We start from the raw sequence: 57,671 nt of genomic DNA, 5'->3' as shown, positions 1-57,671 counted from the left end.
CTCCCGCGACCATCTCGGCGAGGAGGGCGGCGGCACCGTCCCCGTCGACAAGGTGATCGGCCGGGCGGACTGGATCAGCTGGCCGGTGAGCCGCTGGACGGGGCTGGACCGGCCGCCGGCGTTCTCCCGGGTGCCCGCCCCGGCAGGCTCCCATGGGTAACCGGGGGCGCCCGCGGCACAGCAAGCCGCAGGACGGCGACGGGCCGAGCGGGGCGGACGAGCGCCCGCAGACCGGTGGCCGGGCCGAGCGGCGGCGTCAGGCCCGCCGTATCAAACGCCGCAGACGCCGCTCGTACCTCAAGGAGATACCCATCCTGATCGCGGTGGCGCTGGCCATCGCGCTGGTCCTGAAGACCTTCCTGGTCCAGGCGTTCGTGATTCCGTCCGGCTCCATGGAGCAGACGATCCGGATCGGGGACCGGGTGCTGGTCGACAAGCTCACCCCGTGGTTCGGCTGGCAGCCCGAGCGCGGTGACGTCGTCGTCTTCAAGGATCCCGGGGGCTGGCTCAAGGGCGAACAGGCGAAGAAGGCGCCGGATCCGGCGGGGGTGAAGCAGTTCAAGGAGGTCATGACCTTCATCGGGCTGCTGCCGTCCGCCGACGAACAGGACCTGATCAAGCGGGTCGTCGCGGTCGGCGGCGACACCGTCAAATGCTGTGACGCGCAGCACCGCGTCACCGTCAACGGCACCCCGCTGACCGAACCGTACGTCCATCCCGGCAACCCGCCGTCCGAGACGTCGTTCACGGTGAACGTGCCCACCGGCCGGGTCTTCGTCATGGGTGACCACCGCTCCAACTCGGCGGATTCGCGCTTCCATCTCGACGAGGCGTACCGTGGCACGGTTTCCGTGGACAACGTCGTCGGACGGGCCGTGGTCATCGCCTGGCCGTTCGCCCACTGGCGGCGGCTGGAGGAGCCCGACACCTTCGCGAACGTGCCCGACGCGCCGGGCGCGAAGGCGGCGGCCCGCGCGGGCCCGCATAGGGTGTTGCCCGAGTCTTTGACCCAGCTCCCGACCCCTGCGGAACTCCCGCTCGTTATGGGAGTGATGGGCCTGCCCCGGTTGACGGGCGGGCGAGAGCGTGGAGTGAGGAGTGGATGTGGGGGACTTGGCGGTCGGCGCGCGGTCCGGAACCGGAGAGCCCGAGGAACCGGCGGGGCGCGGTGAGGGCCCGCCGGCGGCGGGGTCCGTACATCTGGCGAAGCCGCAGGAACAGCCACCATACGAAGGTCAGGCACCACCGAAGGCACGGCGGGCCGCCGCGGACGAGGAGAAGGACGGCGTGACGAAGGCGAAGAAGCAGCGTGCCTTCTGGAAGGAACTGCCGATCCTCGTCGGTATCGCGTTGATCCTCGCCCTGCTGATCAAGACGTTCCTGGTGCAGGCGTTCTCCATCCCCTCCGACTCGATGCAGGACACCCTGCAGCGCGGTGACCGGGTGCTGGTGGACAAGCTCACCCCGTGGTTCGGCTCCAAGCCGGAGCGCGGCGAGGTCGTCGTCTTCCACGACCCGGGCGGCTGGCTCAACGAGACGCCCACCCCCGAGCCCAACCCCGTACAGAAGGTCCTCAGCTTCATCGGCCTGATGCCGTCCGCCGAGGAGAAGGACCTGATCAAGCGGGTCATCGCGGTCGGCGGCGACACCGTCGAGTGCCACGGCACCGGCCCGGTCAAGGTCAACGGCAAGGCGCTCGAGGAGGAGTCGTTCATCTTCCCCGGCAACACGCCGTGCGGTGACCGCGCCTTCGGCCCGATCCACGTCCCCAAGGACCGCATCTGGGTCATGGGCGACCACCGTGACGACTCCCTCGACTCCCGCTACCACCAGAACCTCAAGGGCGACGGCACGGTCTCGGTGGACGAGGTCGTCGGCCGCGCGTTCACCATCGCCTGGCCGATCAACCGCTGGTCGACGCTGCCGGTGCCGGACACCTTCAAGCAGCAGGGCACCGACAAGGCCATGGCCGCCGCGCCCGCAGCCCTCGGGCTGGCCGGCGCCGTCCCGCTCGTGCTCTGGCGCCGCAAGAGGCTGACCAGGGAACGTACTCCCAGGTAGGGTGCCGTCCCAGATCTTCTACGCGGGCCCGCGCCCGCGGGGTGGGAGCTGGGATGGTCCGCAGCACCGAACGCACCGACGGCCACGGCCGGACCACGGGCAGCACACTGTCCGGTCTGGCCGTGGCCGTCGGCTGTGTCCTCTTCCTCGGCGGTTTCGTCTGGGCGGCACTGCTGTACCGCCCCTACACGGTGCCGACCGACTCGATGGCCCCGACGATCACGCCCGGCGCCCGGGTGCTGGCCGAGAACGTCGACGGCTCCCAGGTGCGCCGCGGCGATGTCGTCGTCTTCCGGGACAACGTCTGGGGCGACCTGCCCATGGTCAAGCGGGTGGCCGGCGTCGGCGGCGACACCGTCGCCTGCTGCACCAAGGGGAAGCTGACGGTCAACGGCACCCCCGTCGATGAGCCGTACCTCCAGAACCCGCAGCTCGCCTCGCCCACCGGCTTCACCGCCAAGGTCCCCGACGGCCGCCTCTTCCTCCTGGGCGACCACCGCGGCGACTCCCTCGACTCCCGCTCCCACACCACCGACGGCGACGACGGCGCCGTGCCGCGCGGCGCCGTCCTGGGCCGCGTCGACGCCCTGGCCTGGCCGATGAGCGGCCTCGGCATGCTCGACCGCGCCGAGGGTTTCGCCGCGCTGCCCGGCGGCACCTCCGAGCCGGGCCCGCTGCGCCCGCTGACCGCCGCCGTCCTCGCCGGCGCCGTCCTCATCCTGGGCGGCGCCGCGTACGGACCCCTCGCCGTCCGCAGGAAACGCGCAGCTCAGACGCGGGCCGAGGCCGGGGCGGAGCAGGCCCGTGGCTGACGGGACGGCGGGCGGTGCGCCCGCGGAGGTGCGCCAGGTCTCCCGCGTCATCCTTCTCGACCCCGGCGACCGGATCCTCCTGCTGCACGGTTTCGAACCGGCGCGCCCGGAGGAGACCTGGTGGTTCACGCCCGGCGGCGGTCTGGAGGGCACCGAGACGCACGAGGAGGCGGCCCTGCGGGAGCTGGCCGAGGAGACCGGTATCACCGGTGCGGTCCTCGGCCCGGTGCTCTGGCAGCGCCGCTGCTCCTTCCCGTTCGACGGCCGCCACTGGGAGCAGGACGAGCGGTATTTCCTGGCCCGCACGGAGCGCACCGCGACCGATACCCGGGGCCAGACCGACCTGGAGCGGCGCAGCGTATCGGGGCTGAGGTGGTGGACCGTGGCGGAACTCTCGGCCACCCATGAGACGGTGTACCCGACCAGACTTGCCGGGCTGCTGCGCACGCTGCTCGACGAAGGGCCCCCGAGTGCGCCGCTGGCCCTGGAGACCGAACGGGCCTGACGCACAATGGGGGCACGCACGGCTGAAGGGGATCTGCCATGAGCGCCGAGGACCTCGAAAAGTACGAGACCGAGATGGAGCTGAAGCTCTACCGGGAGTACCGCGACGTCGTCGGGCTGTTCAAATACGTGATCGAGACCGAGCGGCGCTTCTACCTCACCAACGACTACGAGATGCAGGTGCACTCGGTCCAGGGCGAGGTCTTCTTCGAGGTCTCGATGGCCGACGCCTGGGTGTGGGACATGTACCGCCCGGCCCGCTTCGTCAAGCAGGTCCGCGTCCTGACCTTCAAGGACGTGAACATCGAAGAGCTGAACAAGAGCGATCTGGACCTGCCGGGGAGCTGAGGGGGGCGGTCCGGTCCGGACGGGCCGGTGCGCCGGGGAGTGTGGAGGACCGTGTGCGGCGGGAGCGGTGTGGCCGAGCCCGCCGCACTGACGTGACCTGCGGATACGTTGCCGGGGCCTGTGTGCGTGGTGGCTGAGCGGCCGGGGTGTGGGGTGTGCCGGTCGTGTGGTCGGCGGTGGTGCGGGGACGTGGCCGGGGCGTGGTGGCTTGCGCGGCCGGAGCTGGCGTACCGGTGACCTGCGGATACGAGTCCCGGAGCCCGGGTGAGGGGTGGCTGAGCGGCCAGGGTGGGCGGCGTGCCGGTCGTGTGGTCGGCGGTGGCAGTTCGGGGCGTGGCCGGGCCCGCGCGGGCCGGGTGGCGAGGGCGTGGCGTTCCCTCGTCCGGGCGGCTGAGTTATCCACAGCTGCAGGGTTATCCACCAAGATCCAATACTTCCGGCGCGAGCCCGCACAGTCGGTGCCGGAGGTGGTACCGCATGAACGTCATGCAGCACGACACGAAGAACACCCCGGGAACGGCGCCGAGGAGCGGCGGATGGCTCGGAAGGGCGGGGGACGGGGCGGCCGGGCCTGCGGAATCGGCGCAGGTCGGGTCTACGGAGCCCGTGCAGGGGCCTACGGGTTCCGAGTCGGCCGGGCCGATGCGTTCCTCGCCGGTGGGGCCGGTGCAGCCGGCTTCGGTGAGGCCGGTGCGTTCCGCGTCTTCCGGAGCGGTGAGGCGGGAGGAGGCGAGGCCACCGGGCTCCGCGGGGGAGGGGCCGACGGAAGCCGGGAGAGGTGAGGCGGAGGCCGGGGCCGGCACGGTGCCGCCTGGTGGATCGCCCGGCCCGGTGGATGCGGAGCGGTCAGAGGAGGGGGATGCCGCCGGGCCTGATCAGGAGCGTGACGTCGGTGCTGTCTTGGGCACACCTCCTGTGCCGGCGGCCCGCGCCACCCCGCACCACCCGGATGGGGGCAGCCCGATTCCCGCACCCGACGGCACACCGGAGCCGGCCCCGGCGTCCCGCTCCGGAGACGCTCCGGAGCCACCACGGGCCACAGCACGCTCCTCCGCCACCCGCCCGGGTGACGACGGCGCACGGACCGGGCGCGCCCGCCCCCGGAAACCGCGCGGTGACACCCGCGCACCGGGGCGCCGCGCCCCCGCCGCCCCGGACGGCCGGAGGGCGGCGCGCCGTACCCCTGCCAGGCCGGCCACCACACCGCGCGGCGCCATGGGCCGGTACGGCGAGGACCTGGCGGTCCGCCGCCTCACCGCGAGTGGTATGTGCGTCCTCGACCGCAACTGGCGCTGCCGCGACGGCGAGATCGACATCGTCGCCACCGACGCCGACGCCCTCGTCATCTGCGAGGTCAAGACCCGCCGCGCCACCGCCTACGAACACCCGATGGCCGCCGTACGCCCCGACAAGACCCGCCGGTTGCGGCTCCTGGCGGAACGCTGGATGGAACGCCACGGCGGGCCACCACCGGGAGGCGTCCGGATCGACGTCGTCGGCATCCTCCTCCCGGCCCGGGGCGCCCCGGTCGTCGAGCACGTCCGGGGGGTGGCGTGAGATGGGCTTCGCCCGCACCTGCTCCGTCGCCCTCGTCGGCGTCGAAGGTGTCGTCGTCGAGGTCCAGGCCGACCTCGAACCGGGCGTCGCCGCCTTCACCCTCGTCGGACTCCCGGACAAGAGCCTCGTCGAGGCCAAGGACCGGGTCCGCGCCGCCGTCGTGAACTCGGGAGCCGAGTGGCCGCAGAAGAAACTCACCGTCGGCCTCAGCCCCGCCTCCGTCCCCAAGAGCGGCAGCGGCTTCGACCTCGCCGTCGCCTGCGCCGTCCTGGGCGCCGCCGAACGCCTCGACCCCCGGGAGCTGACCGACCTGATGATGATCGGCGAACTCGGGCTCGACGGCCGGGTCCGCCCCGTCCGCGGCGTACTGCCCGCGGTCCTCGCCGCCGCCGAAGCCGGATACCGCACCGTCGTGGTCCCCGAGTCCACCGCGGCCGAAGCCTCTCTCGTCCCGGGCATCACCGTCCTCGGCATCCGCAGCCTGCGCCAGCTCATCGCCGTACTCGCCGACGAACCGGTCCCCGACGAGGAGGAGGTGCCACGGGAAGGACACCCCGACCCGCTGCTCGCCGGACTCGCCGTCCCCGGCACCGGCATCGCCGCCGGACTGCCCACCGGCGATCACACCCCCGACCTCGCCGACGTCGCAGGTCAGCACGGCGCCCGCCGGGCCCTGGAGGTCGCCGCGGCCGGACGCCACCACATCTTCCTCAAAGGCCCACCCGGGGCGGGCAAGACCATGCTCGCCGAACGCCTCCCGGGCCTGCTGCCGCCGCTGACGCCCAAGGAATCCCTCGAAGTCACCGCCGTCCACTCCATCGCCGGCACCCTCCCGCCCGGCCAGCCGCTCGTCGAACGGCCGCCGTACTGCGCGCCCCACCACTCCGCCACGATGGCGTCCCTCGTGGGCGGCGGCACCGGACTGCCCCGCCCCGGAGCCGTCTCGCTCGCCCACCGCGGAGTGCTCTTCCTCGATGAGGCCGCCGAGTGCAGTGCCCGGGTGCTGGACGCCCTGCGCCAACCCCTCGAAGCCGGTCACGTCGTGGTCGCCCGCGCCACCGCCATGCTGCGGATGCCCGCCCGCTTCCTCCTCGCCCTCGCCGCCAACCCCTGCCCCTGCGGCCGCCACGGCACCCCCCGAGGCGGCTGCGAATGCCGCCCCTCCTCCGTCCGCAGCTACCGCGCCCGCCTCTCCGGGCCCCTCATGGACCGCGTCGACCTGCGTGTCACCGTCGAACCGGTCGCCCGCTCCGCCCTCACCGCCCTCGGCGACGGCGCCGAATCCACCGCCACCGTCGCCGAACGGGTACGCGAGGCCCGCGCCCGCGCCGCCGCCCGCTACGCCGGAACCCCCTGGACGACCAACAGCGAAATTCCCGGCCATGAGCTCCGCACCCGTTGGCACGCCCGGCCCGGCGCGCTCGCCCGCGCCGAGAACGACCTGGAGTGCGGCCTGCTCACCGCCCGCGGCCTCGACCGCGTCCTCCGCGTCGCCTGGACCGTCGCCGACCTCGCCGGACGCGACCGCCCCACGGCCGAGGACGTCGACACGGCCCTCGAACTCCGCACCGGCGTCCAGCGCGGCGTACCCGCGGCCACCGCCCGCCGCTCCCGCCCGGACCGGAAACACCTCCGGCACCCCATCCCTGACCCTGCCCAGGTGACACCATGACCACCACACCCCACCCGCCGCACGAGCCCCGGCCCCCGGACTCCGGCGAAGCCCGGGCCCGCCACCCCGCCGGACCGCCCGCCCCCGACACCGCCCCGGAGCCCCCGGACCACCACGACCCGGAACGCACCGCCCGCGCCGCCCTCACCCGCGTCATCGAACCGGGCGATCCACGCGCCGGCCGCTGGCTGCGCGAACTGGGCCCCGTCGCCCTGTGGCACGCCCTCACCGGAGACGGACCACCACCCACGGGCGCGAACCGCACCACCTTCGACGGCCTGCGCCGACGCGCCGTCCACACCGACCCCGCGGCCGACCTCGCCACGGCCGCCGCCCTCGGGGCCCGGTTCCTCTGCCCCGGGGACGACGAATGGCCCGGCCAACTCGACGACCTCGGTGACACCCGGCCCCTCGGCCTCTGGGTACGCGGCAGCGCCAACCTCCGTCTGTGGGCCCTGCGCTCCCTCGCCCTCGTCGGCGCTCGCGCATGCACCGAATACGGCGCCCACTTCGCCGCCACCCTGGGCGCAGCGCTCGCCGACCGCGGCTGGACCGTCGTCTCCGGGGCCGCCTACGGCATCGACGGAGCGGCCCACCGGGGCACCCTCGCCGCCGGTGGCGCCACCGTCGCCGTCCTCGCCTGCGGCATCGACCGCGCCTACCCCTCGGGCCACACCGAACTGATCGACCGCATCGTCCAACAGGGCCTGACCGTCGCCGAGTTACCACCCGGAGCGCACCCGACCCGCAGCCGCTTCATCCAACGCAACCGCGTGATCGCCGCCCTCACCCGCGGCACCGTCGTCATCGAAGCCGCACTACGCAGCGGCTCCCTCGTCACCGCCCGCCGCGCACAGTCCCTGGGGCGACTCACCATGGGCGTACCGGGGCCCGTCACCAGCGCACTCTCCGCCGGTGTGCACCAACTCCTGCGTGGTGAGGCCACGGTGGTCACCTGCGCCGACGAAGTCATCGAGCACGCAGGCGTCATCGGGGAACTGGCGCCCGAACCGCGTGGCCCGGTCGTCGCCCGCGACCTCCTCGAACCGGCCGCGGCCCGCGTCCTGGAGGCCGTGCCCTCGCGCGGCACCGCCACCCTCGCCGACCTCGCCCGCGAATCCGGCCTCACCCAGGACCTCACCCACGGCAAACTCCACGAACTGTGCACGCTGGGATTCGTCCAGAGATCCGGTACGCGCTGGAGCCTCGCACAACGCGCCGACAGCCCCATCGGCCCCCGGCGAGGCGGTACTTGACCTGCCGCGAACGGGTGAAAAGGTGAGGACAAGCATGCCGAATCCAGATTTGGCATGCTTCAGCGGGCCAAATCGAGCGGCAAGGAGAGGCGGATGCGGCACACGGGACGCCCGAGAACCCGTAAGCCACGCCTTCCCGGCCCGCGGCCCACCTCCCCGACGCGCCGCGCGCAACGCCGGGCCCGCGCCACGGTGTGCCCCGTGCGGTAACCCTGGGGTGCGGGCAGCGGAACGTATCTGCGCACCCCCGAACCACACGCCCTCGCACACAGCGACGCTTCAGTCACGCTACGCTCACACCCGACCAGCCCGCCCACCCATCCACCCGTGTCCCGGCAGAACGGCTCAAGGCGACGAATGCCCCAGCACACCTCCGGTTCTGATCGCGCGGCAGTACCACCTGCCGCGCGCGCCGGCGTGCGCCCCGCCGCCCCCAGCGCGCTCGACGATCTCTGGCGCTCCTACAAGCGAACCGGCGACGAACGCCTGCGGGAACAGCTGATCCTGCACTACTCACCACTCGTCAAATACGTCGCCGGCCGCGTCAGCGTCGGCCTGCCCTCCAACGTCGAACAGGCCGACTTCGTCTCCTCCGGCGTCTTCGGACTCATCGACGCCATCGAGAAGTTCGAGCCCGAACGCGCCATCAAGTTCGAGACCTACGCCATCACCCGCATCCGCGGCGCGATGATCGACGAACTCCGCGCCCTCGACTGGATCCCCCGCTCCGTACGGCAGAAGGCCCGCGCCGTCGAACGCGCCTACGCGACCCTCGAAGCCCAACTGCGGCGCACCCCCTCGGAGCCCGAGGTCGCCCGTGAGATGGGCATCTCCCTGGAAGACCTCCACGGCGTCTTCAGCCAGCTCTCCCTGGCCAACGTCGTCGCCCTCGAAGAACTGCTGCACGCCGGGGGCGACGGCGGCGAACGCCTGAGCCTGATGGACACGCTCGAGGACACCGCCGCCGACAACCCCGTCGAGATCGCCGAGGACCGCGAACTGCGACGGCTGCTCGCCCGCGCCATCAACACCCTGCCCGACCGTGAGAAGACGGTCGTCACCCTCTACTACTACGAGGGCCTCACCCTCGCCGAGATCGGCAACGTCCTCGGCGTCACCGAAAGCCGGGTCAGCCAGATCCACACCAAGTCGGTCCTCCAGCTACGGGCCAAACTCGCCGACGCGGGACGGTGAGCCGGGCAGCCGCCCACCCGTAGGCGCGAGCGTGTTTCGGCGGTGCGGCTCGCGGCGTGAGCGACCTGCGGCTCGGAGGGAAAGCGCACCGTGGCTCGCTGCGGGTGGGCTGACGCGTCTCTCGTCAGACCCGGTGATCACATTGCCGCGTCGTCCATCGGGGCGGGACGGGTCCGCTGCCTGACCGCCGGGCCGCCCTCTGCGCGGCCCGGGGCATCCCGTCAGCCGGACCTCCCGGTCTGCGGGCCGGATCGTCGGTGGCGGATCGGTCGCCGGGGCACGGGCGAGCCTGTCGCCGCAGCGGTGCGCCCCGCCGTTGACCCGATGCGGAGTGCCGCTCGGCGCCGCCCATCCGTAGAGTGGTCGGGTGCCCAGGATTCGAGCGGCCTCAGTGGCCGAGCACCGAACGATGCAGCGCGGCGCCCTCTTGGACGCCGCCCGCACCCTGCTGTCCGAAGGCGGAACGGAAGCCCTGACCTTCCCCGCACTCGCCGAGCGCACCGGCCTCGCGCGGTCGTCCGTGTACGAATACTTCCGCTCCCGCGCCGCCGTCGTCGAAGAGCTGTGCGCCGTGGACTTCCCGGTATGGGCGGCGGAGGTCGAGGCGGCCATGGAGCACGCCGACACCGACGAAGCGAAGATCGAGGCCTACGTACGACGCCAGCTCGCCCTGGTCGGCGACCGACGCCACCGCGCGGTCGTCGCCATCTCGGCAGGAGAGCTGGACGCCGGGGCGCGGGAGAAGATCCGGGCCGCCCACGGCGGACTCATCGCCATGATCGTGGAAGCGCTCGCCGGCCTCGGCCACGCGCAGCCCCGCCTGGCCGCCATGCTCCTCCAAGGAGTCGTCGACGCCGCCGTCCGCCGCATCGAACTCGGCGCCGCGGAAAACCCCGAAGAAGTCACCGAAGCAGCCGTCTCCATGGCGCTGCGGGGGGTGCGGGGCTGAGGGGAGGAGCTGTGGGGGTTGGCAGCCTCGGTCCGGGGCTTCCCCCCTCCCCTCCCCTCGCCCACCCACCACCGCCACCACCGCGAGCTTCGGTCCAACGGCCTCAGCCCCCTCGCCGCCCCTCGCCTCACTCTCCGGCGCTCAGGGCGCGCCGCCCCGCCGGTCGGCGGGCTTCCGAGCGGCCGACCCTGCTGGCCCCGTCCACCCGTTGCCCCGGCCCACCTCGCCGCCCTGCCTCACACGGCCCGTCAGGCGGTATGAACTTCCACCGGGCGAAGTCTGCAGGTCGCCCGGCCTGCGAACCAGGCGGTCCACCAGCTCTCGCCCGCCCCGCCCGGACCGGCCGTCATCCGCCAAGGCCATGTCCGGCGGAATCGTTAACCCGGTCAGAGGGAGCAGCCGCGACGGCCCGCCCTGCCACATACGCGGGGGAAGCAGGGTGAGCGGGTCCAGGTAGGTCTTTCCGCGCAGAAGACCCCAGTGCAGGCACGGCTCATGGCAGTGGAACGGCCGCTGCTCGAGGACGCCTACGGGCTGACCCGCGATTACCCGGTCACCTTTACGCACCGAAGCGCGCACCGGCTCGTACGTGGTCCGCAGCGGCGGCTTTCCGCTCCCGGACAGCTGGATGGTCAGGACACCCCGCCCTGCGACGACTCCGGCGAACGTGACCTCGCCGGGTGCCGCGGCCCGGACGGTCGCGCCGGGGGCCGCCGCCAGATCGACACCGCGGTGGCCCGGTGCCCAGGGGGCGGGCGGCGGCTCCCAACCACGCAGCACCGTGGGCCGGCGCCCGGCCGCGTCACCCACCGGCCAGGCACGGTCACCGGAAGCAGCGGCCGAGGATTCCACAGCCTGCGGAACGGCTACGGACTCCTCCGACAATCCGCCCCCTCCCGCCCGAGCAACGGCCACACCGGTGAGCGCGGCGAGCCCCACGAAGACCGCGAACGCCACGAGAGTGGTCAGCGCCCCCTTGTCCGCAGCCCTCATGACCTGCCTAACCGCACCGCCGGTCGGTGAGTACGGCGAACCGCGCCGCCGCGCGGCCCCGGGCACCGACACCTGGGCGGAAAGATCGTGTGCCGACGCCGATCGGCGCTCCCGTCGTGCGGCGCGTACGGGCCCCGCGAAGCCGGGCCGGCCAGGCGCATGCAACCGGCCACCATGCGCCGCCACACCGAACGAGCCGCTCCTGTTCGCTGCCCGAGCAGTCACGCGGGCTCGGGTAGCCGCTGCCTCGCCAAGGATGTTCGGGGCCCGACCGCGTAGCAGGAACGCGCCCGACCGCGGTGACCGGGTGCGGCACCGCCGTACACCCCGCGGATCGGGACGGCGAACGCCCAGTGCGCCCGGCGGCCTATGAGTCCCTTGAGTTCCTGGCGAGGACGCAGAAAGCCCCGGCGCGCCGGACGCGGAAGAGGGCGAGAGACGGAGACGGCCCAGGAGAGAGCCGAGACAGGGGAGAGACGGGAGAAGTCGCATGGACCGACGGTGACGCAGTCCGCACGAGCGCGGGGATCTTGGACCAGAACTGTGGGTAACCCGGGGTCTGTGGACAACCTCCTCACCCGATCCGGTGAGGAGCCGTACCCTGCACGACACGCGTGTCCGAGCCGTCGGAACTTCTCAGCATCCTCACCCTCGGCGACGGCGCTCCAGCTCCGCAGCCGACGACGCACACCTTCGTACGTGCCCCGCGCTCGTACACCTGGATGCGTGGGCGCAAATGGACGCGTAGCCACACGAGGCCCCGATCAACGGCGTGGTGCAGCGCGCCCCACGCCACACCACCTCGCGGGCTCTTCCCCCTGGCGATGGTCGCCGCAGTGACAACACGCGCCCCCTACGCGATGCCGTCAAGACTCGGCTCCGCGATGACGGCCAAGGCCCGCCGGGGAAGAGCCGCCCTGGCCGCGGTCCCTCGTCGGGTGCCCCATGCCGCCCCACGGCGCGGCCTGGCATGGGGCGGCAACGGGGCCGGTTGGGTCGGCCGGGGGAGCCGGTGCAGGTGGGGCGGCACGGGGCGGCACCGCGCGGAAGGCGCGTGTCGCTGAGCGCGTCGGCCGTCCCGTACACTTCTGGTGGCGATCCGGGTCACCGGGTCGACTTCGCACGCCCCGCCGCCAGTGCTTCAGTCCCCATCGGGCCGCACGGTGGCCGCGCCCCTCGGTCCTCGGACGGTTCCGCAAGGTTCCCTCCCCGGCAGGCGCGTCGGGGCGTCAGGCACCGCGGCCGACCGGCCGCAGTGGAACCGAGAAACACAAGGAGTACGGCCATGGCCGTCGTCACGATGCGGGAGCTGCTGGAGAGCGGCGTCCACTTCGGGCACCAGACCCGCCGCTGGAACCCGAAGATGAAGCGTTTCATCTTCACGGAGCGCAACGGCATCTACATCATTGACCTGCTCCAGTCGCTGTCGTACATCGACCGCGCCTACGAGTTCGTCAAGGAGACCGTCGCCCACGGCGGCTCGGTCATGTTCGTCGGCACCAAGAAGCAGGCCCAGGAGGCCATTGCCGAGCAGGCGACCCGCGTGGGCATGCCCTACGTGAACCAGCGCTGGCTCGGCGGCATGCTGACCAACTTCTCGACCGTCTACAAGCGCCTGCAGCGCCTGAAGGAGCTCGAGCAGATCGACTTCGAGGATGTGGCCGCGTCCGGCCTCACCAAGAAGGAGCTGCTCGTCCTCTCCCGCGAGAAGGCCAAGCTGGAGAAGACCCTCGGCGGTATCCGCGAGATGCAGAAGGTGCCCAGCGCCGTCTGGATCGTGGACACCAAGAAGGAGCACATCGCCGTTGGTGAGGCCCGGAAGCTCAACATTCCGGTCGTCGCGATCCTCGACACCAACTGCGACCCCGACGAGGTCGACTACAAGATCCCGGGCAACGACGACGCGATCCGCTCCGTCACCCTGCTCACCCGCGTGATCGCCGACGCCGTCGCCGAGGGCCTCATCGCCCGCTCCGGTGGCGCCGAGGCCAAGGGCGAGAAGGCGGCCGGCGAGCCGCTCGCCGAGTGGGAGCGCGACCTGCTCGAGGGCGACAAGAAGGCCGACGAGGCCCCCAAGGCCGAGGAGAAGCCCGCCGAGGCCGCGGCCGAGGAGAAGCCGGCGGCCGACGCCGAGCAGGCCTGACCTCAGACCGGTTGACGACGGCGGGGGACGGTGCCACAAGCGCCGCCCCCGCCGTCCACCCGTAGATCTTTCGACTTTCGAGAAGAGATTCACAGATCATGGCGAACTACACCGCCGCTGACGTCAAGAAGCTCCGCGAGCTCACCGGCGCCGGCATGATGGACTGCAAGAAGGCCCTGGACGAGGCCGACGGCAACGTCGACAAGGCCGTCGAGGCCCTGCGGATCAAGGGCCAGAAGGGCGTCGCCAAGCGCGAGGGCCGCTCCGCCGAGAACGGCGCCGTGGTCTCCCTGATCGCCGACGACAAGACCTCCGGCGTCCTCGTCGAGCTGAAGTGCGAGACGGACTTCGTCGCCAAGGGCGAGAAGTTCCAGGCCGTCGCCAACGCGATCGCCGTGCACGTCGCCAAGACCTCCCCGGCCGACATCGAGGCGCTGCTCGCCTCCGAGATCGAGGCCGGCAAGACCGTCCAGGCGTTCGTCGACGAGGCCAACGCCAACCTCGGCGAGAAGATCGTCCTGGACCGCTTCGCGCAGTTCTCCGGCGGCTACGTCGCGGCCTACATGCACCGCACCATGCCCGACCTGCCCCCGCAGATCGGTGTCCTCGTCGAGCTCGACAAGGAGAACGCCGAGGTCGCCAAGGGCGTCGCCCAGCACATCGCCGCCTTCGCGCCGAAGTACCTCTCCCGCGAGGACGTCCCGGCCGAGGTCGTCGAGGCCGAGCGCCGCGTCGCCGAGGAGACCACCCGCGCCGAGGGCAAGCCCGAGGCCGCCCTCCCGAAGATCGTCGAGGGTCGCCTCAACGGCTTCTTCAAGGACGCGACGCTGCTCGGCCAGCCGTACGCGCTCGACAACAAGAAGTCGGTCGAGAAGGTCCTCCAGGAGGCCGGTGTCACCCTGAAGCGCTTCTCGCGCATCAAGGTCGGCATCTGAGCGAGCCGGAACGCCCCGCGCCATCGAGGCCGGCCGCCACGGCCGCCCGCCCGGCGCAGGGCAGCGAATGACCCGCGGCCCGTTAGGGTCGTACGCAGTCGGCCGCACCCCGGCCGGCCGCAGATGTGACGAGGAGGCCATTGCCGCACAGGGATCTGGACCAGACCCACGGCAATGGCCTCCTTCGTATGTGTACGAGGAGAGCTTCACATGAACCACGGTGCCGACGGCTCGGATAAAACCGGCAATCCCGACAGTGGCGGGAAGGGACGCTTCCTGCTGAAGCTGTCCGGCGAGGCGTTCGCCGGCGGTGGCGGCCTGGGCGTCGACCCCGACGTCGTCCACGCCATCGCACGCGAGATCGCCGCCGTGGTCCGCGACGGCTACGAGATCGCCATCGTGATCGGCGGCGGCAACTTCTTCCGTGGCGCCGAACTCCAGCAGCGCGGCATGGACCGGGCCCGCTCCGACTACATGGGCATGCTCGGCACGGTCATGAACTGCCTCGCCCTCCAGGACTTCCTGGAGAAGGAAGGCATCGACTCCCGCGTCCAGACCGCCATCACCATGGGGCAGGTCGCGGAGCCGTACATCCCGCTGCGCGCGGTGCGGCACCTGGAGAAGGGCCGGGTCGTCATCTTCGGCGCCGGCATGGGCATGCCGTACTTCTCCACGGACACCACGGCCGCCCAGCGCGCCCTGGAGATCGACGCCCAGGCCATGCTGATGGGCAAGAACGGCGTGGACGGCGTGTACGACGCCGACCCGAAGAAGAACCCCGACGCGGTCAAGTTCGACGCTCTCGAATACGGCGAGGTCATCACCCGCGACCTGAAGGTCGCCGATGCCACCGCCATCACGCTGTGCCGCGACAACAAGCTTCCGATCCTCGTCTTCGAACTGCTCGCCGAGGGCAACATCGCGCGTGCGGTGAAGGGTGAGAAGATCGGCACGCTCGTCAGCGATCAGGACACCCGGGCCTGACGGCCCCAACTGCCGTGCGGGCACGGGGCGTCGCCCCGCGCCCCACGGCGCCCGTGCACGGGGACGAGACCGGCACGGGGATGGACAACCGCCTGCCGGTCGGACACCGTGCAGGAGTGGACGCGCGGCAGGGGCGAGGCTCTGCTTCTTACGAATAAGACCAGGAGCAAGTGGTGATCGAAGAGATCCTCCTCGAAGCCGAGGAGAAGATGGAGAAGGCCGTTGTGGTCGCCAAGGAGGACTTCGCCGCGATCCGCACGGGGCGTGCGCACCCGGCGATGTTCAACAAGATCGTGGCCGACTACTACGGTGCGATGACGCCGATCAACCAGCTGGCGTCGTTCTCGGTCCCGGAACCGCGGATGGCCGTCGTGACGCCGTTCGACAAGAGCGCCCTGCGCAACATCGAGCAGGCGATCCGTGACTCGGACCTCGGGGTCAACCCGAGCAACGACGGCAACATCATCCGCGTGACGTTCCCGGAGCTGACCGAGGAGCGCCGCAAGGACTACATCAAGGTCGCCAAGACCAAGGGCGAGGACGCGAAGATCTCGATCCGCAGCGTCCGCCGCAAGGCCAAGGAGAACCTGGACAAGCTGGTCAAGGACAAGGAGACCGGCGAGGACGAGGTCCGCCGCGCGGAGAAGGAGCTCGACGACACCACCGCGAAGTACGTCGCGCAGGTGGACGAGCTGCTCAAGCACAAGGAATCCGAGCTCCTCGAGGTCTGATGAACGAGTCATCCTGGGGGGCCTCGCCCGGCGCCGGTCCATGGGGGCCGGCGCCGGACCACGGGGCGGCCCCCGCGCCGCACGGGGCGGCGTCCCCCGCCGCGGCGGGACACCCACCTGACGGGGCAGCGGCCGCCCGGACCCGCCCGCTGCCTGTGGCGCCCGGCACCGGCCGATACCAGGACGACGACCGGGACCACCGGGGCCCCCGGGATGACCCGAACCACCGGGACGACCAGGGGGCCACTCGCCTGAGCGGCCCCCTGTTCCGCGACGAAAAGCCGCAGGAGCCCATGGCCACGCCTTTCCCCGGTTCCCCCGGGCCCGACGGCTCGACGGAGCCGCAGAAGCCTCATCCGACGGAGCCGCAGAAGCCTCATCCGACGGAGCCGGAGAAGCCCAGGAAGAAGAGCGCGGGGCGCAACCTGCGCGCCGCGATAGGGGTGGGCGTCGGCCTCGGCGCGGTCATCCTCGCCTCGCTCTTCGTCTACAAGCCCGTCTTCATCGGCGTGATAGCGGTCGCCGTCGTCGTGGGCCTGTGGGAGCTCACCACGCGCCTCGCGGAACGCAAGGACATCCAGGTACCGCTGATCCCCCTCGCCGTCGGCGGCGTCGCCATGGTGGTCGCCGGTTACGTCCGCGGGGCCGGCGGCGCGTGGACGGCGATGGCGCTCACCGCCCTCGCCGTCCTGGTGTGGCGGATGACGGGCAAACCCGAGAACTACCTCCGGGACGTCACCGCGGGCGTGTTCACCGCGTTCTACGTCCCTTTCCTCGCCACCTTCGTCGCCCTGATGCTCGCCGCCGACGCGGACGGCCCGCAGCGGGTGCTGACGTTCCTGCTGCTCACCGTCGTCAGCGACACCGGGGCGTACGCCGTGGGATGGCGGTTCGGCAAGCACAAGCTGGCGCCCCGGATCAGTCCCGGCAAGACGCGGGAGGGCCTGGTCGGCGCCGTGCTGTTCGCGATGGCCGCCGGCGCGCTGTGCATGGAGTTCCTGATCGAGGGCGGTGCGTGGTGGCAGGGCCTGCTGCTGGGCCTCGCCGTCGCCGCCAGCGCCACCCTCGGCGACCTCGGCGAATCCATGATCAAACGGGACCTCGGCATCAAGGACATGGGCACCCTGCTCCCCGGTCACGGCGGCATCATGGACCGGCTCGACTCCCTGCTGCCCACCGCGCCGGTCGTCTGGCTGCTCTTCGTGATCTTCGTGGGAACGGGTACGGGATGACACCCGCGCCCCATGCCTGACACCACCGTGTCCTCGGCATGACGCAGGCCCCTCATCGGCGGGAAGCTGCTGATGAGGGGCCTGCGCATTGCATACGAACCGGGGCGGGTGGGCGGGGCCGTGGCATGGGGCGGGGCACCGGTGCTGGACTGTGTGCGCGGGGCGGCGGCATAGGGCCGATGCCCCCTGTGGCGGCGCCCCGTGCCGCAGCGCATGTTCGGCGGGGACCTCGTTGCGGCGCGCCCCATGCGGCGCCGCGACGCAGAGGCAAGGGGCGGGCTCGCGGGAACCGCTACGAGGCCCCCTCGCCCCATGCGCCGTACCTCTCCGTGGGACCCGGTGCCCCGGCTCAGGGCCCGCCCGCGCCCCGGGCGTGCCGGGGGGACCGCCCCCAGCCCCGGGGTGACCGCCCCCACCTTCGGGGCGGCCCGGCCCACCCCGGGGGTCTGCGACACTGGATGCACCATGCCGAAGCCCGGAGAACTCACCTTTGTCGCGCCGCGTGGGGCCAAGAAGCCCCCGCGGCACCTCGCCGATCTCAGCCCTGCGGAGCGCCGCGAAGCGGTGGCCGCGATCGGGGAGAAGCCGTTTCGTGCCAAGCAGCTGTCGCAGCACTACTTCGCGCGGTACGCGCACGACCCGGAGCAGTGGACGGACATCCCGGCCGCCGCGCGGGAGAAGCTGGCGACGGAGCTGCTGCCCGAGCTGATGAGCGTGGTGCGGCACATCTCCTGCGATGACGACACCACCCGCAAGACCCTCTGGAAGCTGCACGACGGCACCCTCGTCGAGTCGGTGCTGATGCGGTACCCCGACCGCGTCACCATGTGCATCTCCTCGCAGGCCGGGTGCGGTATGAACTGCCCGTTCTGTGCCACGGGGCAGGCCGGCCTGGACCGTAACCTCTCGACGGCGGAGATCGTCCACCAGATCGTCGACGGCATGCGGGCGCTCCGCGACGGAGAGGTGCCCGGCGGCCCCGCGCGGCTGTCCAACATCGTGTTCATGGGCATGGGGGAGCCGCTCGCCAACTACAAGCGGGTCGTCGGCGCCATCCGGCGGCTCACCGATCCCGAGCCGGACGGACTGGGGCTGTCGCAGCGCGGTATCACCGTGTCGACGGTCGGACTGGTCCCGGCGATGCTGCGCTTCGCCGACGAGGGCTTCAAATGCCGCCTCGCGGTCTCGCTCCACGCCCCCGACGACGAGCTGCGCGACACGCTGGTGCCGGTCAACACCCGCTGGAAGGTCCGCGAGGTGCTCGACGCGGCCTGGGAGTACGCCGAGAAGTCCGGCCGCCGCATCTCCATCGAGTACGCCCTCATCCGTGACATCAACGACCAGGCATGGCGCGGTGACCTCCTCGGGCGATTGCTCAAGGGGCGGCGCGTCCATGTGAACCTCATCCCGCTGAACCCGACGCCCGGGTCGAAGTGGACGGCCTCGCGGCCCGAGGACGAGCGGGCGTTCGTCCGGGCCATCGAGGCGCACGGTGTGCCGGTGACGGTGCGCGACACCCGTGGTCAGGAGATCGACGGGGCCTGCGGGCAGCTCGCCGCCTCGGAGCGCTGACCCGCGCGCTGGTACCGTGTGATCGAACAAATGCACATTCCGACAGGGGAGCGCCACAGCGCTGAGAGTGCGGAGAGACCGTAGCGATACGGGGCCCGCAGACCCTTGAACCTCGCCCGGGTCATTCCGGGTAGGAAGTTCGGTCATCACTCATGCTGTTGCGCCCCGTGCGGTGCCGCATGGCACGCGTCCCGACGCGCCCCGTGCGGCACCGCACGGGGCCGCGTCTCTTCCTGGCCAGCCAGGAGGACACCAGTGGGTCACACCAGCCTCACCACCCGCCGCAGAGCCACCGCGGCCGTCGTGGTCACCGCCGTCGCCATGGGCGGGCTCGCCGCCTGCGGCAGCTCCGGCGATGACGCGGCGGACGCCAAGACCGTCACGCTCGTCAGCCACGACTCGTTCAACGCCTCGAAATCGGTGCTCGCCGACTTCGAGAAGCAGAGCGGCTACAAGGTCCGCATCCTCAAGGGCGGCGACGCCGGCAAGGCCGTCAACCAGGCGATCCTGTCCAAGGACAATCCGCAGGGCGACGTCTTCTTCGGCATCGACAACACCCTGCTCTCCCGTGGACTCAAGGCGGGCGTCTTCGCCCCGTACCGGGCGAAGGACCTCGGCACGGTGCCGGACGCGCTCCAGCTCGACAAGGCCGGGCACCGCGTCACACCGCTCGACTACGGCGACACCTGCGTCAACTACGACCGCGCCTACTTCACCGCGCACCACCTCACACCGCCGAAGACCTTCGCCGACCTGATCAAGCCGGAGTACAAGAACCTGCTGGTCACCGAGAACTCCGCGACGTCCTCACCGGGGCTCGCCTTCCAGCTCGGCACCGTCGCCGCGTACGGCCAGGACGGCTGGCAGAGCTACTGGAAGAAGCTCAAGGCGAACGGCGTGGAGGTCGTCGACGGCTGGGAGCAGGCGTACAACGAACGGTTCTCCGGCTCCGCCGCGGGCAAGGGCAAGGGCGACAAGCCGCTGGTCGTCTCGTACGCCTCCAGTCCGCCCGTCGAGGTGCTCGGCAAGAAGCCGGAACCGAAGCAGGCGCCGACCGGCGTGGCCACCGGTACCTGCTTCCGCCAGATCGAGTTCGGCGGTCTGCTCCAGGGCGCCAAGAACGAGAAGGGCGGCAAGGCGCTGCTGGACTTCCTGCTGAGCCGGAAGTTCCAGGAGGACATGCCGCTCCAGATGTTCGTCAACCCGGTACGCAAGGACGCCGCCGTACCCGCGCTGTTCACCAAGTACGGCGCGACGATCGACAAGCCGGCGACCATCGCACCGGAGACGATCACCGCACACCGCGAGCAGTGGATCAAGCAGTGGTCCTCGCTCGTTCTGAAGTAACCGCACGGGGCCGCCGCCCCATGCGCGCCACGGCGGTGCGCATGGGGCTGCTGGCCCTGCCCCTCGTCTTCTTCGCGCTGTTCTTCGCCTACCCCGTAGCGGCGATCGTCGGCCGCGGACTCACCGACGGCGGCCGGTGGCAGTCCGGCCGGCTCACCGCCGTCCTCGGCGACCCGGACATCCTGCACGTCCTGTGGTTCACGCTCTGGCAGGCGGCCGCCTCCACCGGCCTGACGCTGCTCGTCGCCCTCCCCGGGGCGTACGTCTTCGCCCGCTTCGACTTCCCCGGCAAGCAGCTGCTGCGCGCCGTCGTCACCGTCCCGTTCGTCCTGCCCACCGTCGTCGTGGGCTCCGCCTTCCTCGCGCTGGTCGGCCGTGGCGGGCTCCTCGACGACCTGTGGGGGGTGCGGTTGGACACCACGGTGTGGGCGATTCTGCTGGCGCACGTCTTCTTCAACTACGCGGTGGTCGTCCGCACCGTGGGCGGCCTGTGGGGCCAGCTCGACCCGCGGCAGGAGGAGGCCGCTCGGGTGCTCGGCGCGGGGCGGTTCGCCGCATGGCGCCGGGTGACGCTGCCCGCGCTCGGCCCCGCCGTCGCCGCGGCCGCGTTGATGGTCTTCCTGTTCACTTTCACGTCGTTCGGCGTGGTGCAGATCCTCGGCGGCCCCACCTTCTCCACCCTGGAGGTGGAGATCTACCGGCAGACCGCCGACTTTCTCGACCTGCCCACCGCCGCCGTGCTGACCATGATCCAGTTCGTCGCGGTGCTCGGCCTGCTGGCTCTGCACGCCTGGACGGTGCGCCGCCGCGAGACGACCCTCCGCCTCGTCGACGCCGCCCGCACCACGCACCGCCCACGGGGCGGCGGGCAGTGGGCTTTGCTGTGGGGCACCGTCGCCGTCATCGTGGTGCTCCTCGTGGCCCCGCTCGTCATCCTCGTCGTACGCTCCTTCGCCGGACCCGACGGCTACGGGACGGTCTTCTACACCACGCTGGGCTCCGCCGCGTCCGCCGACAGCACCTTCGCGGTCGCCCCGCTCGACGCGCTGTGGAACTCCCTGGCCTACGGCGCCGCTGCCACCGCCATCGCGCTGGTGATCGGTGGGCTCGCCGCCGCCGCGCTCACCCGACGGGGCGGCCGCCTCACCCGCGGTCTCGACGCGCTGCTGATGCTGCCGCTCGGGGTGTCCGCGGTGACCGTCGGCTTCGGCTTCCTGATCACCCTCGACAAGCCGCCGCTGGACCTGCGCTCCTCCTGGTGGCTGGTGCCGCTCGCGCAGGCCCTCGTCGGTGTGCCGTTCGTCGTCCGCACCATGCTGCCGGTTCTGCGCGCCGTCGACGGCCGGCTCCGGGAGGCCGCCGCTGTCCTGGGCGCCTCCCCGTGGCGCGTGTGGCGGGAGGTCGACCTGCCCATGGTGCGCCGCGCCCTGCTGATCGCCGCGGGCTTCGCCTTCGCCGTCTCCCTCGGCGAGTTCGGCGCCACGGTGTTCATCGCCCGTCCCGACCACCCCACCCTGCCGGTGGCCGTGGCCCGGCTGCTGGGCCGCGCCGGGGAGCTCAACTACGGCCAGGCGATGGCTCTGTCCACGCTCTTGATGGTGGTGTGCGCCGGGGCCCTGCTCGCCCTGGAGCGCCTCCGCACCGACCACACCGGGGAGTTCTAGATGACCGCCACCACCACGGACCGGGTCACCGGGCACCGGGACCTGCTGCGGCTGGACGGGGTGACCGTCCGCTTCGGCGGGCACGGGGCGCCCGCCGCGCTCGACGCCGTGGACCTGGGCATCGCCGACCGGGAGATCGTGTGCGTCCTCGGACCGAGCGGCAGCGGCAAGTCGACCCTCCTGCGGGTGGTCGCCGGACTGCAGCCGGCCGACTCGGGACGGGTGCTCCTCGAAGGGCGCGACCAGGCACGGATTCCCACACACCGGCGTGGCGTCGGCCTGATGTTCCAGGACCACCAGCTGTTCCCGCAGCGCGATGTCGCCGGCAACGTCGCCTTCGGCCTGCGGATGCGTGGGGCGCGCCGCACGGAGCAGGACCGCACCGTCGCCGAACTCCTCGACCTGGTGGGTCTGCCGGGCGCCGCACGGCGCGCCGTCGGCTCGCTCTCCGGCGGCGAGCAGCAACGGGTCGCGCTCGCCCGCGCCCTCGCCCCGCGCCCCCGGCTGCTGATGCTCGACGAACCGCTCGGGCAGCTCGACCGCGGGCTGCGCGAACGCCTCGTCGTCGAACTGCGTACCCTCTTCCGCACGCTGGGCACGACGGTCCTGGCCGTCACCCACGATCAGGGGGAGGCGTTCGCGCTGGCCGACCGCGTCGTCGTCATGCAGAACGGCGCCATCGCGCAGACCGGCACCCCGCTGGAGGTCTGGCAGCACCCCGCCACCGAGTTCGTCGCCCGGTTCCTCGGCTTCGACAACGTGGTCGGTGCGACGGTACGGGGCGGGGCCGCCGAGACGCCCTGGGGCAAGGTGCCGTTGCCGCCGCGCGGGGCGGAGGACCACGGGGCGGAGGACGGTGCGTGCCGCCTGCTGGTGCGCCCGGCCGGTGTCCGCCTCACACCGCCCGAGGAGGGGCTGCCGTGCACTGTCACCTCCCGGACCTTCCGCGGCACCCACGTGGCTCTCCTGCTCCAGCCGGAGCGCGGTCCGCAGCTGGAGGCGGCGTGTGCGCTGGGTGACGCCCCGGAGCCCGGTCGGCGGGTGGGGGTGCGGTTCGTCCCTGAGGACGTGGTGCTGCTGGGGGCGGAGGGGAAAGGAAGCCCGGCCGGCGGAGCCCCGCCGTCCGGAGCCCCGGGCTGCGAGGCCCCGGACGGTGGTGGAGCGGTAGGCGGGCAGTCCGAGTAACGGGGGGCTGCGAGCCGGGCCGTGCGGAGCATGGGACCGGGCACGCCTGGGGCAGCGCGCATGGGGCCTCCGAGAGGGCCGCTCCCGGCGGCCGGTGGTCCGGCGCCCCATGCGGCTCCCGTGGGGCCGTTGCCTCGCGGCGGAGCCGCGCGACCCGCCGCGTCAGCGGCTCGCCACGCCCTCGGGCCGGCTCGGCCTCGTATCCGCCGTGTCGGGGGCGTCGTCCGCGCTGGCCGCGGGAAGCGCGCTGGGCTCCGTCTCGGGGGAGCCGAACCAGGCGACGGCCACGGCTCCGGCGACCGCGATCACGAAGCCGAGGACAGCCACCCAGGCGAAGCCCGGCCGGGAGGCGTCGCCGAGCCACAGCACTCCGAGGACGCCGGGCACCACCGTCTCGCCCACCACCAGCGCCGCCGTCGCACCGTTCACCGAGCCGATCTGCAGCGCCACGGTGTGCAGGTACATGCCGCCGATGCCCGCCACGAGAATCGCGTAGAGAGCGGGGTCGCCCAGCAGCGCCGGCAGATCGAACGGAGCGACGCCGTTCAGGACGCGTACGCCGATCCCCAGCGCGCCGAAGCCCAGCCCGGAGAGCAGACCGGCGGGAATGGCCGCGCTGGCGCCCAGGAGCCGGACGACGAGGGTGCCGACACCGATCAGCAGCACGGACGCGGCCAGCAGCCACCAGTGGGAGGCGAGCGGCGTGGCGCCGCCGCCCTCATGCCCCGCGGCGGTGGCCAGCAGCACCAGTGCCGAGCACACCACGGCGATCGACGCCCACTCGGGCCGGTTCAGACGGATGCCCAGCATCTTGATGCTCAGCAGCGCCGTGATCACCAGGTTGGCGCTGATCACCGTCTGGGAGAGGAACAGCGGCAGCAGCCGTGCGGCCAGCGCGCCGAGCGCGAAACCCAGGAAGTCCAGGCCGGTACCGACGAGGAATTCCCAGGTCACCGCGGCCTTCGCGGTTGACGAGAGGCTGGGGCCGCCGTGCTGCGTCACACCGGAGGAAGGGGCGGCGGCCGCTTCCTGGCGGGCGGACCTGCGCGAGCCCACCGCCTGCAGTACGGACCCCGCGCCGTAGCAGGCGGAGGCCGCCACGGCGGTCACAAGACCGATGATCACCACGTGCTCCGTTCGCGCGCCGCCCGCCGCACCGTGCGACGCCCCGGTACCGCGGGCGTGCATCTCACCACTGCGTTACCCGGCCATGCAGACGTGTTTCCCGGCGCCGGGGTTGCCTCGGCGGAGCGGCCGGATACCCCCGGGCCAGGACTTTCCGCCCGGGGAGAGGCGGGCGAGCGGGTCCGGGACCTCGTCCACGGGGCCGACCGGCCCGAGCCGCGCCGTCGTCGGGCGGCCCACCGGCGAGGGGCCGCCCGGCCGCCGCTCTACCCGGTGCCCCGGTCGACCAGCACCAACGGTGTGGCCCCCGGCCCGGGAGCCGTCGTGGTTCCGCCCGGAGCTGTCGGCGGCGAGGCGGGTGGCGAGCGCATCCGCCGATCCGCGGCCGGATGACCACATAGGGTTCGCCTACACAGCGGATGCTGCCCGCATGGCGCATGGCGCCTGGCGCATGGCGCACGGCGCATGACGCGCAGGCCCGGCGCCCGCTGGCTCCGGGCGGGCCGTTCCCTGCCCCACGCCCCGCCCGGCCTCTCACCCGGCGTGGCCCCCTTTCCCCCGGCGCCCCGCGTCCGCCACTTCTCAACCGGCTACTCAACCCCCGCTCACGCGCACGCCCCTCACCTCCCCCATGCCGCAGAGGCACCCGGCCCCGCCCCCGTCGCAGCGGGCCACCCGCCCCCGTCTCAGCGGACCAGAGGCACTGTGGCGAGTTCGGCGACGCCCCAGGTCAGGGGGGTCAGTACGAGGAGGAGGGCGGTGGCGCGGAGGGTGGCGGCGCGGCGAAGGAGGGCGGCCGGGGCGCCGAGCCTGCGCAGGGCGGCGGTGGCGTCCGCCCGCGCGGTACGGGACTCCAGTCCGGCGGCCAGGGCGCTCGCCAGGACACAGCCCAGGACGACGGCCGCGCCGACCGCGGTCAGCGGCCCGAACGTCTCCAGCGGGGCGGCGCGGAACACTTTCACCGCGGCGTAGCCGCCGGACGCCACCGCGCACAGCACCCCGACGGGGCGGCCGATCCGCCGGGCCTCCTCCTGGAGCACCCGCCCCGCCAGCAGCCGGAGCGCTCCGGGACGGCCCGCGCACAGCAACCGCCCGCACAGATGCACCAGACCGGGGCCCGCCAGCACCAGCCCGACGGCGGACAGCGTCCAGCCCGCCAGGACGCCCGGAGGGCTCCCCACCAGGCGACCCGGCAGCGGCAGCAGGCCGGAACCCGCCGCCGTACCGCGGCCCGCGTACGTCTCGACGGTCAGCCCGACCGCCGTCAGGGCGATGCCCCACGGCAGACCGGACGGGGCGGCGGGCGCCGTGCGGGACGCCCCGTCCGCGCCGTCACCGGGCTCCGCGGACGCGGGCCGCGAGGCCGGGGCGTCCTCACGCGGACGCAGCGCCAGAGCGGTCGCCCCCGCCATGACCAGCGGCACCAGCGCCAGCAGCAGCACGGTGCCGGCGACCGGCAGCGGGTGCCCCGCACCCAGCAACTCCGTCGCGACCTTCGGCTGTGGCGTGGCGCCGAGGCCACCCCGGAGCCGGAGGAACACCAGCAGCGCCGCGAAGACGCCCAGCGCGCCGGAGAGCCCGGTGGAGACGGCGGCGAGCAGGGTCAGCCGGAACGGCCCCAACCCCGCCGCCGCCATGCCCCGTTGGAGCCGCGCGGCGGGGTCCGTACGCGCCACCGCGACCGCGAGCTGCGCCGTCGCGGCGAGCGGCGCCAGGCACCACAGCAGCCGCACCGCGGCCTGTCCGGAGTCCGCGGGGTGCGCGGTGGCGTGGCCGAGGGTGGCCAGCAGGAGGAACCCGGTGCCCCCGGCCGCCGCGGCGACGGCGGTGCGCCGCACCAGCACCAGGGGGTGCGTGCCGCGGGCTAGACGGAGAGCGAGCACGCTGCCCTGCTTTCCGCGTCGGGGGCGGAGACGGCGCCGCCGGAGGCCCGGCGGCCGTCGAGGAGAGCGACGGTGCGGTCGGCGAGGGGCGCCGCCTCCGGGTCGTGCGTGGCGAGGACCACGGTGATCTGGTGCGAGCGGGCCGCCGTGGTGAGGGTGCGCAGGACCTGCGTGGCGTCCGCACGGTGCAGCGGCGCGGTCGGTTCGTCGGCGAAGAGGACCTGCGGTGTGGTGGCCAGCGCGCGGGCGATGGCGACGCGCTGACGCTGCGACTGGTCGAGCTGGGCGGGGCGGCGGCGCGCGCAGTCGCCGACGTCGAGCCGGTCGAGCCACTCGGCGGCGGTGTTCCGCGCGGTGCGGCCGCCCTCGCCGCGCAGCAGCAGCGGCAGGGCGGCGTTCTCCCAGGCGGTCAGCTCGGGGACGAGGTGCGGCTGGGTGTCGATCCAGCCGAAGCGGTCCAGGCGCAGCCGCTCGCGGTGACGGGCGGCGAGGGTGTGCACCGGTGAACTGTTGAACCACACCTCGCCCTCGGCCGGGGCGAGTTGGGCCGACAGGCAGCGCAGCAAGGTCGTTTTGCCGCTGCCGCGCGGGCCCGTGACGGCGAGGATCTCTCCCTCGCGGACGCCGAGGGAGACTCCGGCCAGTGCGACACCGGCGCCGTAACTGTGGTGCAGGCCGCGGGCCCAGAGAATGTCGTTGTCAGGCGGGGCCACCATCTGCGCACCTCTTGCGTTCGCATCCGTTCGTTCCCCCGACCGGGTGAACGACCATGGAGGGTATCGGTCACTGGCACGGTAAGGACTGCGGACCCTGATGATTCGGTGCTCGGCATGCACAACGGCCCGAATTCACTCCTATGGCTTCTCTTGAGCGAATTCGGGCCGTGCGATCTTCGATTGTGCAAGCTTCTGCTCGGCGCCGGACCGGAGGGGACCGGAAGAGGCGCGGAGGGTCAGAGCTTGGTCCACGCCTCCGTGAGGACGGTGCGCAGGATCTGCTCGATCTCGTCGAAGACCGACTGGTCGGCGATGAGCGGCGGCGCGAGCTGGATGACCGGGTCACCGCGGTCGTCGGCGCGGCAGTACAGACCGTTGTCGTACAGCGCCTTGGAGAGGAAGCCGTACAGGACGCGCTCGGTCTCCTCCTCGTTGAAGGACTCCTTGGTGGCCTTGTCCTTGACCAGTTCGATGCCGTAGAAGAAGCCGTTGCCGCGGACGTCGCCGACGATCGGCAGGTCGTGGAGCTTCTGGAGGGTGGAGAGGAAGTTGCCCTCGTTCTCCAGGACGTGCTTGTTGAGGCCCTCGCGCTCGAAAATGTCGAAGTTGGAGAGCGCCACGGCGGACGAGACCGGGTGGCCGCCGAAGGTGTAGCCGTGCAGGAAGGTGTTGTCGCCCTGGTAGAACGGCTCGGCCAGGCGGTCGGAGATGATGCAGGCGCCGATCGGGGAGTAGCCCGAGGTCATGCCCTTGGCGCAGGTGATCATGTCCGGGACGTAGCCGAACTTGTCGCACGCGAACATCGTGCCCAGGCGGCCGAACGCGCAGATGACCTCGTCGGAGACGAGCAGTACGTCGTACTGGTCGCAGATCTCGCGCACCCGCTGGAAGTAGCCGGGGGGCGGCGGGAAGCAGCCGCCGGCGTTCTGCACCGGCTCCAGGAAGACCGCGGCGACGGTCTCGGGGCCCTCGAAGAGGATCTGCTGCTCGATCTGGTCGGCGGCCCAGCGGCCGAACGCCTCGGGGTCGTCGCCGTGGATCGGGGCGCGGTAGATGTTGGTGTTGGGGACCTTGTGCGCGCCGGGGACCAGCGGCTCGAAGGGCGCCTTCAGGCCCGGGAGGCCGGTGATCGACAGGGCGCCCTGCGGGGTGCCGTGGTAGGCCACCGCGCGGGAGATCACCTTGTGCTTCATCGGCTTGCCGGTGAGCTTGAAGTACTGCTTGGCGAGCTTCCAGGCGGTCTCGACCGCCTCACCGCCGCCCGTCGTGAAGAAGACCTTGTTGAGGTCGCCGGGGGCGTAGTCGGCCAGCCGCTCGGCCAGCTCGACGGCCTTGGGGTGGGCGTAGGACCACACCGGGAAGAAGGCCAGCTCCTGCGCCTGCTTGGCGGCGGTCTCGGCCAGCTCCACCCGTCCGTGACCGGCGTTGACCACGAAGAGGCCGGCGAGGCCGTCGATGTAGCGCTTGCCCTTGTCGTCGTAGATGTTGGTTCCCTCGCCGCGCACGATCGTCGGCACGGGGGCGTTCTCGTACGACGACATGCGGGTGAAGTGCATCCACAGGTGGTCGTACGCCGTCTTGGAGAGGTCGGCGCTCATTGCTATCTCGTTCCCCATGTGTAGGTCTGCTTCCGGAGCTTGAGGTACACGAAGCTCTCGGTCGTCCGGACGCCGGGCAGCGTGCGGATCCGCTTGTTGATCATTTCCAGCAGGTGGTCGTCGTCCTCGCAGACGATCTCGATCAGGAGATCGAAGGAGCCCGCCGTCATGACGACGTACTCGACCTCCTCCATGGCGGTGAGGGCGTCGGCCACGGGATCGAGGTCGCCCTCGACGTTGATGCCGACCATCGCCTGCCGCCGGAAGCCGACCGTGAGGGGGTCGGTGACGGCGACGATCTGCATCACGCCCTGGTCGAGCAGTTTCTGTACGCGCTGGCGTACGGCCGCCTCGGACAGGCCGACGGCCTTGCCGATCGCGGCGTACGGACGGCGCCCGTCCTCCTGGAGCTGCTCGATGATCGCCAGGGAGACGGAGTCGATCGACGACGGGGTGCCGGTTCTGTCACGTCGCTCGTGACTGTTGCGGGGGGCCACGTCCCTCACTGTGCACGAGCCTCGTCGGTCTTGCAACCCTTTGGCGATGAAATCAGTTGCGTCGCGATCGTTTTTACACTGATTCCGTTGCCATGGAGTGTCGCGGGTGTTGAAAACGTCAGGAGCGGGGCTAGGGTGTTGTTTTCATCATCGGACATCTGATCGAAGGGGCCGCTTCAGTGACCACCGCACTGCGTCGTCTGCGCAATTACATCGACGGGGAGTTCCGGGACGCCGCCGACGGGCGGACCACGGAGGTGATCAACCCGGCCACGGGCGAGCCGTACGCCACCGCGCCGCTCTCCGCGGCCGCCGACGTGGACGCGGCGATGGCCGCGGCCGAGGCCGCCTTCCCCGCCTGGCGCGACCTGATCCCCGCCGAGCGCCAGAAGGTCCTGCTCAAGATCGCCGACCGCTTCGAGGAGCGCGCCGAGGAGCTGATCGCCGCCGAGTCCGAGAACTGCGGCAAGCCCCTCGCCCTCGTACGCTCCGATGAAATCCCGCCGATGGTGGACCAGATCCGCTTCTTCGCGGGCGCCGCCCGGATGCTGGAGGGACGCTCGGCCGGCGAGTACATGGACGGCTTCACGTCCATCGTCCGCCGCGAGCCGATCGGCGTCTGCGCCCAGGTCGCGCCGTGGAACTACCCGATGATGATGGCCGTGTGGAAGTTCGCCCCGGCGCTCGCCGCGGGCAACACCGTCGTCATCAAGCCCTCCGACACCACCCCCGCCTCGACCGTCCTGATCGGCGAGATCATCGGCTCCGTGCTGGACGAACTGGGCCACCCCCGCGGCGTGTTCAACGTCGTCTGCGGCGACCGCGAGACCGGCCGCCTGATGGTCGAGCACCCCGTGCCCGCGATGGCCTCCATCACCGGCTCCGTGCGCGCCGGCATGCAGGTCGCCGAGTCCGCGTCCAAGGACCTCAAGCGCGTCCACCTGGAGCTGGGCGGCAAGGCCCCGGTCGTGGTCTTCGAGGACACCGACATCCCCAAGGCCGTCGAGGACATCTCCGTCGCCGGCTACTTCAACGCCGGCCAGGACTGTACGGCCGCGACCCGTGTCCTCGTCCACGAGTCGATCCACGACGAGTTCGTCGCCGCGCTCGCCAAGGCCGCCTCGGAGACCAAGACCGGCGCCGTCGACGACGAGGACGTGCTCTACGGCCCGCTCAACAACGCCAACCAGCTGAAGCAGGTCAAGGGCTTCATCGACCGGCTGCCCGCCCACGCCAAGATCGAGGCGGGCGGCGAACAGGTCGGCGACAAGGGCTACTTCTTCGCCCCGACCGTCGTCTCCGGCCTGAAGCAGGACGACGAGATCGTCCAGCACGAGGTCTTCGGCCCGGTCATCACCGTCCAGTCGTTCCGCGACGAGGCGCAGGCCGTGGAGTGGGCCAACGGCGTCGAGTACGCCCTCGCCTCCTCCGTGTGGACCAAGGACCACGCCCGCGCCATGCGGATGTCCAAGAGCCTCGACTTCGGCTGCGTGTGGATCAACACCCACATCCCGCTCGTCGCCGAGATGCCCCACGGCGGCTTCAAGAAGTCCGGCTACGGCAAGGACCTTTCCGCGTACGGCTTCGACGACTACACCCGCATCAAGCACGTGATGACGTCGCTGGATGGGTGAGGGGTGACTTCCCCGGGCTGAGGCGTACGGGGCGTGGTGGCCCGGGGCGTGCCCCGCGCGGCGTTCCGTGGCTTCGTGCGCGCCCCGTGCGGGGCGGTCCGTGCCTCGTGCAGCGTTGGCTTCGGGTGCGCCCCATGCGGGGCGGCGGGTGTCCTGGTGCTCGTGCCCCCTGCGGGGCGGCCGGTGTCCTCGTGCTGGGTGCCCCAGGCGGGACCCGTCGTGGGGTGTGACTCGGGGGGGGGCGGCTCGGGGCCTGTGCTTCGTGCACGGTGCCCGTGCCTCGTGCGCTGGGCCCCGTGCCTTGTGCGCTGCGCCTCGTGAGGCCTGCGCCACGCGTGTCCGGTGGCGCGGGGCGGGGGAGGCCGTGCTTCGGGGTGGGCGGCCGTGCTTCGTGCGGGGCACGGTCGACTGCGCCCCGCACGTGGCGCCGTCCCACGCGCGCCGCCCCATGCGCGCCGCCCCATGCGCGCCGCTCCGTGCGTGGTGTCCCGGGCGCGGCGTCCCGGGCGCGGGGCGCTGCGCGCTCCGCGTGACCTGGCTCCGTCTGTCGGTGGGCCCCATGCGCCGTGCGGCATGCGCGGTGTGTGGGGCCCTGCGCGTCGGCACGGGGCGAGTCCGGGGCCTGGCGGCTCGGGTGTGGGGCCGGGGCCGGTACGGTCGGCCCCGTGCGAAGGACGGTGTCTTCCGCACGGTGCGGACTTGGCTGCCGGCTTGCTCCGCCTCATGCGTCCCGCCTCATGCAGGGCGGCGCTCCGCCCCAGTGGCCCCGGCACGCTTCGTTGCCCCATGCAGTGCGCCCCATGCGCCAGGCCCCGTGCGGGTCTCGCCCGGCAGACCGTCGCGGGTGGCGGAGCGGCGGTTGACGCTCTGTCGGCTTGCCGCCTCCGCCGGTGAGGGATGAGAGTGCACGCCATGTCGGAACTCACGCGGCGTTCGCTGCTCCGGGGCACCTTCGGAATCGGTACGGCCACGGCACTGGCCGGGCTCGCCGGATGCGGTGTGCCGCCCGCCTACGTACGGGCCGCCGATCGCGCGGCCCCCGACCGCTCGGCGGCCGACCGCCGTCTCGTCTTCGCCAACTGGCCGCTGTACATCGACGTCGACGACCACGACACTCAGCGACGGCCCACCCTCGACGCGTTCCGGCGGCGTACCGGGATCTCCGTGACGTACACCGAGGAGATCAATGACAACGACGAGTTCTTCGGCAAGATCAGTCCCGCGTTGATGAACCACCAGCCCACGGGGCGCGACCTGGTTGTCATCAGCGACTGGATGTGTGCCCGCTACGTGCGCCTCGGCTGGGTCCAGGAGATGGACCGCGCGGCGCAGCCGCACGTCGCCCGCCATCTCGATCCGCAGCTCGCGTCCCCGCCGTTCGACCCCGCCCGCAGATACAGCGTGCCCTGGCAGTCGGGCATCACCGGCATCGCCTACAACCGCCGCCGGCTCGGCCGCGAGATCCGCAGCGTCTCCGATCTCTGGCACGAGGATCTACGGGGCCGGGTCTCCCTGTTCGCCGGGATCGACGAGGCGTTCGCGCTGCTGCTCCAGGGCGAGGGCGTCGACATCACCCGCTGGCGGACCGACGACTTCCACCGCATGACCGACCGGCTGCGCCGACACGTCGCGCGGGGCCACATCCGCCGGTTCACCGGCAACGACTACATCAAGGACCTCGACTCCGGCGACGTGATCGCAGCCCAGGCGTACTCCGGTGACGTCATCCAGCTGAAGGCCGACAACCCGGACATCGCCTTCGTGGTGCCCGAGGAGGGCGGCGAACTCTGGGCGGAGAGCATGATGATCCCCAACCTCGCGGCCCACAAGCGCAACGCCGAACAGCTCATCGACCACTACTACCGGCCCGACGTCGCCGCCGACCTGGCCGCCTGGGTCAACTACGTCTGCCCCGTACCCGCCGCCCGCGACGTCCTGGCTGCTTCTCGGGACAAGGAGCGTGCCGCTCTCGCCGAGGACCCGCTGATCTTCCCCGACACCGCCATGCGTAAGCGCCTCGCCACCGCTCGCGACATCACGCCGGCGGAACGCTCCGTCCTCGCGGGGGAGTGGAACGCGATGGTGGGGCTGTGAACGGGGCGGCGGGTGTCCGCACGGGCGCCGGTACGCCAAACGGTGCGTTGCCCCGGGACCGTCGCTCAACGGACGCGGCCCCGCCCCATGCCGCGGGGGAAGGGCGGTACGGCGCCTCGTGCGCGCGCATGGGGCGACGTAGCCACCGGCACGGGGCCGCAGCGCAGCACCTTCCGCCCCGTGCGGCGGCGGAATCTCGCGCGCGGACGGGGAGACGGCGCGTCGTCCCCGCCCCGCGCGGCGCTTGGCCCTCGCCCCGTGCGGTGCGGCGTCTCCTGCCCCATGCCGTGCGGGGTGTCTCCTGCACCATGCGGCAGAAGTCCGTGCCCGTTCATCCGCGGCGGATCGCTGCCCCATGCAGGGGAAGCCCGCCCCGTGTCATACGCGCCGAGCTGCCGCGTACGCGTCGATCTCGGCGGTCAGCCGGGTCTTGGCGGAGGCGTCCATGAAGGAGGCCGTCACCGCGTTCTTCGCCAGTGCCGCCACGCCGTCCGTGTCCAGGCCCAGCAGGCGTGCGGCCACGCCGTATTCGGTGTTGAGGTCGGTGCCGAACATGGGCGGGTCGTCGCTGTTGACGGTGAGCAGCAGGCCCGCGTCGGCCATCTCCTTGATCGGATGCTCATCCAGCGTGCGCACCGCGCGGGTCGCGATGTTGGAGGTGGGGCAGACCTCCAACGGGATGGCGTGCTCGGCGAGATGGGCCAGCAGCTTCGGGTCCTGCGTGGCGCTGGTGCCGTGCCCGATGCGCTCGGCGCCCAGATCGTGCAGTGCGTCCCAGATGGTCTGTGGCCCCGTGGTCTCCCCGGCATGCGGGACGGAGTGCAGCCCCGCCGCGATGGCGCGGTCGAAGTACGGCTTGAACTGCGGCCGCGGCACGCCGATCTCGGGCCCCCCGAGCCCGAACGACACCAACCCCTCGGGCTGCAGCTCACAGGCGATCCGCGTCGTCTCCTCCGCCGCGGCCAGGCCCGCCTCGCCGGGGATGTCGAAGCACCAGCGCAGCACGACGCCCAGCTCCGTCTCCGCGGCCTTACGGGCGTCCTCGATCGCCTCGACGAACGCGGCGTCCGGGATGCCGCGGCTGGTCGAGCTGAACGGGGTGACGGTCAGTTCCGCGTACCGGATGTTCTGCCGCGCCATGTCGCGGGCGACCTCGTAGGTCAGCAGCCGGACGTCCGTCGCGTCGCGGATGAGGTCCACCACGGACAGGTAGACCTGGATGAAGTGTGCGAAGTCGCGGAAGGTGAAGAAATCGGCCAGCGCCTCGGGGTCGGTCGGGACCGGGGAATCCGGATGCCGGGCGGCGAGTGCCGCCACGATCCGGGGAGAAGCGGATCCGACGTGGTGGACATGCAGCTCCGCCTTGGGCAGGCCCGCGATGAAGGCATCGAGATCGGACAACGTTCCTCCTGGTCAATGGCGCAGCGGTGTGCGGAGACGCCCGTCATCGTATGCGGCACCGAAGCGCCGTTCGAGGGCCGGTCTTACCATGACAGAACCTCTGGAAAGGGGGAGTGCCATGGCGGAGAAGCGACAGGAATCCGAGCCGGTGCTTGCCTGGGGCCCGCCGCGATCACCGGGCCCGCCCCCACCCCTCGGCCCCCGCGTGGCGCGGGAGACGGGCCCCGCGGATCCCCTTTCCGGGGTGCGACCGGGAGGGCTGCACCGACGCTCCGTCGCCGCCGCGCCCGCCCCGTCGGGACGGTGCGTGCCGCCGCCGACGGTGTCGCTGGCGCCGGAGCCGTACCGCTGGGTGCGGATGCCCGCCGGCGCTCCCGGACACGGCGGCGGATGGTCCAGGCCGCGCAACGGCTACGGCACCGCCGCGCTGATCACCGGCGCCCTCGGGGTGCTGCTCGGCGTCACGCTCGTCTTCGGCGTCCTCTTCGGCGCGCTCGCCCTCCTCCTGGGGGCGCTCGGCAGGGCCCGCAGCGCCCGCGGCGAGGCGACGAACGGCAGAACCGCGCTGGCCGGCGCCCTGCTGGGCTGCGCCGCGCTGCTGCTCAGCGCCCTGACGGCCGCGGTCCTCGCCTCGGGCGGGCCCACCCCGGGCGGAGGCGGAGGGGGCGGCGAACACCGGCAGCAGTCCGGCACCACCGATATCTTCGAGGTCGCGCCGCGCGCCCCCGGGACGCCCGTGGCGACACACATCGACGACACGTGACTGCGCTCGGCACGGGGAGGCAGGCCCGGCCCCTCCGTAGCCCTCGCCGCGCACCGTCCGGCGCCTGGTCACGCGCCTGAACCCGGCCCCGCGATGCCGTGGACCCCACCGTACGGAAGGCTGCGTGCCGCGTGGGCCGTGCGCTACTCCGCCGGCGCTCCGTCAAGCCTCCGACGGGCCTCCATGAGCGCGAATCCGAGGAGATTGAGGCCCCGCCAGCGGGCCGGATCCTCGGCGCGCTCGTCGTCCGCCGCCAGGCCGATACCCCACACCCGGTCGAGCGGGCTGGCCTCCACGAGGACGCGCCGGCGGGTGCCCCGCAGGAACTCCTCCAGGGCAGGGTCGCTGCCGAACTTGTGCACACTGCCCTCGACGACCAGATCGAAGCGGTGCTCCCGCCACCGTGCCTCGTCGAAACCGCGCACGGTGCGCCCCGCGGCCTTCGCCTCTCCGGGGTGCCGCGCCTCGACGGCCCGCCGTTCCGCCTCGGCGTCGCCGAACAACCGCGCCTTGCCCGCCATCATCCAGTGTTCCGCGGTCGCGTAGCTGACGCCGTCGACGGTGAACGGGGCGGGCCACCACTGGCTGAGGCAGCTCGGCCCGAGCACGCCGTCCCGGCGCGGGGCGTGGCCCCAGAAATGGACGTACCGGAAGCGTCGCCCGGCCGCCACCGCGTCGCGCAGCGCGGGCAGGGAGAGAGGCGGTCCGGTGGTGTCGGCTCGTGCCGCCCCCGTCGCGTCGTGCATCATGCCGGGATTCTGTCAGCGGGCACCGACAACGTGTCGGGCACCTTCTCCGCGGAATCCGCAGAATCCGTCGCGTAACCAAAAGGAAACTACGGAATCCCTTGTTGGTCACCAGGCCCTCTGTCAGGATCGGCCATCATTTCCGCAATGAGCTACGCCTGGTCATGCCGTGGAACGCGGCTCTGGCCCGGCTCGGGAGAACACCATGGATCAGCGATTCGATGTGTCCGAGCGGTTCGCCGAGGGTGCGCAATTCATCGATGGACGGCTCCGGGGCGGCACGTCGGGCCGCACCCAGGACGTGGTGGACCCCGCGACCGGTGAGCGGATCCACACCTACGCGCTGGCGGGTACCGGCGATGTGGACACCGCGGTCGACGCCGCGCGCCGTGCCTTCCCCGCATGGAGCGGTGCCACCCCGGGGGAGCGCTCCTACACACTGCACCGCTTCGCCGCGGCGCTCGCCGAGGACTCCGCCGACCTCGCCTTCGCCGAGTCGCTGAACTGCGGAAAGCCCCTCAAGCTCAGCGAGGAGTTCGACGTACCGGGCTCCGTCGACAACGCGGCGTTCTTCGCCGGGGCCGCCCGCCACCTGGAGGGCAAGGCCGCGGGGGAGTACAGCGCGGACCACACCTCCGCCGTGCGGCGTGAGGCCGTCGGCGTCGTCGGCTCCATCGCCCCGTGGAACTACCCGCTCCAGATGGCGGCGTGGAAGGTGCTGCCCGCGCTCGCCGCCGGGAACACCGTCGTGCTCAAGCCAGCCGAGATCACCCCGCTGACCTCCCTGATGTTCGCGCAGGCCGCCACCCGCGCGGGGCTGCCGGACGGGGCCTTGAACATCGTCTCCGGCGCGGGGCGGGACGCCGGCGAACACCTCGTCGGCCACCCCGACGTGGCGATGACCTCCTTCACCGGCTCGACCGCCGTCGGCAAACGCGTCGCCGAGGTCGCCACGGCCACCGTCAAACGCCTCCACCTCGAACTGGGCGGCAAGGCCCCGTTCGTCGTCTTCGACGACGCGGACCTGGAGGCGGCCGTGCACGGGGCGGTCGCCGGCGCGCTGATCAACTCCGGTCAGGACTGCACCGCGGCGACCCGTGCGTACGTCCAACGGCCCCTGTACGACGCGTTCGTGGCCGGGGTCGCCGACCTCATGGCGACTGTGCGGCTCGGCGATCCCTTCGACCGCTCCACCGACCTCGGCCCGCTCATCTCGCACGCCCAGCGCGACCGCGTCGCCGGTTTCGTCGACCGGGCCCGCGCCTACGCCACCGTCGTCACCGGCGGCGAGGCGCCCCAGGGCGCCCTCGCGAAGGGTGCGTACTACCGGCCCACCCTGATCGCGGGCGCGCCCCAGGACAGCGAGGTCGTGCAGGCGGAGATCTTCGGCCCGGTGCTGGTCGTGCTGCCCTTCGACAGCGACGACGAGGGCATCGCGCTCGCCAACGACACCCCCTACGGCCTCGCCGCCTCCGCATGGAGCCGGGACGTCTACCGCACGGGGCGCGCCACCCGCGAGATCAAGGCCGGCTGCGTGTGGGTCAACGACCACATCCCGATCATCAGCGAGATGCCGCACGGCGGCGCCAAGGCGTCCGGCTACGGCAAGGACATGTCCGCCTACTCCTTCGAGGAGTACACGCAGGTCAAACATGTCATGTACGACATCACCGGGACGGCGCGGAAGGACTGGCACCGGACCGTCTTCGGTGACCGGGCGTAACTCCGGCGGGCGGGCGGCACGGGGCGCGCCGTGGAGCGCGGCACCGGCGGGGCGGGGGTACGAGGTGCGCCGACGCGGGGCGTCGTCTTGCACGGCGCGCGTTGTTGCGTGGGGCGGACGCCCCGTGCGGAGGCGCACCACGCGGGCGTTCCTCATCGCGTCGGCTGCCTGGTGTTCCGGGAACGGTGCGGGCGCGGCGTGCGGCTGTCATGCGATCACCCCTGGGGCCCCGTGTTTGGGGCCTGGGGGCGCCGATGCCTCTCGTCGGTCCGGACCGAGCTCTCCGGACCGGACCCGCGCCGTTCTCCGCGGGCGGGGCGCCGTGGTGGACGGGAGCCCCGGCCAGGGCGGAACGGTGTGGCGACACGCGCCGGGTGGCGCGGCTCCGGAGCGTCCCAGGCCCGTACAGGGGTGGCGGGCTCATGCCGGGGCAGGCCGGAAGCCCCGCGCGGGGTGGCCGGGAGGCCGTCGACCACCGCCCCGTGCGGGCTCTGCCGCACCGGGTACGACGCGATCGCGCCATCCGGAGCGGCCCGGCGCCCCGTGCAGATGGAGCCCTACGCTGTCGCCCCATGCGCCACGCGTCACCTGCGTTCCGGGCATCCGCCCCATGTGCCCCGCCCCCTGTTCCGTGCATGGGGCGGTGAGGGGGTACGACGCGGAGTCTCCGGCAACGGGGCCCGCAACTCGCCGCCCCATGCCGACCACACCCCTGCGCCAGGTCCTCGGACCGCCACCGCCCTCCGCCCCCTCAGCTCTGCACCCAGCCATCGCCCGGCGCCCCCACTCACCGGGCACCGCCCCTCCGCTCCACCCCTCCCACGCAAGGCTTCGCGTACCGCCCACCACCACGCGCAGTTCCCGCCTCACCCCGCTCTACCCGGCACCGTCCCGCCCCGCGGCGGTCGGCGTCGTGCGGCATCGTCAGTACCGGCACCGTGCCGGTCCACCCGGAAAGGGCCCTCCGCGCATGGAGCACCACGAGCAACAGCCCGCCCCGCTCTCCCCGCATGAGGCCGCCGCGGTGCGCCGCAGCATGCGCGACGGCCGGCTCGCCATGACCCGCCGTTCCCTGCTGCGCGCGAGCGCCCTCGCCGCCACCGCTCTCGGCGGCTCGTTCGCCCTGTCCGCCTGCGGCATCCCGCCCGCCGGCCGCACCGATGCGGCCCGCACCCCCGACCACTCGGACAGGGAGAAACGTCTCGCCTTCTCCAACTGGACCGAGTACATGGACGTCAGCGACGACGGCAAGCACCGGCCCACCCTGGAGGCGTTCACCCGCCGTACCGGCATCACCGTCACGTACACCGAGGACATCAACGACAACGACGAGTTCTTCGGCAAGATCCAGGCGCAGCTCGCGGCGGGCCAGGACACCGGGCGCGACCTGATCGTGCTCACCGACTGGCTGTGCGCCCGGATGATCTCCCTCGGCTGGGTCCAGCGGCTCGACCCCGCCCACCTCCCGCACGCCACGGCCCACCTCGCCACGCAGTTCCGCCGCCCCGCCTGGGACCCCGACCGCGCCCACTCCTACCCCTGGCAGGGCATCCCCGCGCTCATCGCCTACAACAAGAAGGCCACCGGCGGCCGCACCGTCGACTCCGTCGGCCAACTCCTGGAGGACCCGCGCCTCAAAGGGCGCGTCGGTTTCCTCTCAGAGATGCGCGACAGTGTCGGACTCACCCTCCTCGACATGGGCAAACGCCCCGAGAGCGTCACCACCGACGAGTACGACGCCGCCCTCGCCCGGATCCGTAAGGGCGTCGAGGCGGGCCAGATCCGCCGCTTCACCGGCAACGACTACACCAACGACCTCGACAAGGGTGACCTCGCCGCCTGCCTCGCCTGGGCCGGTGACATCGTCCAGCTCCAGCAGGACAACCCGGACATCGCCTACGCCGTCCCCCGGGCCGGCTACATGATCTCGTCCGACAATCTGATGGTCCCGAACGGGGCGCGCCACAAGCGGAACGCGGAACGCCTCATCGACTACTACTACGAGCCCCGGGCCGCGGCCCGGCTCGCCGCGTACATCAACTACACCTGCCCCGTCGACGGTGTCCGCGACGAACTCGCCAAGATCGACAAGCGGTTGGCGGACAACCCGCTGATCCTGCCCGACCCGGAGATGGCCGCCCGCTCCCACGCCTTCCGCGCGCTCGATGCCGAGGAGAGCAGGGAGTACGCGCGGAAGTTCGCCGACCTCACCGGTGCCTGAACCGGACGCCCCACCGGGCCCCGTGCGCCGCGCCCCGTGCGCGCCGCCCCGCCCCGGCCCCATGGCTCCATGCCCCCCGCCCCATGCCCCTGCCCCATGCGCCGACCTCCGAGACACGGGACGACCGACATGACGAAGACCGCAAGCCCCCAGCGCGGCAGCGGCGGCGATGTCCGCCTGCGCCGGATCAGCAAGACGTACGGCTCCTTCACCGCTGTCCACCCCCTCGACCTCACCGTCCCCGCGGGCTCCTTCTTCGCGCTCCTGGGCGCGTCCGGCTGCGGCAAGACCACCACGCTGCGGATGATCGCCGGTCTGGAGGACCCCACCACCGGCACCGTCGAACTCTCCGGCGAGGACGTCACCGCCCTGCCGCCCTACAAACGCCACGTCAACACCGTCTTCCAGAACTACGCGCTCTTCCCCCACCTCGACATCTACGAGAACGTCGCGTTCGGACTGCGCCGCCGCGGCATCAAATCGGTGAAGAAGCAGGTCGAGGAGATGCTCGACCTCGTTCAGCTCGGCCCCATGGCGCGCCGTAAACCGCAGCAGCTCTCCGGCGGCCAGCAACAGCGCGTCGCGGTCGCCCGCGCCCTGATCAACCACCCCCAGGTGCTGCTCCTCGACGAACCGCTCGGCGCCCTCGACCTCAAACTCCGCCGCCAGATGCAGCTCGAACTCAAACGCATCCAGACCGAGGTCGGCATCACGTTCGTTCACGTCACACACGACCAGGAAGAGGCCATGACGATGGCCGACACCGTCGCCGTGATGAACGGCGGCCGCGTCGAACAACTCGGCGCCCCCGCCGACCTCTACGAGAACCCCGCCACCACCTTCGTCGCCAACTTCCTCGGCACCTCCAACCTCATCAAGGCCGAGGTCACCGGCGCCGAAGGCGACGACCTGCTGGTGCGCGCCGCCGGCACCACCCTCCGCGTCCCGGCCCGCCGCTGCCCCACGGGGGCCCGCACGGGGCAGGGGCTGCTCGCCGGTGTCCGCCCCGAGAAGATGGCTCTGGCCCACCCCGACGACGCCGCGACCGTCCCCGAGGCCCACAACCGGCTCGCCGGCCGCATCAAGGACGCCGCGTTCATCGGCGTCTCCACGCAGTACCTCCTCGACGTCCCCGGCCTCGGTGAAGTCGCCGTCTACGAGCAGAACCTCGCCCGCGACGGCCGCCTCGTGCCCGGCTCCGACGTCCTCGCGCACTGGAGCGCCGCGCACACCTTCGGCCTCGACGCCGCCCAGGACATCAGCGCCGGCGCCGACACCGACGAGGAGGCCGCGTGAGCACCACCACCGAGGCCCCCGCGCCCGCCCCCGACGCCGCGCCGCCCGACGAGGTCCGCACGGCGCCGCTGCGCAAACGCCTCGTCCCGTACTGGTTGCTGCTGCCCGGCATCGCCTGGCTCGTCGTCTTCTTCGCCGCCCCGCTCGTCTACCAGGCGTCGACATCACTGCAGACCGGCTCCCTGGAGGAGGGCTTCCGCGTCACCTGGCACATCGCCACCTACGGGGACGCGCTCGTCCAGTACTGGCCGCAGTTCGTCCGCTCCGTGCTCTACGCCGCCACCGCGACGGCGCTGTGCCTGCTGCTCGGCTACCCGCTCGCCTACCTCATCGCCTTCAAGGCCGGACGCTGGCGCAACCTCGTGATGATCCTGGTCATCGCCCCGTTCTTCACCAGCTTCCTCATCCGCACCCTGGCCTGGAAGACGATCCTCGCCGACGGCGGCCCCGTGGTGGGCGCCCTGAACGCGCTCCACGTCCTGGACGTCACCAGCTGGCTCGGCCTCACCGACGGCCACCGGGTCCTCGCCACTCCGCTCGCCGTCGTCTGCGGACTGACGTACAACTTCCTGCCGTTCATGGTCCTGCCGCTCTACACCTCGCTGGAGCGCATCGACCCGCGGCTGCACGAGGCCGCCGGCGACCTCTACGCCCGCCCCGCCACCACCTTCCGGCGCGTGACGTTCCCGCTGTCCCTGCCCGGTGTCGTCGCCGGCACCCTGCTGACCTTCATCCCCGCCACCGGCGACTACATCAACGCCGAACTCCTCGGATCCGCCGACCAGAAAATGATCGGCAACGTCATCCAGTCGCAGTTCCTGCGCGTCCTGGACTACCCCACCGCCGCCGCGCTCTCGTTCCTCCTCATGGCGGCGATCCTCGCCATGGTCACCTTCTACCTTCGCAAGTCCGGGACGGAGGAACTGGTCTGATGACCGTCCACGAGACCACCGGTGCCGCCCCGTGCGCCCGCCCCGTGCGGCGCCCCGGCAGGCTCCGCCGCCACCTCGTCACGTTCGCCGGACTGGCCACGCTGGCCTATCTCGTCCTGCCCAACGTCATCGTTCTGATCTTCTCGTTCAACAAGCCCAACGGCCGCTTCAACTACCAGTGGCAGCGCTTCTCGACCGATGCCTGGACCGACCCGTGCGGCGTCGCCGGACTCTGCGGCTCCCTCGGACTCAGCCTGCGGATAGCCCTCTGGGCCACGCTTGGCGCCACCGCCCTCGGGACCATGATCGCGTTCGCGCTGGCCCGCTACCGCTTCCGCGCCCGCTCCACCGTGAACACGCTGATCTTCCTGCCGATGGCGATGCCCGAGGTCGTCATGGCCGCCTCGCTGGCCACCCTCTTCCTCAACATGGGCATCCAGTTCGGCTTCTGGACGATCCTCATCGCCCACATCATGTTCTGCCTGAGCTTCGTCGTCACCGCCGTCAAGGCCCGCGTGATGAGCATGGACCCGCGGCTGGAGCAGGCCGCCCAGGACCTCTACGCCACCCCCGTACAGACCTTCCTGCGGGTGACGCTGCCGATCGCCGCCCCCGGCATCGCGGCGGGCGCGCTGCTCTCCTTCGCGCTCTCCTTCGACGACTTCATCATCACCAACTTCAACGCGGGCTCCACCGTGACCTTCCCCATGTTCGTCTGGGGATCGGCGCAGCGGGGCACGCCCGTTCAGATCAATGTCATCGGTACGGCGATGTTCCTCATCGCCGTCGTGTGCGTCGTCGTCGGCCGGCTGGCCGGCACCCGCAGAAAGAGGAGCTGAGATCCATGGCACGAGCTGCCATGAACGCCCCGTCCCCCGTCCACGCCCTCGCGGACGCCGTCCCCGCCCCGTTCTGGCTCGACGACCCCGACCGTCCCGCCCCCCTGCCCGCCCTCACCGGCGACACCCACTGCGACCTGCTCGTCGTCGGCGGCGGCTACTCGGGACTGTGGACCGCGCTGCGCGCCAAGGAACGCGACCCGCACCGCGACGTCCTGCTCATCGAGGGCGCCGAGACCGGCTGGGCCGCCTCCGGACGCAACGGCGGGTTCTGCGCCGCCTCCCTCACCCACGGCATCGGCAACGGCCTCGCCCGCTGGCCCGGCGAACTCGCCCGCCTCGAAGAACTCGGCCTGCGCAACCTCGACGCCATCGAGGACACCGTCGCCCGCCACGGCATCGACTGCGCCTTCGAACGCACCGGTGAGATCGACCTCGCCACCCGGCCCCACCAGATCGCCGAACTCCGGGAGGCGGCCGACGACGCCGCCCGCCTCGGCCACGGTGACCGCTACACCTTCCTCGACCGGGACGCCGTACGCGCCGAGGTCGACTCGCCGACCTTCCTCGCCGGTCTGTGGGACCGCGAGGGCGTCGCCATGCTGAACCCGGCGCGCCTGGCATGGGGCCTCAAACGCGCCTGCCGCGTCCTCGGCGTCCGCTTCCACGAACACACCCCCGCCACGGCCCTCGCCCCGTACCACGGCGGCATGGCTGTCCGCACCCCCTACGGCCGTGTCTTCGCGCGCCAGGTCGCCATCGGCACCAACGCCTTCCCGTCCCTGCTGCGCCGCGTCCGCCCGTACATCGTCCCGGTCTACGACCACGCGCTGGTGACCGAACCGCTGACGGAGGAACAGCGCGCCGCCCTCGGCTGGCGCGGCCGCCAGGGCCTCTCCGACAGCAACAACCACTTCCACTACTTCCGCCTCACCGCCGACCACCGCATCCTGTGGGGCGGCTACGACATCGTCTACCGCTACGGCGGCGGCGTGCGTGCCGAGTACGACCACCACCCCGCCACCTACGCCAAACTCGCCCAGCACTTCTTCCGGTGCTTCCCGCAGCTGGAGGGGCTCCGCTTCAGCCACGCATGGGGCGGCGCCATCGACACCTGCGCCCGCTTCTCCGCCTTCTTCGGCACCGCGCACAAAGGCCGTGTCGCGTACGCCGCCGGCTACACCGGTCTCGGCGTGGGCGCCACCCGCTTCGGCGCCGACGTGATGCTCGACCTCCTCTCGGGAGAACGCACCGAACGCACCGAACTTCAGATGGTCCGCAGCAAACCCCTGCCGTTCCCGCCCGAACCGTTCCGCTGGGCCGGAATCGGGATCACCCAGTGGTCCATGACCCGCGCCGACACCCACGAGGGCCACCGCAACCTGTGGCTCCGCGCGATGGACAAGGCAGGACTCGGCTTCGACAGCTGAGGACGGGGGGCGGGGCCGCCGGGCGTGGGGCCGTGAGGTGTCATGGGCGCGGGCCGGGTCCGGAGGGGGCCTTCCCGGCATGCGGAGTCCATGCGCTTCTGGCGCCTGGTGTCCGGTGCGTGGGACGGGGGGCGTAGTCGTGTGGGTGCTGCTTGTCGTGGAGCACGCGCGGGGCCCCGGGGCGGGGAATCTGTGGGGCCTGGGGCCTGCGGCCTGCGGCGCGGGCGCCGTGCGGGCACGCCGCACGGGTGATGAGGCGTGAGGCGCGCTGCACGGGGTGTGCGCGCGGTGACTGTCCGGGCATGCGCCGCCGGGGCTGGCCGACGTGGGGCTCGTCGCACGGGGCCCGCGCCCCATGCGGAGGGCGCGGACCGGGGACACCGGCCGCATGGTGGCGCGGCGCCGCCGCTTCTCGTACGCCGACAGCCGTCGTCCGAACGGGCGCGCACCGTCCGACCGCGCCCTGCCGCGCCGTACGTGGTGCCGCCCCGCGCCCCCTCTTCCCGACCGCGCGCACCGGCGGAAAATTGCTCCGCGGAACCGTGTAAGGATGCCGCTCCCGCGCCCTCTCCCCGTGGACCTGCCCGAACGGGCCGGGAGAGCGAGGAAAACATGAACGCCGCGGGGGCGAAGCGCGCAGTGGACTGGCTGGTATCGGCGGCACCCGATCCCGATGCCTGCCGGTGGGAATGGGAACGCAGCCCGCTGGGGGTGGTTCTCCTTCCGGCCGGCAGGCGTTGGGACGTCCTGATCGTCGACGGGAAGCTCGGCCACCCCACCCTCGATGTCCTGACGTGGGCGACGCCCCGTCCCGGCCCCGTCCTGGCCGACTTCGGCGACTCCCGCATGGGCTTCTTCGTCCCGCCGGGCACCGCCACCCGCTGGCTGGGCACCGGCATACGGGGCGTGGGCGAGGGCACCTGGATCGTCGTCCCGTACCCGGGCCGGGCCACCGGAGGCGTCCGCTGGATCGTTCCTCCTGATGGCCGGGGCACGCTCACCGACCCCGGACTCCTCGAACTCGCCCTCCACGAAGCAGCCGCGGTCATCGCCCGCGACACCTGACAGGAACGACGGAACGACTGCCGCCGACGCACGGCGCGCCGCACCATGCGCGCGCCGTGCGGGGAGGAGACCGGCACGGAGTGCAGGGCGCGATGCCGTGGGGCGGGGCCGGGCATGGGGCGTGGTGCGGCGTCTGAGACGCACGGCATGGCGCCCGGCGTGCGGTCCCTGCGGAGCGGAGGGGGCGCCTGGTGCGCAGCGCATGGGGCGGAGCGCCAGGCGTGCGGTGTCGCGTAACGGGTCGGCACATGGGGCGCGCTGCCGGTCAGGATCGCTCAGGGCGAGGCCCCGCAACGGCAGGGGCCAGGGTCAGGACCGCCCCACGCCCCCGGCCTCGTACCAGCGGGCGCGGCCCGCCGACCAGAGCGTCAGCAACACCCCGGACAGGCACCAGCTCGCCGCCACGTCCAGCGGCCAGTGGTACCCCTGCCGCACCAGGCCCACACCGACACCGACGTTCAGCAGAACGACGCACACGGCGAGCACCACCGCACCACGCGCACGCCCACGCCTGGCGCCGCCGGACCGCCGCCGGGTGTGGAGGAGCAGCAGCGCCACGAGGCCGTACGCGACCGCTGCGGTGGCGGCGTGCCCGGAAGGAAAGAAACCGTCATGGGGCGCCCCCGCCATGCGCGGCGGCCCGGGACGTCCGATCCACGCCTTCACGGGCACGACCACGGCCGGTACGAGAAGCATCGTGCAGACCGCGGCGAGCCCCGGCACCCACCACCGCACCGGCCCGCCGCCGGACCGCCCCGAGGCGCCCCGTGCGGAGCCGCCGTGCCCGCCAGCTTCTGGTGAGCCCTCGGCCGCGCCCGGCGCCCCGTGCGGGCCGGTGGCCGCATCCCGCCCGGGGGCGCGCGCCCGCCGTGCGGCCCGTACCGCAGGGCGGAGTGTCCACGCGACCGCCGCCAGAAGAACCGGTAGCGCGACGGTGGTGTTGCCGAGATCGGCGAAGAACTGGGCACCGGGTGCCGGGACGACGCCGGCGCTCAGCGCGAGGCCCCACCGTTCGTCCAGCGTCCGCAGCGCACCGTGCGTGGCCACCTGCCAGGTGAGCAGGGCGAACAGCAGGAGGCAGAGCACGGCCTGGACGGTGTACCGGTACCCGGGGCGCCGGGCGGAGGGGCGGCCGGCGCCGGGCGGAGAAACCGGCCGCCTCGGAACAGGGGGGATGATTCCGAGGCGGCCACGCGGACCGGGGTACCGCACGCCCCGGGGGGTGTGGGGCGGGCGGCCGTCCGATCGGTGAGGAGTCCCGGAGCCGGAAGCCCCGGATTCGTGCGCGAGGGCACGGCCTGGCCGGAACGGGTGAAGCACCGGCCGGGCGTCGCCCGCAGTCCCCTGCGAGCGGGGTGTATCTCTCATCTGCAGAAACCGTACGGCACCCGGATCGAGCCCGACAGCCGGATCACCCGGCCGCCATTGCCCCCGCACATCTTCTTCACGCTGCCACCCACCCTTTTCACCTGCACACACCGCGCCATGGGCGAGCCCCGCCCCGCGCAGGGGGCTCCGGCCTCGCGTACGGGCCGGCGCACGGGGCACCGTGCACGCCTGCGCATGGTGCCCGGACATGCTTCGGCCCCGGGGCGCGGTCCATGCCGCACCCCGGGCCGAAGCGCTGTAACCATCGGGTGGAGCACCACCGTCACCGGACGGAAAGCCGGACCGGGGCGTCCGGGGCACCCGGGGCGACGGAGCGTCGGCCGCCGACCGGAGCGGCCGACGCACTGTCCTGGCCCGGCCCGTTACCCGTCCCGTCGGCAGGCGCCCGGGTCAGAGCTCCGCGAGCGCCGTCTCCAGGATGTCCAGACCCTCGTTGAGCAGGTCCTCGCCGATGACCAGCGGCGGCAGGAAACGCACCACGTTGCTGTACGTACCGGTGGTCAGGACCAGCAGGCCCTCCTGGTGGCAGGCCTTCGCGAGTGCGGCGGTGGCCTCGGCGTTCGGCTCCTTCGAACCGGACTTGACCAGCTCGATCGCGATCATCGCGCCGCGCCCGCGGACCTCGCCGATGATGTCGAACTTCTCCGCCATGGCGCCCAGACGCGCCTTCATGATCTCGCCGATCCGGCGAGCCTTGGCGTTCAGGTCCAGCTCGCGCATGGTCTCGATGGCGCCGAGCGCCGCCGCGCACGCCACCGGGCTACCGCCGTACGTACCGCCGAGGCCGCCCGCGTGCGCCGCGTCCATCATCTCGGCGCGACCGGTCACCGCGGCCAGCGGCAGACCGCCCGCGATGCCCTTGGCGGTGGTGATCAGGTCCGGGACGATGTTCTCGTCCTCGCACGCGAACCACTGCCCCGTGCGGCAGAAACCGGACTGGATCTCGTCAGCGACGAAGACGATGCCGTTCTCCTTCGCGAAGTTCGCGATGGCGGGCAGGAAGCCCTTCGCCGGCTCGATGAAACCGCCCTCACCGAGCACCGGCTCGATGATGATCGCCGCGACGTTCTCCGCGCCGATCTGCTTGGTGATCTGCGAGATGGCCTGCTCGGCGGCCTCCTGCGCACAGTTCTCCGGGCCGGTCAGCCAGCGGTACGGGTAGGCCAGCGGCACTCGGTAGACCTCGGGCGCGAACGGTCCGAAACCGTGCTTGTACGGCATGTTCTTCGCGGTCAGCGCCATCGTGAGGTTCGTCCGGCCGTGGTAGCCGTGGTCGAACACGACGACCGCCTGGCGCTTGGTGTAGGCGCGGGCGATCTTCACCGCGTTCTCCACCGCCTCCGCACCCGAGTTGAACAGCGCGGACTTCTTCGCGTGGTCACCCGGCGTCAGCTCCGCGAGCTGCTCACAGACCTCGACGTACGGCTCGTACGGCGTGACCATCGCACAGGTGTGGGTGAAGTCGGCGAGCTGCGCCGTGGCGCGGCGCACCACGGCCTCCGCGCTGTTGCCGACCGACGTCACGGCGATGCCGGAGCCGAAGTCGATGAGGGAGTTGCCGTCGACGTCCTCCAGAACACCACCACCGGCGCGCTGGATGAAGACGGGCAGCACCGCACCGACACCACTCGCCACGGTGGCCTGCTTACGCTCCCACAGCGCCTGCGACTTGGGGCCGGGGATCGCGGTGACGACGCGACGCTCCTGGGGGAGGGCGGGGCCTCCGGACAGTTCGGTCATGGCAGTCTCCTGGGGGTGGAAGGGGACGTACGAAAGGTCTTTTCCCGCAGGCTAGGGGCGGTGACGGGGGTCTGGCATGTTCCGTTCGGGAGAAGTGCGCGTGTTGCGTTGTCCGCGCCGGACATAGCGAGGGCACGGGGCCAGTAGATTGAGCGGCGGCGTACCGCACGACGGCGCACCCGCGCCGCCGCCACGCGGGCACGGCCCACGCATGACGCAGGCACAGTCCGAGGGGGACGAGGGGCACCGGTATGGACACCGAGGGCACGCACGACGCACCGCACACCGTTCCGCCGCCACCACACGGAGCACCCCGACCCGAACCCACCGTCCCGCGCCCGGCCGCCCCGCCCGCCGCCCCGTCGCAGGCCGTTCCGCCGCCCCCCGCGGCCCCGCCGTCCGCCCCGCACGAGGCGGCGCCCGAACCCCCGGTCCTGCGCTGGCTCCGCACCCCGCGCCCCGCCGCCGCGCCGGGCATCTGGACGTACGGCCACCGCCCCCGTCCCGCCGCCGACCCCGACCGCGCCCCGCTGCGGCAGCTGATCAGCGGGGCGGTCATCTCGGCGCTGTGCGGGTGGCTGTTGTGGTCGTTGCTGTGGAACGGGTATCTGGGCACCTACTGGGTGTGGCCGCTCTACGCCCTCACCCCGGACTCCTGGCGCACCAGCGGCACTTTCACCATCTGGGTCGTCAACCTCTACTACGGGCTGTGGATCGCCGGTATCGCCGTGGTCTTCGGCCGGCTCGGCCGCTGGCCCGAGCTGCTCCGCCGGGCGGCCGGTCCGCTGCTGCGGCGGACACGGGAGCGCGCCCCCATGGCGCAGCCCGAACCGGCCGCGGACCGCGCGCAATGGCCCGAGCTGCGCGCCGCGGGCGCCGCCGACGCCGCCGACAAACTCACCGCCGAGGCCCGCACGGGGCGGATGAACGACGTCGATGTGGCCCGTATCGACCACGCATGGCGCGCCGCACGGGGCGACGCGGGCCGCCTCGCGTCCTTCACCGACACCGTCCTGCGGCACGGCGCCGCCGCCGGCGTGCACCCCTCCGGCGCGCGGGACCTGCCCCGCAGGAGCGCCCACCACGACCTGTTGGCGCACCAGGTACGCATCGGGGTCGCCGCCGACCACGAACGCAACCCGCACCGGCACCGTGGTGCCGGTCTCGCCCTGGACCCGGGCCTGCTGGGAACCTCCCTGCTCGCCGTCGGTCCGCCGGGCAGCGGTAAGACCGGCCGGGTGCTCAAGCCGGTCGTCGAGTCGATGTGCCTCCAGGCGCTCGCCCGGCGGTGCGCCGTCGTCGCCGTCGGCCCCATGGGCGCGGACCTGGGGCCCGATGACGCCTTCGACGTGGTGGTCCGTGTCGGCCGTCCCGATCAGGACACCGATCTCGATCTCTACGGCGGGGCGACCGACCCCGACGAGGCGGCCGGCATCCTCGCCGAGGCCCTGGTCGGGGATCTGGCGGCAGGTCAGCCCGGCGCGGACGGCCGACGCGCGGCGACCGCGCTGGGGCAGCTCCTCGGCCCGTTCCGCGCCGTCCACGGCCGTTTCCCCTCCGTGCCGGAGCTGCGTGAACTCCTCGACGGTGTGCCGGAGCCGGTGGCGGAGCTGCGCACGGCCCTGCGCGCCGCGGGCGCCACGGCCCAGCTGCGGGAACTGGACGCCCGCGCCCGGCAGGCCGAGCGGCCGGACGATGCCGGGGCCCGGCTCGCCGACCGGATCGCGCTGCTGGACCGCCCCGCCTTCGCCGGGTTCTTCGACACCACGGGGCGCACCCGCCAGGTGTCACTGCGCTCCCTCGACCAGCCGCTGCGGGTACGCGTCGAACTCCCCGAACGGGGCCACGCCGAGGCGTCGCGGATCCTCGCCCGGCTGATGCTGGCCCAGTTCACCGAGTCCGCCGTGGCCCGCACCGACCGCTCCCTCTTCGCCTGTCTGGTCCTCGACGACGCGGCGCACACCGTCACCGCCGAGGCGCTGCGGGGCTTGCAACGGCTGCGGGCGGCCAACGCGGGCGTGGTGCTGTCGCTGCGCGGGCTGGACGATGTCCCCGAGGCGTTGCGCAGCACGCTGCTCGGTGCGGTCGGGTGCCGGATGGCATTCGCCGGCATCACGCCCTGGGACGGGGCGCGGTTCGCCGAGGTGTGGGGCAAGGAGTGGGTGGAGACCCGCGACGTGACCGACCGGCAGATCATCGCGTACAGCGCCGCGGGCAAGGCGTTCCACGCGTTCCGCCGCGTGGCCACGGGCAAGACGGCCACGGCCAAGGCCATCACCGTCCGCACCGTCGAACGGGAGCGCTGGTCCGCCTCCGACCTCGCCAACGCCGTCCCGCCCGGCCACGCGGTGCTCTCGGTCACCTCGGTACGCGGTGACCACGCGCCGCCGGTTCTGGTCGATCTGCAGAGGTAGCGAGTTCTCCGGTGCTCCGTGGGCGGGGCGCCGGGGAGTTGTCGATGGCCCTCCGCCGCGGCCCCGTGCGCGGCCCGTCTCCTTCCACGCGCCGCGCATGGGGCCGCAGCGGAGGGCCGAGAACCGGTGGCGGCGCCTCGTGTAGGGCCCTACGGCCTGAGAGCTGTCGGCGAACGTGCGCGGTGCCCCGCCGTGGCCGCATGGGGCGGCGCCGCCCCACGCGGCCGCCCCATGCGCGGCGCCCTGCGGTCCCTCGGGGCCACGAGGGAGCCCCGCGGTTGCCCCCGTACCGTCCGTGCCCGCGCCGTACGCCGTGCCGCACGGTGCGGGAGCGGCGCGGATGCGCCCTGGTCGGCGGTGTGTGCCGCCCGGCTGCTCCGGTCGCCGCTGAGGCAGAATCGGTGGTGACCGTTCATACGGGACGGCCCAACCCCGGGCGGTGCCGCCCCCGCCCCACGGCGGTGGCCGCCGGCCCCGTAGCCGTCGAAGGTTTCATGCCGCACACCCTCGCCTCCCTGGTCAACCACACCGCGCTCAAGCTGACCGTGCTCGCGGGCGAGGACCGCCTCGACGTCCCCGTCCGCTGGGCGCACGCCAGCGAGCTGATCGACCCGGTGCCCTACATGGAGGGCGGCGAACTGCTGCTGATCACCGCGCTGAAACTGGACGCCGAGGACGAGGAGGCCGCGCGCGCCTACGTGCGCCGGGTCGCTCGCGCGGGTGTCATCGGCCTCGGCTTCGCGATCGGCGTCAATTACGACGAGGTGCCCCAGGCGCTCGTCTCGGCGGCGCGCGCCGAAGGGCTGCCGCTGTTCGGCGTGCCCCGCAGAACTCCGTTCATCGCCATCAGCAAGGCCGTGTCCGCCGCCGTCGCCGCCGACCAGTACCGCGCCGTGACCGCCGGGTTCGAGGCCCAGCGGGAACTGACCCGCGCCGCCCTGAGCGCCGAAGGGCCGAGCGAACTGCTGGCCCGGCTCGCCGCGCACCTGGACGGCTGGGCCGCCCTGTACGACGCGTCCGGCGCCGTGCTGGCCGCCGCGCCGGAATGGGCGGCTCGCCGCGCCGCCCGGCTCACCTCCGACGTCGCCCGGCTGCGGGAGCGCCCCGCGCCCGCCAGCGCGGTGATCAGCGCGGCGGAGGGCGACGACCGCGTCGAACTCCAGTCGCTGGGCACGGGGCGGCGGGCACGGGGCGTCCTCGCGGTCGGCACGGGGGCGGCCCTGGGGACGGCGGAACGTTACGCCGTCCACTCCGCCGTGGCCCTCCTCACGCTCGCCACGGAGCGCTCCCGCGCCCTCCAGGACGCCGAGACCCGGCTCGCCTCCGCCGTGCTGAAGATGCTGCTGGTCGGCGAGCCGGACCACGCCCGTTCCGTGGCGGGACGGCTCTACGGAAGCTTGCTTCAGGCCCCGTTCCGGGTGCTGGTCGCCGAATCGGTGGCCGGCGCCGCCGCCGACGGCGCGGGGCCGGGCGCGCTCGACGGCCTCGCGGATGTCCTGGAGTCCGCGGCCGCCCGTACGGGGGAGGCGGTGCTCGTCGTCCCCGAGACGGGGCGGCTGACCGCGCTGGTCGCTGACGGCGGGGCCGCAGCCGACGCGTGTGTCCGCTTCGCGGCGGACGCCGAGGACCGTCCGGACACGCCCTCCCCGTCACGCGCCGGCGCGCCCCGTGCAGAGGCCCCGTACGGAGGCACGGGGCTGGCGGCGGGGCTCTCCGCGCCGACCGGTCCCGCCGTCGCGCCGACCGCACACCGTCAGGCAGAACAGGCGCTCTCCGTCGCCCGCCGACGGGGCCGCGTACTCGTCGAGCACGAGGACGTCGCCGCCGGATCCGTCCTTCCGCTGCTCGCCGACGACGCCGTCCGGGCCTTCGCCGACGGTCTGCTGCGCGCCCTGCGGCAGCACGACGCGACGGGCCGCGGGGACCTCGTGGCCTCGCTCCGCGCCTGGCTCTCGCGGCACGGTCAGTGGGACGCCGCCGCCGCCGACCTCGGGGTGCACCGCCACACGCTCCGGTACCGCATGCGCCGCGTCGAGGAGATCCTGGGCCGCTCTTTGGACGACGCGGACGTACGGATGGAACTCTGGCTCGCCCTCAAGGCCACCTCAGGCACCGAGAACCCCCACGGCACCCCCAGCACGCCGGGGGAGTGAACCCACCCCCACCGGCCGTACGCTCCGCATGGGGCATGGGGCATGGGGCATGGGGCATGGGGCATGGGGCATGGGGCATGGGGCATGGGGCATGGGGCATGGGGCATGGGGCATGGGGCGGTCCTTGACCGCCCAGGCCCTCCTCCCCGCAGGCATGGAGCGCAAAGCCCGACGCCTCGTGCGCGTACGGCCACGGCCGACCGATGGCACGGGGCCCCGGGCGCGAGGCACCGTGAAGACGCCTGGGCCGGTGACCGCGCCGGGCCCCGTCCATCCCGCGGGTGCCCCGTGCGAGCGCGCGACGCCTGCCCCACGCATGGCGCATGGCCCCGCCCCACGCAGGCGACGCCGCCCCACGCGCCGCGCCATGGGGCCTGGGCGCGCCCCCAGTCCGATGGCCGGCGGGGCCGTGTCCCGCCGTCACACCCGAAGCCCCATGAGGTGGTGGCCGACGAGGCCCCATGGGGCGGTGGCCGACGCACCCCGGCACCCACCACTCACCGTCCCGCGCCGCCCCGGGCGTCCCTGCCTCGTCCATCGCGGAGAGACACACGGACGGATTGCGCCGCTTCGGACAAACGTCAGGGGAACGTCGCACCCCTACGGTGGGGGCAGAGTCGACAGCGCGGATCTGCTCGCCGGTCCGTGCGCACCACCCACCACTTCGGAAGGGCCGGGATCCACGTGCCGAACCATGCTGCAGCCCCCACCGCCTTTTGGGTCGCCGGCCGCGAGGCCACCGGTGACACCACCTTCGACGTCACCTCCCCCTGGGACGGACGGCTCGTCGGCACGGTGAGCGTCCCGACCGAGGAGCAGGTCGAGGAGGCCATCACCGCCGCCCTCGCCGTCCAGGACGAGTTCGCCGCCACGCCCGCCCACGTACGCGCCGCGGCCCTCAGCCACGTCGAGCGCCGCCTGGTCGAGCGTACGGAGGAGATCGCGCAGCTGATCTCCGCGGAGAACGGCAAGCCCATCAAGTGGGCGCGTGGCGAGGTCGGCCGCGCCGTGTCCGTCTTCCGTTTCGCGGCCGAGGAGGCCCGCCGCTTCAACGGCGGCGAGGCGCAGCGCCTGGACACCGACGGCGGCGGCGCCGGACGCCTGGCGCTGACCCGCCGCTTCCCGCGGGGCACGGTGCTGGGCATCGCCCCGTTCAACTTCCCGCTCAACCTCTGCGCCCACAAGATCGCCCCCGCCCTCGCGGCAGGTGTGCCGATCTTCCTCAAGCCGGCCCCCGCCACGCCGCTCTCCGGCCTGATCCTCGGTGAGCTCCTCGCCGAGACGGACCTCCCGGCCGGTTCCTGGTCGATCCTCCCGGTTCCCAACGACCGCATGACGGCGCTGGTGCAGGACGAGCGGCTGCCCGTCATCTCGTTCACCGGTTCCGAGAAGGTCGGCTACGACATCCTCGACTCGGTGCCCCGTAAGCACTGCACGCTGGAGCTGGGCGGTAACGGCGCGGCGGTCGTCCTCGCCGACTACGCCTCCGACGCGGACCTGGACTGGGCCGCCCAGCGGATCGCCACCTTCTCCAACTACCAGGGTGGCCAGTCCTGCATCTCGGTGCAGCGGGTGATCGCCGACGCGCAGGTCTACGACCGCCTGGTCCCCAAGATCGTCGCCGCGGTCGAGGCGCAGGTCACCGGTGACCCGTCCGACGACGCGACGGAGGTCGGCCCGCTGGTCAGCCAGGCCGCCGCCGAACGCGTCGAGGCGTGGGTGGACGAAGCCGTCGCGGCCGGCGCCACGCTGCTCACGGGCGGCAAGCGGGAAGGCGCCGCGTACGCCCCCACGGTGCTCGCCGACCTCCCCGCCGACACCACCCTCGCCCGCGAGGAGGTCTTCGGGCCGGTGCTCTCGGTGACCCGGGTCGAGGGCGAGGCCGCCGCGTTCGCCGCGGTCAACGACTCCAAGTACGGGCTCCAGGCCGGAGTGTTCACCCACGACGTACAGACGGCGTTCCGTGCGCACCGTGCGCTGGAGGTCGGCGGCGTGATCATCGGCGACGTGCCCTCGTACCGCGCCGACCAGATGCCGTACGGCGGCGCCAAGCTCTCCGGCGTCGGCCGCGAGGGTGTCCGCTACGCCATGGACGACTACACCTACGAGCGGGTTCTGGTCCTGACCGGCCTCGCCCTCTGAGGGGCGGCGCCCGGCCCGCCGGCCGCGGCGCGCCCCCCTCACCCCGGCTCGGGGCGTCGCAGATCTTCACGGAACGGCCCCGCGGCGGGCCGTTCCGTCTTTTCCGGGGCGTGTCTCCCGGCTCGCAGCCGGCCCGGGGCTCCTCTGCCCCATGCGCAGCGCATGGGGCAGAGGACCTGTGCGTGGAGCCGCGCCGTGCCCCCTTTGCGCCGTCCCATGCCTGGGGCGGCGGCGTCCCCCCCCCGTACGAGCCGGCTCCGCCGCATGGCGCGGCGGCCCCATGCGGCGGCCGGCCCCGCTCGGCACCACGTGGCTGCTCCACCGCCTCGCCGCCCCGTGCAACCGCCCCGTGCGCCCGCGCACCGCCGCCCCTCCGCCACGCGGAAGCACACCGCTCGCCCGGCCCCGCGCGGCCCGCCCGGGAAGCGCGCCCCCGCCTGCCCGTACGGAGCAGACGCACCGCCCCACCGGCCCAACCGCACGCACGGGCCGAGGAGCCCGTAACCCCAGGCCGGTGGCCCCTTCCGGGAAGGCCCGAGGACCGCGCAGCATTGGTGTACAAGCCGCATACCGGGTAATCCTCGCAAGTAGTCCACGAGTGCCCAGGGGGCGCCGTCCCGTCGGCCCCGGTTCGTCGGCACGTCCATCCGCACGCGGCGAGGTGAGCCCGACATGTCCGCTCCGACCACCCGCAACGTCTCCGAGCGCGAGGCACGGCAGGTCGCCGAGGCGGCCCGGGAACAGAACTGGCGCAAGCCCAGCTTCGCCAAGGAACTGTTCCTCGGGCGCTTCCGGCTCGATCTGATCCACCCGCACCCCAGCCCGGCGGCGGAGGACGTCCGGCGCGGCGAGGCGTTCCTGGCCGCGCTGCGCACGTTCTGCGAGACACGGATCGACGGCGCCCGGATCGAACGCGAGGGCCGGATCCCCGACGAGACCGTCAACGGACTCAAGGAACTCGGCGCACTCGGTATGAAGATCGACACGAAGTACGGCGGGCTCGGCCTCACGCAGGTCTACTACAACAAGGCGCTCGCCCTCGTGGGCTCCGCCAGTCCCGCCGTCGGTGCCCTGCTCTCCGCGCACCAGTCGATCGGCGTCCCGCAGCCCGTGAAGCTCTTCGGCAGCCAGCAGCAGAAGGACACCTTCCTGCCCCGTTGCGCCCGTACGGACCTCTCCGCGTTCCTGCTCACCGAGCCGGACGTCGGCTCCGACCCGGCGCGCCTGGCGACCACCGCCGTCCCCGACGGCGACGACTACATCCTCGACGGGGTGAAGCTGTGGACCACCAACGGCGTCATCGCCGATCTGCTGGTGGTCATGGCGCGGGTCCCTGCCGTAGCCGGGCACCGGGGCGGCATCACGGCCTTCGTCGTCGAGACCACGGCGCCCGGGATCACCGTCGAGCACCGCAATGCGTTCATGGGCCTGCGCGGGCTGGAGAACGGCGTCACCCGCTTCCACCGGGTACGGGTGCCCGCCGCGCACCGGATCGGCCCCGAGGGCGCCGGCCTGAAGATCGCGCTGACCACCCTCAACACGGGACGGCTGTCGCTGCCGGCGATGTGTGTGGGCTCCGGCAAGTGGGCCCTGAAGATCGCCCGGGAGTGGTCGGCCGTCCGCGAGCAGTGGGGCAGGCCGATCGCCGCGCACGAGGCCGTCGGCGCCAAGATCTCCTTCATCGCCGCGACGACCTTCGCCCTGGAGGCGGTCGTCGACCTCTCCTCCCAGATGGCCGACGAGAACCGCAACGACATCCGGATCGAAGCCGCCCTCGCCAAGCTCTACGGCTCCGAGATGGGATGGCGGATCGCCGACGAACTGGTCCAGATCCGCGGCGGCCGCGGCTTCGAGACCGCCGACTCGCTCGCCGCACGGGGCGAACGCGCCGTGCCCGCCGAACAACTGCTGCGCGACATGCGCATCAACCGCATCTTCGAGGGCTCGACGGAGATCATGCACCTGCTGATCGCCCGGGAGGCCGTCGACGCCCACCTGACCGTCGCGGGCGACCTCATCGACCCGGAGAAGAGCCTCGGCGACAAGGGCAGAGCCGCCGTCGACGCCGGCCGCTTCTACGCCCGCTGGCTGCCCCGGCTCGTCGCCGGCTCCGGGCAGCTCCCCACCGCGTACGAGGAGTTCGGACCGCTGGCGGGGCATTTGCGGTACGTCGAACGGTCCTGCCGCAAGCTGGCCCGCGCCACCTTCTACGCGATGTCGCGCTGGCAGGGGCGGATGGAGACCAAGCAGGGCTTCCTCGGGCGGATCGTCGACATCGGCGCCGAACTGTTCGCGATGAGCGCCGCCTGCGTACGGGCCGAGCACCTGCGGCTGACCGGCGACCACGGGCAGGCGGCGTACCAGCTGGCCGACGCCTTCTGCCGGCAGTCCCGCCTCCGCGCCGACGCACTCTTCACCCGGCTCTGGTCCAACACCGACACCCTCGACCGCAAGGTCGTCTCCGGTGTCCTCGACGGCGCCTACCGCTGGCTGGAGGACGGCGTCGTCGACCCCAGCGGCGAGGGCCCCTGGATCGCCGACGCCACCCCCGGTCCCAGCACGCACGAAAATGTCCACCGCCCCATCCGCCGACCCGGCACCGGGGCGCCGTAGGACCGGGACGGGGCGGCAGGACCGGTACCGCACCGGCGCGACGGGGGAGGGGCGGGGAGCCGAGGGCACTCAACAGGGCCCACCGCATGGGGCACCTGCGTGGGGCCGCGCACAAGGC

Annotated in this window: 44 protein-coding genes (1 of these 44 only partly in view); 34 read left to right on the top strand and 10 right to left on the bottom strand. The window is 72.6% G+C overall.

Features of this window, described 5'->3' with window-relative positions:
• The 11 genes from lepB (ACZ4M8_RS05745) to ACZ4M8_RS05695 form a co-directional block, all read left to right on the top strand.
• Positions 1-160 carry the 3' end of a signal peptidase I gene (gene lepB, locus ACZ4M8_RS05745; protein ID WP_467603649.1) on the top strand. Its footprint begins 605 nt before the window's first position, so only the last 160 of its 765 coding nucleotides appear in the window; the start codon falls outside the window, past its left edge; it ends in the stop codon at positions 158-160.
• Positions 153-1,172, top strand: a complete 1,020-nt coding sequence (lepB, locus tag ACZ4M8_RS05740; protein ID WP_467603646.1) for a signal peptidase I — start codon at positions 153-155, stop codon at positions 1,170-1,172. The genes lepB (ACZ4M8_RS05745) and lepB (ACZ4M8_RS05740) overlap by 8 nt, the downstream gene beginning before the upstream one ends.
• Positions 1,114-2,061 (top strand): signal peptidase I, encoded by a 948-nt coding sequence (lepB, locus tag ACZ4M8_RS05735; protein WP_467605251.1) that lies wholly within the window; start codon positions 1,114-1,116, stop codon positions 2,059-2,061. The genes lepB (ACZ4M8_RS05740) and lepB (ACZ4M8_RS05735) overlap by 59 nt, the downstream gene beginning before the upstream one ends.
• A 53-nt stretch (positions 2,062-2,114) precedes the next feature.
• A complete protein-coding gene (gene lepB, locus ACZ4M8_RS05730) occupies positions 2,115-2,873 on the top strand; it encodes a signal peptidase I (protein ID WP_467603644.1) in 759 nt (252 codons plus the stop codon).
• Positions 2,866-3,378: an NUDIX hydrolase gene (locus ACZ4M8_RS05725; RefSeq protein ID WP_467603642.1), complete on the top strand. Its 513-nt coding sequence runs from the start codon at positions 2,866-2,868 to the stop codon at positions 3,376-3,378. The genes lepB (ACZ4M8_RS05730) and ACZ4M8_RS05725 overlap by 8 nt, the downstream gene beginning before the upstream one ends.
• Positions 3,379-3,416: 38 nt before the next feature.
• A complete protein-coding gene (locus ACZ4M8_RS05720) occupies positions 3,417-3,725 on the top strand; it encodes a DUF2469 domain-containing protein (protein WP_003980220.1) in 309 nt (102 codons plus the stop codon).
• Positions 3,726-4,940: 1,215 nt separating this feature from the next.
• Positions 4,941-5,282 (top strand): YraN family protein, encoded by a 342-nt coding sequence (locus ACZ4M8_RS05715; protein ID WP_467603639.1) that lies wholly within the window; start codon positions 4,941-4,943, stop codon positions 5,280-5,282.
• Position 5,283: 1 nt separating this feature from the next.
• A complete protein-coding gene (locus ACZ4M8_RS05710) occupies positions 5,284-6,954 on the top strand; it encodes a YifB family Mg chelatase-like AAA ATPase (protein WP_467603638.1) in 1,671 nt (556 codons plus the stop codon).
• On the top strand, positions 6,951-8,210 hold the full coding sequence (dprA, locus tag ACZ4M8_RS05705) for a DNA-processing protein DprA (RefSeq protein ID WP_467603636.1): 1,260 nt from the start codon (positions 6,951-6,953) through the stop codon (positions 8,208-8,210). The genes ACZ4M8_RS05710 and dprA overlap by 4 nt, the downstream gene beginning before the upstream one ends.
• A 357-nt stretch (positions 8,211-8,567) precedes the next feature.
• On the top strand, positions 8,568-9,404 hold the full coding sequence (whiG, locus tag ACZ4M8_RS05700) for an RNA polymerase sigma factor WhiG (RefSeq protein ID WP_467603634.1): 837 nt from the start codon (positions 8,568-8,570) through the stop codon (positions 9,402-9,404).
• A 409-nt stretch (positions 9,405-9,813) separates the two neighbouring features.
• Entirely contained in the window at positions 9,814-10,353 is a 540-nt protein-coding gene (locus tag ACZ4M8_RS05695) for a TetR/AcrR family transcriptional regulator (RefSeq protein ID WP_467605248.1), read from the top strand.
• Between the two features lie 141 nt (positions 10,354-10,494).
• On the opposite strand, the gene ACZ4M8_RS05690 is transcribed toward ACZ4M8_RS05695, so the two are convergent.
• Complete coding sequence (locus ACZ4M8_RS05690; RefSeq protein WP_467605246.1) at positions 10,495-11,346, bottom strand: murein hydrolase activator EnvC family protein; 852 nt, start codon at positions 11,344-11,346, stop codon at positions 10,495-10,497.
• A 1,285-nt stretch (positions 11,347-12,631) separates the two neighbouring features.
• On the opposite strand from ACZ4M8_RS05690, the gene rpsB reads away from it, so the two are divergent.
• The 9 genes from rpsB to ACZ4M8_RS05645 all read left to right on the top strand — a co-directional run bounded on the left by rpsB (position 12,632) and on the right by ACZ4M8_RS05645 (position 23,139).
• Entirely contained in the window at positions 12,632-13,489 is an 858-nt protein-coding gene (rpsB, locus tag ACZ4M8_RS05685; RefSeq protein WP_345080183.1) for a 30S ribosomal protein S2, read from the top strand.
• 98 nt (positions 13,490-13,587) lie between these two features.
• Entirely contained in the window at positions 13,588-14,424 is an 837-nt protein-coding gene (gene tsf, locus ACZ4M8_RS05680) for a translation elongation factor Ts (protein WP_467603632.1), read from the top strand.
• 210 nt (positions 14,425-14,634) lie between these two features.
• Positions 14,635-15,408, top strand: coding sequence for a UMP kinase (pyrH, locus tag ACZ4M8_RS05675; protein ID WP_399085181.1), 774 nt, complete (start codon positions 14,635-14,637; stop codon positions 15,406-15,408).
• 173 nt (positions 15,409-15,581) lie between these two features.
• Entirely contained in the window at positions 15,582-16,139 is a 558-nt protein-coding gene (gene frr, locus ACZ4M8_RS05670) for a ribosome recycling factor (protein ID WP_467603631.1), read from the top strand.
• Positions 16,139-17,371 carry a phosphatidate cytidylyltransferase gene (locus ACZ4M8_RS05665; RefSeq protein WP_467603629.1) on the top strand — a complete coding sequence of 411 codons (1,233 nt, stop codon included), beginning with the start codon at positions 16,139-16,141 and terminating at the stop codon, positions 17,369-17,371. The genes frr and ACZ4M8_RS05665 overlap by 1 nt, the downstream gene beginning before the upstream one ends.
• A 465-nt stretch (positions 17,372-17,836) precedes the next feature.
• Positions 17,837-18,943, top strand: a complete 1,107-nt coding sequence (gene rlmN, locus ACZ4M8_RS05660) for a dual-specificity RNA methyltransferase RlmN (RefSeq protein ID WP_467603627.1) — start codon at positions 17,837-17,839, stop codon at positions 18,941-18,943.
• Between the two features lie 321 nt (positions 18,944-19,264).
• A complete protein-coding gene (locus ACZ4M8_RS05655) occupies positions 19,265-20,290 on the top strand; it encodes a thiamine ABC transporter substrate-binding protein (RefSeq protein WP_467605243.1) in 1,026 nt (341 codons plus the stop codon).
• A gap of 20 nt (positions 20,291-20,310) precedes the next feature.
• Entirely contained in the window at positions 20,311-21,954 is a 1,644-nt protein-coding gene (locus ACZ4M8_RS05650) for an ABC transporter permease (protein ID WP_467603624.1), read from the top strand.
• On the top strand, positions 21,955-23,139 hold the full coding sequence (locus tag ACZ4M8_RS05645) for an ABC transporter ATP-binding protein (protein ID WP_467603623.1): 1,185 nt from the start codon (positions 21,955-21,957) through the stop codon (positions 23,137-23,139).
• A gap of 162 nt (positions 23,140-23,301) precedes the next feature.
• Here ACZ4M8_RS05645 and ACZ4M8_RS05640 read toward each other — a convergent pair whose 3' ends face one another.
• The 5 genes from ACZ4M8_RS05640 to ACZ4M8_RS05620 all read right to left on the bottom strand — a co-directional run bounded on the left by ACZ4M8_RS05640 (position 23,302) and on the right by ACZ4M8_RS05620 (position 28,958).
• Complete coding sequence (locus ACZ4M8_RS05640; protein ID WP_467603621.1) at positions 23,302-24,264, bottom strand: DMT family protein; 963 nt, start codon at positions 24,262-24,264, stop codon at positions 23,302-23,304.
• A 686-nt stretch (positions 24,265-24,950) separates the two neighbouring features.
• The gene (locus ACZ4M8_RS05635; protein ID WP_467603620.1) at positions 24,951-26,147 is read right to left on the bottom strand and encodes a hypothetical protein; all 1,197 of its coding nucleotides are present in this window, start codon (positions 26,145-26,147) and stop codon (positions 24,951-24,953) included.
• Positions 26,129-26,863: an ABC transporter ATP-binding protein gene (locus tag ACZ4M8_RS05630; protein WP_467603617.1), complete on the bottom strand. Its 735-nt coding sequence runs from the start codon at positions 26,861-26,863 to the stop codon at positions 26,129-26,131. The genes ACZ4M8_RS05635 and ACZ4M8_RS05630 overlap by 19 nt, the downstream gene beginning before the upstream one ends.
• Positions 26,864-27,099: 236 nt before the next feature.
• Complete coding sequence (locus ACZ4M8_RS05625; protein ID WP_467603615.1) at positions 27,100-28,479, bottom strand: aspartate aminotransferase family protein; 1,380 nt, start codon at positions 28,477-28,479, stop codon at positions 27,100-27,102.
• Positions 28,464-28,958 (bottom strand): Lrp/AsnC family transcriptional regulator, encoded by a 495-nt coding sequence (locus ACZ4M8_RS05620; protein WP_345080140.1) that lies wholly within the window; start codon positions 28,956-28,958, stop codon positions 28,464-28,466. Before ACZ4M8_RS05620 ends, ACZ4M8_RS05625 begins: the two co-directional genes overlap by 16 nt.
• Positions 28,959-29,137: 179 nt before the next feature.
• Between ACZ4M8_RS05620 and ACZ4M8_RS05615 the strand changes: the two genes are divergently transcribed.
• Positions 29,138-30,592: a gamma-aminobutyraldehyde dehydrogenase gene (locus tag ACZ4M8_RS05615; RefSeq protein ID WP_467603612.1), complete on the top strand. Its 1,455-nt coding sequence runs from the start codon at positions 29,138-29,140 to the stop codon at positions 30,590-30,592.
• Between the two features lie 912 nt (positions 30,593-31,504).
• Complete coding sequence (locus tag ACZ4M8_RS05610) at positions 31,505-32,686, top strand: ABC transporter substrate-binding protein (protein ID WP_467603611.1); 1,182 nt, start codon at positions 31,505-31,507, stop codon at positions 32,684-32,686.
• Positions 32,687-33,064: 378 nt separating this feature from the next.
• Here the strand turns inward: ACZ4M8_RS05610 and ACZ4M8_RS05605 are convergent, their stop codons facing one another.
• Entirely contained in the window at positions 33,065-34,087 is a 1,023-nt protein-coding gene (locus ACZ4M8_RS05605) for an adenosine deaminase (protein ID WP_467603609.1), read from the bottom strand.
• Between the two features lie 307 nt (positions 34,088-34,394).
• Here ACZ4M8_RS05605 and ACZ4M8_RS05600 point away from each other — a divergent pair, with 307 nt between their 5' ends.
• On the top strand, positions 34,395-34,850 hold the full coding sequence (locus ACZ4M8_RS05600) for a hypothetical protein (protein WP_467603606.1): 456 nt from the start codon (positions 34,395-34,397) through the stop codon (positions 34,848-34,850).
• A gap of 143 nt (positions 34,851-34,993) precedes the next feature.
• Here the strand turns inward: ACZ4M8_RS05600 and ACZ4M8_RS05595 are convergent, their stop codons facing one another.
• Positions 34,994-35,599, bottom strand: a complete 606-nt coding sequence (locus ACZ4M8_RS05595) for an NADAR family protein (protein ID WP_467603604.1) — start codon at positions 35,597-35,599, stop codon at positions 34,994-34,996.
• A 202-nt stretch (positions 35,600-35,801) separates the two neighbouring features.
• On the opposite strand from ACZ4M8_RS05595, the gene ACZ4M8_RS05590 reads away from it, so the two are divergent.
• From ACZ4M8_RS05590 to ACZ4M8_RS05560, 7 genes are all read left to right on the top strand, one after another.
• Positions 35,802-37,319, top strand: coding sequence for a gamma-aminobutyraldehyde dehydrogenase (locus tag ACZ4M8_RS05590; protein ID WP_467603602.1), 1,518 nt, complete (start codon positions 35,802-35,804; stop codon positions 37,317-37,319).
• A 970-nt stretch (positions 37,320-38,289) separates the two neighbouring features.
• Complete coding sequence (locus tag ACZ4M8_RS05585) at positions 38,290-39,540, top strand: polyamine ABC transporter substrate-binding protein (RefSeq protein WP_467603600.1); 1,251 nt, start codon at positions 38,290-38,292, stop codon at positions 39,538-39,540.
• 129 nt (positions 39,541-39,669) lie between these two features.
• Positions 39,670-40,836, top strand: a complete 1,167-nt coding sequence (locus ACZ4M8_RS05580; protein ID WP_467603597.1) for an ABC transporter ATP-binding protein — start codon at positions 39,670-39,672, stop codon at positions 40,834-40,836.
• Positions 40,833-41,768 carry an ABC transporter permease gene (locus tag ACZ4M8_RS05575; RefSeq protein WP_467603594.1) on the top strand — a complete coding sequence of 312 codons (936 nt, stop codon included), beginning with the start codon at positions 40,833-40,835 and terminating at the stop codon, positions 41,766-41,768. Before ACZ4M8_RS05580 ends, ACZ4M8_RS05575 begins: the two co-directional genes overlap by 4 nt.
• Positions 41,768-42,607, top strand: a complete 840-nt coding sequence (locus ACZ4M8_RS05570) for an ABC transporter permease (RefSeq protein WP_467603592.1) — start codon at positions 41,768-41,770, stop codon at positions 42,605-42,607. Before ACZ4M8_RS05575 ends, ACZ4M8_RS05570 begins: the two co-directional genes overlap by 1 nt.
• Before the next feature lie 5 nt (positions 42,608-42,612).
• Positions 42,613-44,037 carry an NAD(P)/FAD-dependent oxidoreductase gene (locus ACZ4M8_RS05565; RefSeq protein ID WP_467603590.1) on the top strand — a complete coding sequence of 475 codons (1,425 nt, stop codon included), beginning with the start codon at positions 42,613-42,615 and terminating at the stop codon, positions 44,035-44,037.
• A gap of 612 nt (positions 44,038-44,649) precedes the next feature.
• Complete coding sequence (locus ACZ4M8_RS05560; protein ID WP_467603588.1) at positions 44,650-45,102, top strand: bifunctional DNA primase/polymerase; 453 nt, start codon at positions 44,650-44,652, stop codon at positions 45,100-45,102.
• A gap of 309 nt (positions 45,103-45,411) precedes the next feature.
• Here the strand turns inward: ACZ4M8_RS05560 and ACZ4M8_RS05555 are convergent, their stop codons facing one another.
• Together ACZ4M8_RS05555 and gabT are read right to left on the bottom strand one after the other, a co-directional pair.
• The gene (locus ACZ4M8_RS05555) at positions 45,412-46,188 is read right to left on the bottom strand and encodes a phosphatase PAP2 family protein (protein ID WP_467603586.1); all 777 of its coding nucleotides are present in this window, start codon (positions 46,186-46,188) and stop codon (positions 45,412-45,414) included.
• A 693-nt stretch (positions 46,189-46,881) separates the two neighbouring features.
• Positions 46,882-48,231 carry a 4-aminobutyrate--2-oxoglutarate transaminase gene (gene gabT, locus ACZ4M8_RS05550; RefSeq protein WP_467603583.1) on the bottom strand — a complete coding sequence of 450 codons (1,350 nt, stop codon included), beginning with the start codon at positions 48,229-48,231 and terminating at the stop codon, positions 46,882-46,884.
• Positions 48,232-48,482: 251 nt separating this feature from the next.
• Between gabT and ACZ4M8_RS05545 the strand changes: the two genes are divergently transcribed.
• From ACZ4M8_RS05545 to ACZ4M8_RS05530, 4 genes are all read left to right on the top strand, one after another.
• Positions 48,483-50,645, top strand: a complete 2,163-nt coding sequence (locus tag ACZ4M8_RS05545; protein ID WP_467603581.1) for a type IV secretory system conjugative DNA transfer family protein — start codon at positions 48,483-48,485, stop codon at positions 50,643-50,645.
• Between the two features lie 494 nt (positions 50,646-51,139).
• Positions 51,140-52,798 (top strand): PucR family transcriptional regulator, encoded by a 1,659-nt coding sequence (locus tag ACZ4M8_RS05540; RefSeq protein WP_467603579.1) that lies wholly within the window; start codon positions 51,140-51,142, stop codon positions 52,796-52,798.
• A gap of 684 nt (positions 52,799-53,482) precedes the next feature.
• The gene (locus ACZ4M8_RS05535; RefSeq protein ID WP_467603578.1) at positions 53,483-54,940 is read left to right on the top strand and encodes an aldehyde dehydrogenase family protein; all 1,458 of its coding nucleotides are present in this window, start codon (positions 53,483-53,485) and stop codon (positions 54,938-54,940) included.
• Between the two features lie 672 nt (positions 54,941-55,612).
• A complete protein-coding gene (locus tag ACZ4M8_RS05530; RefSeq protein WP_467603576.1) occupies positions 55,613-57,553 on the top strand; it encodes an acyl-CoA dehydrogenase family protein in 1,941 nt (646 codons plus the stop codon).
• Positions 57,554-57,671 lie beyond the last annotated feature (118 nt).

This window comes from Streptomyces sp. NPDC027185 (genome assembly GCF_055567035.1).
The sequence above is the reverse complement of the archived record's forward strand: the minus strand, read 5'-3'. Positions and strand labels throughout refer to the sequence as shown.

Excerpts from the sequence above, each read along its gene's own strand:
- lepB (WP_467603646.1), top strand. The coding sequence starts at position 153 with ATGGGTAACCGGGGGCGCCCGCGGCACAGCAAGCCGCAGGACGGCGAC.
- lepB (WP_467603644.1), top strand. The coding sequence starts at position 2,115 with ATGGTCCGCAGCACCGAACGCACCGACGGCCACGGCCGGACCACGGGC.
- ACZ4M8_RS05720 (WP_003980220.1), top strand. The coding sequence starts at position 3,417 with ATGAGCGCCGAGGACCTCGAAAAGTACGAGACCGAGATGGAGCTGAAG.
- ACZ4M8_RS05715 (WP_467603639.1), top strand. The coding sequence starts at position 4,941 with ATGGGCCGGTACGGCGAGGACCTGGCGGTCCGCCGCCTCACCGCGAGT.
- ACZ4M8_RS05710 (WP_467603638.1), top strand. The coding sequence starts at position 5,284 with ATGGGCTTCGCCCGCACCTGCTCCGTCGCCCTCGTCGGCGTCGAAGGT.
- dprA (WP_467603636.1), top strand. The coding sequence starts at position 6,951 with ATGACCACCACACCCCACCCGCCGCACGAGCCCCGGCCCCCGGACTCC.
- whiG (WP_467603634.1), top strand. The coding sequence starts at position 8,568 with ATGCCCCAGCACACCTCCGGTTCTGATCGCGCGGCAGTACCACCTGCC.
- ACZ4M8_RS05695 (WP_467605248.1), top strand. The coding sequence starts at position 9,814 with ATGCAGCGCGGCGCCCTCTTGGACGCCGCCCGCACCCTGCTGTCCGAA.
- ACZ4M8_RS05690 (WP_467605246.1), bottom strand. The coding sequence starts at position 11,346 with ATGAGGGCTGCGGACAAGGGGGCGCTGACCACTCTCGTGGCGTTCGCG.
- rpsB (WP_345080183.1), top strand. The coding sequence starts at position 12,632 with ATGGCCGTCGTCACGATGCGGGAGCTGCTGGAGAGCGGCGTCCACTTC.
- tsf (WP_467603632.1), top strand. The coding sequence starts at position 13,588 with ATGGCGAACTACACCGCCGCTGACGTCAAGAAGCTCCGCGAGCTCACC.
- pyrH (WP_399085181.1), top strand. The coding sequence starts at position 14,635 with ATGAACCACGGTGCCGACGGCTCGGATAAAACCGGCAATCCCGACAGT.
- ACZ4M8_RS05665 (WP_467603629.1), top strand. The coding sequence starts at position 16,139 with ATGAACGAGTCATCCTGGGGGGCCTCGCCCGGCGCCGGTCCATGGGGG.
- rlmN (WP_467603627.1), top strand. The coding sequence starts at position 17,837 with ATGCCGAAGCCCGGAGAACTCACCTTTGTCGCGCCGCGTGGGGCCAAG.
- ACZ4M8_RS05655 (WP_467605243.1), top strand. The coding sequence starts at position 19,265 with ATGGGCGGGCTCGCCGCCTGCGGCAGCTCCGGCGATGACGCGGCGGAC.
- ACZ4M8_RS05650 (WP_467603624.1), top strand. The coding sequence starts at position 20,311 with ATGCGCGCCACGGCGGTGCGCATGGGGCTGCTGGCCCTGCCCCTCGTC.
- ACZ4M8_RS05645 (WP_467603623.1), top strand. The coding sequence starts at position 21,955 with ATGACCGCCACCACCACGGACCGGGTCACCGGGCACCGGGACCTGCTG.
- ACZ4M8_RS05630 (WP_467603617.1), bottom strand. The coding sequence starts at position 26,863 with ATGGTGGCCCCGCCTGACAACGACATTCTCTGGGCCCGCGGCCTGCAC.
- ACZ4M8_RS05625 (WP_467603615.1), bottom strand. The coding sequence starts at position 28,479 with ATGGGGAACGAGATAGCAATGAGCGCCGACCTCTCCAAGACGGCGTAC.
- ACZ4M8_RS05610 (WP_467603611.1), top strand. The coding sequence starts at position 31,505 with ATGTCGGAACTCACGCGGCGTTCGCTGCTCCGGGGCACCTTCGGAATC.
- ACZ4M8_RS05595 (WP_467603604.1), bottom strand. The coding sequence starts at position 35,599 with ATGATGCACGACGCGACGGGGGCGGCACGAGCCGACACCACCGGACCG.
- ACZ4M8_RS05590 (WP_467603602.1), top strand. The coding sequence starts at position 35,802 with ATGGATCAGCGATTCGATGTGTCCGAGCGGTTCGCCGAGGGTGCGCAA.
- ACZ4M8_RS05585 (WP_467603600.1), top strand. The coding sequence starts at position 38,290 with ATGGAGCACCACGAGCAACAGCCCGCCCCGCTCTCCCCGCATGAGGCC.
- ACZ4M8_RS05580 (WP_467603597.1), top strand. The coding sequence starts at position 39,670 with ATGACGAAGACCGCAAGCCCCCAGCGCGGCAGCGGCGGCGATGTCCGC.
- ACZ4M8_RS05570 (WP_467603592.1), top strand. The coding sequence starts at position 41,768 with ATGACCGTCCACGAGACCACCGGTGCCGCCCCGTGCGCCCGCCCCGTG.
- ACZ4M8_RS05565 (WP_467603590.1), top strand. The coding sequence starts at position 42,613 with ATGGCACGAGCTGCCATGAACGCCCCGTCCCCCGTCCACGCCCTCGCG.
- ACZ4M8_RS05560 (WP_467603588.1), top strand. The coding sequence starts at position 44,650 with ATGAACGCCGCGGGGGCGAAGCGCGCAGTGGACTGGCTGGTATCGGCG.
- gabT (WP_467603583.1), bottom strand. The coding sequence starts at position 48,231 with ATGACCGAACTGTCCGGAGGCCCCGCCCTCCCCCAGGAGCGTCGCGTC.
- ACZ4M8_RS05545 (WP_467603581.1), top strand. The coding sequence starts at position 48,483 with ATGGACACCGAGGGCACGCACGACGCACCGCACACCGTTCCGCCGCCA.
- ACZ4M8_RS05540 (WP_467603579.1), top strand. The coding sequence starts at position 51,140 with ATGCCGCACACCCTCGCCTCCCTGGTCAACCACACCGCGCTCAAGCTG.
- ACZ4M8_RS05530 (WP_467603576.1), top strand. The coding sequence starts at position 55,613 with ATGTCCGCTCCGACCACCCGCAACGTCTCCGAGCGCGAGGCACGGCAG.